Origin of the sequence: Streptomyces sp. GESEQ-35 (genome assembly GCF_017948485.1) — a bacterium.
Taxonomy (GTDB): domain Bacteria; phylum Actinomycetota; class Actinomycetes; order Streptomycetales; family Streptomycetaceae; genus Streptomyces.
In genome coordinates, this window is the sequence record NZ_JAFFSX010000032.1 from 57,672 (window position 1) to 113,115 (window position 55,444).

At 70.8% G+C, this 55,444-nt stretch carries 56 protein-coding genes (1 of these 56 running past the window's edge); 22 read left to right on the top strand and 34 right to left on the bottom strand.

Going from position 1 to position 55,444, the window contains the following annotated elements; all coding sequences use genetic code 11:
- The 3 genes in view from KCH87_RS50315 to fabG are tightly spaced (at most 44 nt apart) and all read right to left on the bottom strand, a layout consistent with a single transcriptional unit that may run on beyond the window.
- Window positions 1-157: the 5' end (the start) of an OB-fold domain-containing protein gene (locus KCH87_RS50315; RefSeq protein WP_210593075.1), read on the bottom strand. 1,268 nt of this gene lie to the left of the window's left edge; 157 of the gene's 1,425 nt are visible here — the first part of the coding sequence; the start codon lies at window positions 155-157; its stop codon lies beyond the left edge, outside the window.
- Window positions 157-1,392, bottom strand: a complete 1,236-nt coding sequence (locus KCH87_RS41360) for an acetyl-CoA C-acetyltransferase (RefSeq protein WP_210593076.1) — start codon at window positions 1,390-1,392, stop codon at window positions 157-159. The genes KCH87_RS50315 and KCH87_RS41360 overlap by 1 nt, the downstream gene beginning before the upstream one ends.
- Before the next feature lie 44 nt (window positions 1,393-1,436).
- On the bottom strand, window positions 1,437-2,183 hold the full coding sequence (gene fabG, locus KCH87_RS41365) for a 3-oxoacyl-ACP reductase FabG (protein ID WP_210593077.1): 747 nt from the start codon (window positions 2,181-2,183) through the stop codon (window positions 1,437-1,439).
- A 102-nt stretch (window positions 2,184-2,285) separates the two neighbouring features.
- On the opposite strand from fabG, the gene KCH87_RS41370 reads away from it, so the two are divergent.
- Window positions 2,286-3,503, top strand: coding sequence for an acyl-CoA dehydrogenase family protein (locus tag KCH87_RS41370; protein WP_210593078.1), 1,218 nt, complete (start codon window positions 2,286-2,288; stop codon window positions 3,501-3,503).
- Window positions 3,504-3,617: 114 nt separating this feature from the next.
- Here KCH87_RS41370 and KCH87_RS41375 read toward each other — a convergent pair whose 3' ends face one another.
- Both KCH87_RS41375 and KCH87_RS41380 read right to left on the bottom strand, forming a co-directional pair.
- The gene (locus KCH87_RS41375) at window positions 3,618-4,202 is read right to left on the bottom strand and encodes a DUF2889 domain-containing protein (protein ID WP_210593079.1); all 585 of its coding nucleotides are present in this window, start codon (window positions 4,200-4,202) and stop codon (window positions 3,618-3,620) included.
- Window positions 4,199-4,987, bottom strand: coding sequence for an enoyl-CoA hydratase-related protein (locus tag KCH87_RS41380; protein WP_247197569.1), 789 nt, complete (start codon window positions 4,985-4,987; stop codon window positions 4,199-4,201). The genes KCH87_RS41375 and KCH87_RS41380 overlap by 4 nt, the downstream gene beginning before the upstream one ends.
- A 171-nt stretch (window positions 4,988-5,158) precedes the next feature.
- On the opposite strand from KCH87_RS41380, the gene KCH87_RS41385 reads away from it, so the two are divergent.
- Window positions 5,159-5,959: a FadR/GntR family transcriptional regulator gene (locus KCH87_RS41385; RefSeq protein WP_210593081.1), complete on the top strand. Its 801-nt coding sequence runs from the start codon at window positions 5,159-5,161 to the stop codon at window positions 5,957-5,959.
- 6 nt (window positions 5,960-5,965) lie between these two features.
- On the opposite strand, the gene KCH87_RS41390 is transcribed toward KCH87_RS41385, so the two are convergent.
- The 6 genes from KCH87_RS41390 to KCH87_RS41415 are packed head-to-tail and all read right to left on the bottom strand — an operon-like array spanning window position 5,966 to window position 10,741.
- On the bottom strand, window positions 5,966-7,072 hold the full coding sequence (locus KCH87_RS41390; RefSeq protein WP_210593082.1) for a serine hydrolase: 1,107 nt from the start codon (window positions 7,070-7,072) through the stop codon (window positions 5,966-5,968).
- A complete protein-coding gene (locus KCH87_RS41395; RefSeq protein ID WP_210593083.1) occupies window positions 7,069-8,484 on the bottom strand; it encodes a class I adenylate-forming enzyme family protein in 1,416 nt (471 codons plus the stop codon). Before KCH87_RS41395 ends, KCH87_RS41390 begins: the two co-directional genes overlap by 4 nt.
- Before the next feature lie 37 nt (window positions 8,485-8,521).
- A complete protein-coding gene (locus tag KCH87_RS41400; RefSeq protein ID WP_210593084.1) occupies window positions 8,522-8,938 on the bottom strand; it encodes a MaoC/PaaZ C-terminal domain-containing protein in 417 nt (138 codons plus the stop codon).
- Window positions 8,938-9,378, bottom strand: coding sequence for a MaoC family dehydratase N-terminal domain-containing protein (locus tag KCH87_RS41405; protein WP_210593085.1), 441 nt, complete (start codon window positions 9,376-9,378; stop codon window positions 8,938-8,940). Before KCH87_RS41405 ends, KCH87_RS41400 begins: the two co-directional genes overlap by 1 nt.
- 18 nt (window positions 9,379-9,396) lie before the next feature.
- Window positions 9,397-10,242, bottom strand: coding sequence for an enoyl-CoA hydratase-related protein (locus tag KCH87_RS41410; RefSeq protein WP_210593086.1), 846 nt, complete (start codon window positions 10,240-10,242; stop codon window positions 9,397-9,399).
- A gap of 4 nt (window positions 10,243-10,246) precedes the next feature.
- On the bottom strand, window positions 10,247-10,741 hold the full coding sequence (locus KCH87_RS41415) for a PaaI family thioesterase (RefSeq protein WP_210593087.1): 495 nt from the start codon (window positions 10,739-10,741) through the stop codon (window positions 10,247-10,249).
- Window positions 10,742-10,870: 129 nt separating this feature from the next.
- Between KCH87_RS41415 and KCH87_RS41420 the strand changes: the two genes are divergently transcribed.
- Window positions 10,871-12,082 (top strand): CaiB/BaiF CoA-transferase family protein, encoded by a 1,212-nt coding sequence (locus KCH87_RS41420; RefSeq protein WP_210593088.1) that lies wholly within the window; start codon window positions 10,871-10,873, stop codon window positions 12,080-12,082.
- Between the two features lie 100 nt (window positions 12,083-12,182).
- On the opposite strand, the gene KCH87_RS41425 is transcribed toward KCH87_RS41420, so the two are convergent.
- Genes KCH87_RS41425 through KCH87_RS41440 form a run of 4 tightly spaced genes read right to left on the bottom strand, consistent with a single transcriptional unit; the run spans window position 12,183 to window position 15,751 of the window.
- On the bottom strand, window positions 12,183-12,935 hold the full coding sequence (locus KCH87_RS41425) for an SDR family NAD(P)-dependent oxidoreductase (RefSeq protein WP_210593089.1): 753 nt from the start codon (window positions 12,933-12,935) through the stop codon (window positions 12,183-12,185).
- The gene (locus KCH87_RS41430) at window positions 12,936-13,448 is read right to left on the bottom strand and encodes a nuclear transport factor 2 family protein (RefSeq protein ID WP_210593090.1); all 513 of its coding nucleotides are present in this window, start codon (window positions 13,446-13,448) and stop codon (window positions 12,936-12,938) included.
- Complete coding sequence (locus KCH87_RS41435; RefSeq protein WP_210593145.1) at window positions 13,445-14,623, bottom strand: acyl-CoA dehydrogenase family protein; 1,179 nt, start codon at window positions 14,621-14,623, stop codon at window positions 13,445-13,447. Before KCH87_RS41435 ends, KCH87_RS41430 begins: the two co-directional genes overlap by 4 nt.
- An 18-nt stretch (window positions 14,624-14,641) precedes the next feature.
- Window positions 14,642-15,751 carry an acyl-CoA dehydrogenase family protein gene (locus KCH87_RS41440; RefSeq protein ID WP_210593091.1) on the bottom strand — a complete coding sequence of 370 codons (1,110 nt, stop codon included), beginning with the start codon at window positions 15,749-15,751 and terminating at the stop codon, window positions 14,642-14,644.
- An 85-nt stretch (window positions 15,752-15,836) separates the two neighbouring features.
- Here KCH87_RS41440 and KCH87_RS41445 point away from each other — a divergent pair, with 85 nt between their 5' ends.
- Window positions 15,837-16,658 carry an enoyl-CoA hydratase/isomerase family protein gene (locus tag KCH87_RS41445; protein WP_210593092.1) on the top strand — a complete coding sequence of 274 codons (822 nt, stop codon included), beginning with the start codon at window positions 15,837-15,839 and terminating at the stop codon, window positions 16,656-16,658.
- A gap of 9 nt (window positions 16,659-16,667) precedes the next feature.
- Window positions 16,668-17,168: a MaoC/PaaZ C-terminal domain-containing protein gene (locus KCH87_RS41450; RefSeq protein ID WP_210593093.1), complete on the top strand. Its 501-nt coding sequence runs from the start codon at window positions 16,668-16,670 to the stop codon at window positions 17,166-17,168.
- Here the strand turns inward: KCH87_RS41450 and KCH87_RS41455 are convergent.
- The 3 genes from KCH87_RS41455 to KCH87_RS41465 all read right to left on the bottom strand — a co-directional run bounded on the left by KCH87_RS41455 (window position 17,147) and on the right by KCH87_RS41465 (window position 21,300).
- Window positions 17,147-18,544, bottom strand: a complete 1,398-nt coding sequence (locus KCH87_RS41455; RefSeq protein WP_210593094.1) for a glycoside hydrolase family 1 protein — start codon at window positions 18,542-18,544, stop codon at window positions 17,147-17,149. The genes KCH87_RS41450 and KCH87_RS41455 overlap by 22 nt on opposite strands.
- A 138-nt stretch (window positions 18,545-18,682) precedes the next feature.
- Entirely contained in the window at window positions 18,683-20,284 is a 1,602-nt protein-coding gene (locus KCH87_RS41460; RefSeq protein WP_210593095.1) for a GMC family oxidoreductase, read from the bottom strand.
- A 149-nt stretch (window positions 20,285-20,433) separates the two neighbouring features.
- Complete coding sequence (locus KCH87_RS41465; RefSeq protein WP_210593096.1) at window positions 20,434-21,300, bottom strand: crotonase/enoyl-CoA hydratase family protein; 867 nt, start codon at window positions 21,298-21,300, stop codon at window positions 20,434-20,436.
- Window positions 21,301-21,391: 91 nt separating this feature from the next.
- Between KCH87_RS41465 and KCH87_RS41470 the strand changes: the two genes are divergently transcribed.
- The 5 genes from KCH87_RS41470 to KCH87_RS41490 all read left to right on the top strand — a co-directional run bounded on the left by KCH87_RS41470 (window position 21,392) and on the right by KCH87_RS41490 (window position 26,059).
- Entirely contained in the window at window positions 21,392-22,159 is a 768-nt protein-coding gene (locus KCH87_RS41470) for an enoyl-CoA hydratase/isomerase family protein (RefSeq protein WP_210593097.1), read from the top strand.
- A gap of 19 nt (window positions 22,160-22,178) precedes the next feature.
- Window positions 22,179-23,318: an acyl-CoA dehydrogenase family protein gene (locus tag KCH87_RS41475; protein ID WP_210593098.1), complete on the top strand. Its 1,140-nt coding sequence runs from the start codon at window positions 22,179-22,181 to the stop codon at window positions 23,316-23,318.
- The gene (locus tag KCH87_RS41480) at window positions 23,315-24,337 is read left to right on the top strand and encodes an LLM class F420-dependent oxidoreductase (RefSeq protein WP_210593099.1); all 1,023 of its coding nucleotides are present in this window, start codon (window positions 23,315-23,317) and stop codon (window positions 24,335-24,337) included. The genes KCH87_RS41475 and KCH87_RS41480 overlap by 4 nt, the downstream gene beginning before the upstream one ends.
- Before the next feature lie 172 nt (window positions 24,338-24,509).
- Window positions 24,510-25,568 (top strand): type III polyketide synthase, encoded by a 1,059-nt coding sequence (locus KCH87_RS41485; RefSeq protein ID WP_247197570.1) that lies wholly within the window; start codon window positions 24,510-24,512, stop codon window positions 25,566-25,568.
- A gap of 32 nt (window positions 25,569-25,600) precedes the next feature.
- Entirely contained in the window at window positions 25,601-26,059 is a 459-nt protein-coding gene (locus tag KCH87_RS41490; protein WP_210593100.1) for a nuclear transport factor 2 family protein, read from the top strand.
- Window positions 26,060-26,069: 10 nt separating this feature from the next.
- Here the strand turns inward: KCH87_RS41490 and KCH87_RS41495 are convergent, their stop codons facing one another.
- The 6 genes from KCH87_RS41495 to KCH87_RS41520 form a co-directional block, all read right to left on the bottom strand.
- A complete protein-coding gene (locus KCH87_RS41495; RefSeq protein ID WP_308299044.1) occupies window positions 26,070-26,819 on the bottom strand; it encodes a FadR/GntR family transcriptional regulator in 750 nt (249 codons plus the stop codon).
- Entirely contained in the window at window positions 26,816-27,238 is a 423-nt protein-coding gene (locus KCH87_RS41500) for a Zn-ribbon domain-containing OB-fold protein (RefSeq protein WP_210593101.1), read from the bottom strand. The genes KCH87_RS41495 and KCH87_RS41500 overlap by 4 nt, the downstream gene beginning before the upstream one ends.
- Window positions 27,235-28,386 (bottom strand): thiolase family protein, encoded by a 1,152-nt coding sequence (locus tag KCH87_RS41505; RefSeq protein ID WP_210593102.1) that lies wholly within the window; start codon window positions 28,384-28,386, stop codon window positions 27,235-27,237. The genes KCH87_RS41500 and KCH87_RS41505 overlap by 4 nt, the downstream gene beginning before the upstream one ends.
- A complete protein-coding gene (locus KCH87_RS41510; RefSeq protein ID WP_308299045.1) occupies window positions 28,383-29,945 on the bottom strand; it encodes an AMP-binding protein in 1,563 nt (520 codons plus the stop codon). The genes KCH87_RS41505 and KCH87_RS41510 overlap by 4 nt, the downstream gene beginning before the upstream one ends.
- Window positions 29,946-29,966: 21 nt before the next feature.
- On the bottom strand, window positions 29,967-31,457 hold the full coding sequence (locus tag KCH87_RS41515; RefSeq protein ID WP_210593104.1) for an aldehyde dehydrogenase: 1,491 nt from the start codon (window positions 31,455-31,457) through the stop codon (window positions 29,967-29,969).
- A gap of 90 nt (window positions 31,458-31,547) precedes the next feature.
- The gene (locus KCH87_RS41520) at window positions 31,548-32,690 is read right to left on the bottom strand and encodes an acyl-CoA dehydrogenase family protein (RefSeq protein ID WP_210593105.1); all 1,143 of its coding nucleotides are present in this window, start codon (window positions 32,688-32,690) and stop codon (window positions 31,548-31,550) included.
- 89 nt (window positions 32,691-32,779) lie between these two features.
- On the opposite strand from KCH87_RS41520, the gene KCH87_RS41525 reads away from it, so the two are divergent.
- From KCH87_RS41525 to KCH87_RS41550, 6 genes are read left to right on the top strand one after another with little or no spacing between them, the layout of a single operon-like run.
- Window positions 32,780-33,535: an SDR family NAD(P)-dependent oxidoreductase gene (locus tag KCH87_RS41525; RefSeq protein ID WP_210593106.1), complete on the top strand. Its 756-nt coding sequence runs from the start codon at window positions 32,780-32,782 to the stop codon at window positions 33,533-33,535.
- A 10-nt stretch (window positions 33,536-33,545) separates the two neighbouring features.
- Entirely contained in the window at window positions 33,546-34,316 is a 771-nt protein-coding gene (locus KCH87_RS41530) for an enoyl-CoA hydratase/isomerase family protein (protein WP_308299046.1), read from the top strand.
- Between the two features lie 37 nt (window positions 34,317-34,353).
- Window positions 34,354-35,511, top strand: a complete 1,158-nt coding sequence (locus KCH87_RS41535) for a CaiB/BaiF CoA-transferase family protein (protein ID WP_210593108.1) — start codon at window positions 34,354-34,356, stop codon at window positions 35,509-35,511.
- 3 nt (window positions 35,512-35,514) lie between these two features.
- A complete protein-coding gene (locus KCH87_RS41540) occupies window positions 35,515-36,426 on the top strand; it encodes an SDR family NAD(P)-dependent oxidoreductase (RefSeq protein ID WP_210593109.1) in 912 nt (303 codons plus the stop codon).
- Window positions 36,423-36,956 carry a DoxX family protein gene (locus KCH87_RS41545; RefSeq protein WP_210593110.1) on the top strand — a complete coding sequence of 178 codons (534 nt, stop codon included), beginning with the start codon at window positions 36,423-36,425 and terminating at the stop codon, window positions 36,954-36,956. Before KCH87_RS41540 ends, KCH87_RS41545 begins: the two co-directional genes overlap by 4 nt.
- Before the next feature lie 14 nt (window positions 36,957-36,970).
- Window positions 36,971-38,128, top strand: a complete 1,158-nt coding sequence (locus KCH87_RS41550) for an acyl-CoA dehydrogenase family protein (RefSeq protein ID WP_210593111.1) — start codon at window positions 36,971-36,973, stop codon at window positions 38,126-38,128.
- 73 nt (window positions 38,129-38,201) lie between these two features.
- On the opposite strand, the gene KCH87_RS41555 is transcribed toward KCH87_RS41550, so the two are convergent.
- From KCH87_RS41555 to KCH87_RS41585, 7 genes are read right to left on the bottom strand one after another with little or no spacing between them, the layout of a single operon-like run.
- Window positions 38,202-39,311, bottom strand: a complete 1,110-nt coding sequence (locus KCH87_RS41555) for an acyl-CoA dehydrogenase family protein (protein WP_210593112.1) — start codon at window positions 39,309-39,311, stop codon at window positions 38,202-38,204.
- A complete protein-coding gene (locus KCH87_RS41560; protein ID WP_210593113.1) occupies window positions 39,308-40,528 on the bottom strand; it encodes an acyl-CoA dehydrogenase family protein in 1,221 nt (406 codons plus the stop codon). Before KCH87_RS41560 ends, KCH87_RS41555 begins: the two co-directional genes overlap by 4 nt.
- A gap of 14 nt (window positions 40,529-40,542) precedes the next feature.
- Entirely contained in the window at window positions 40,543-41,691 is a 1,149-nt protein-coding gene (locus KCH87_RS41565; protein WP_210593148.1) for a thiolase family protein, read from the bottom strand.
- The gene (locus KCH87_RS41570; protein WP_210593114.1) at window positions 41,688-42,113 is read right to left on the bottom strand and encodes a Zn-ribbon domain-containing OB-fold protein; all 426 of its coding nucleotides are present in this window, start codon (window positions 42,111-42,113) and stop codon (window positions 41,688-41,690) included. The genes KCH87_RS41565 and KCH87_RS41570 overlap by 4 nt, the downstream gene beginning before the upstream one ends.
- A 1-nt stretch (window position 42,114) precedes the next feature.
- Window positions 42,115-43,023 carry an SDR family oxidoreductase gene (locus KCH87_RS41575; RefSeq protein ID WP_210593115.1) on the bottom strand — a complete coding sequence of 303 codons (909 nt, stop codon included), beginning with the start codon at window positions 43,021-43,023 and terminating at the stop codon, window positions 42,115-42,117.
- Window positions 43,024-43,027: 4 nt separating this feature from the next.
- Complete coding sequence (locus KCH87_RS41580) at window positions 43,028-43,753, bottom strand: hypothetical protein (protein ID WP_210593116.1); 726 nt, start codon at window positions 43,751-43,753, stop codon at window positions 43,028-43,030.
- Window positions 43,753-45,060 carry a phenylacetate--CoA ligase family protein gene (locus tag KCH87_RS41585; RefSeq protein ID WP_210593117.1) on the bottom strand — a complete coding sequence of 436 codons (1,308 nt, stop codon included), beginning with the start codon at window positions 45,058-45,060 and terminating at the stop codon, window positions 43,753-43,755. Before KCH87_RS41585 ends, KCH87_RS41580 begins: the two co-directional genes overlap by 1 nt.
- Window positions 45,061-45,207: 147 nt before the next feature.
- On the opposite strand from KCH87_RS41585, the gene KCH87_RS41590 reads away from it, so the two are divergent.
- The 5 genes from KCH87_RS41590 to KCH87_RS41610 all read left to right on the top strand — a co-directional run bounded on the left by KCH87_RS41590 (window position 45,208) and on the right by KCH87_RS41610 (window position 51,078).
- Entirely contained in the window at window positions 45,208-45,990 is a 783-nt protein-coding gene (locus KCH87_RS41590; RefSeq protein WP_210593118.1) for an electron transfer flavoprotein subunit beta/FixA family protein, read from the top strand.
- A 43-nt stretch (window positions 45,991-46,033) separates the two neighbouring features.
- Entirely contained in the window at window positions 46,034-46,990 is a 957-nt protein-coding gene (locus tag KCH87_RS41595) for an electron transfer flavoprotein subunit alpha/FixB family protein (RefSeq protein WP_210593119.1), read from the top strand.
- A 141-nt stretch (window positions 46,991-47,131) separates the two neighbouring features.
- On the top strand, window positions 47,132-49,531 hold the full coding sequence (locus KCH87_RS41600; RefSeq protein ID WP_210593120.1) for a GNAT family N-acetyltransferase: 2,400 nt from the start codon (window positions 47,132-47,134) through the stop codon (window positions 49,529-49,531).
- A complete protein-coding gene (locus KCH87_RS41605; protein WP_210593121.1) occupies window positions 49,528-50,502 on the top strand; it encodes an LLM class flavin-dependent oxidoreductase in 975 nt (324 codons plus the stop codon). The genes KCH87_RS41600 and KCH87_RS41605 overlap by 4 nt, the downstream gene beginning before the upstream one ends.
- Window positions 50,503-50,556: 54 nt before the next feature.
- Window positions 50,557-51,078, top strand: coding sequence for a PaaI family thioesterase (locus KCH87_RS41610; RefSeq protein WP_247197572.1), 522 nt, complete (start codon window positions 50,557-50,559; stop codon window positions 51,076-51,078).
- Window positions 51,079-51,190: 112 nt separating this feature from the next.
- On the opposite strand, the gene KCH87_RS41615 is transcribed toward KCH87_RS41610, so the two are convergent.
- A complete protein-coding gene (locus tag KCH87_RS41615; RefSeq protein ID WP_210593122.1) occupies window positions 51,191-52,342 on the bottom strand; it encodes an acyl-CoA dehydrogenase family protein in 1,152 nt (383 codons plus the stop codon).
- Between the two features lie 134 nt (window positions 52,343-52,476).
- Between KCH87_RS41615 and KCH87_RS41620 the strand changes: the two genes are divergently transcribed.
- The gene (locus tag KCH87_RS41620) at window positions 52,477-53,478 is read left to right on the top strand and encodes a glycoside hydrolase family 43 protein (protein WP_210593150.1); all 1,002 of its coding nucleotides are present in this window, start codon (window positions 52,477-52,479) and stop codon (window positions 53,476-53,478) included.
- Between the two features lie 9 nt (window positions 53,479-53,487).
- Here the strand turns inward: KCH87_RS41620 and KCH87_RS41625 are convergent, their stop codons facing one another.
- Together KCH87_RS41625 and KCH87_RS41630 are read right to left on the bottom strand one after the other, a co-directional pair.
- A complete protein-coding gene (locus KCH87_RS41625; RefSeq protein ID WP_210593123.1) occupies window positions 53,488-54,261 on the bottom strand; it encodes a hypothetical protein in 774 nt (257 codons plus the stop codon).
- A gap of 185 nt (window positions 54,262-54,446) precedes the next feature.
- Window positions 54,447-55,088, bottom strand: a complete 642-nt coding sequence (locus KCH87_RS41630; RefSeq protein WP_210593124.1) for a TMEM175 family protein — start codon at window positions 55,086-55,088, stop codon at window positions 54,447-54,449.
- Window positions 55,089-55,444 lie beyond the last annotated feature (356 nt).

Genomic DNA, 55,444 nt, shown 5'->3' on the forward strand with positions numbered 1-55,444 from the left:
CGCGGGCCGCCTCGACGGCCATCGAGGTGGTGTCCTCGTCGTATCCCGCGACCGCGCGCGTGCCCTTGCCTGCTGGGGTGCCGAGTACTGCTGCGACATCGGCGCGGGCGAGGCGGTGGTACGGCACATAGGCGCCGTATGCGATCAGTCCGGCCATCAGCGTCCTCCCTGAGCGTTGGTTTCGATGGTTCGCTCGAAGACCGCGGCCAGGCCCTGTCCGCCGCCGAGGCACATGGTCTCCAGGCCGTAGCGGGCGTCGCGGCGGTCGAGTTCGCGCAGCAGGGTGGCGAGGATGCGGCCGCCGGTGGCACCGACGGGATGGCCGAGCGAGATGCCGGAGCCGTTGACGTTGAGCCGCTCGAAGTCGGCCTCGGTCAGGGCCCATTCGCGGGTACAGGCGAGCACCTGGGCGGCGAAGGCCTCGTTCAGTTCGATGAGGTCCATGTCGGCGAGCTTCAGCCCGGCCCGTTCCAGGGCTTTGGCCGTGGCGGGCACCGGGCCGATGCCCATCGTCTGAGGGGGTACGCCGGCGACGGCCCAGGAGACGAGACGGCCCAGCGGGCGCAGACCGAGTTCGGCGGCGCGTTCGGGGTGGGTGACGACGCAGAGCGAGGCGCCGTCGTTCTGTCCGCTGGCGTTCCCGGCGGTGACGGTCGCCTCCGGGTCCTGGCGGCTGAGGACGGGGCGCAGTGCCGCGAGTTTCTCCAACGTCGAGTCGGGGCGCGGGTGTTCGTCGGTCGCTACGACCGTCTCGCCCTTCCGAGTCCGTACGGTGACCGGCACGATCTCGTCGGCGAACCGGCCCTCCCGCTGGGCGGCGACGGCCTTCTCGTGCGAGCGCAGGGCCAGCTCGTCCTGTTCCTCGCGAGGAATGCCGTACTCGCGCCGAAGGTTCTCGGCGGTCTCCAACATGCCGCCGGGGACAGGGTGGTTGACGCCTCCGGAGGTGACCCGGCCGCGGGCCAGCCGGTCGTGGAGGGTGGTGCCCGCGCCGCGTACGCCCCACCGCACACCGGTGGTGTAGAACTCGGCCTGGCTCATGGCCTCCACTCCCCCGGCCAGCACGAGGTCGCTCGCGCCGGTCTGCACCTGCATGGCGGCGGTGATCACGGCCTGGAGTCCGGAGCCGCACCGGCGGTCGATCTGGAGGCCGGGCACCTCGACGGGGAGGCCCGCGTCCAGGGCGGCGACCCGGCCGATCGCGGGGGCCTCGCCGTTGGGGTAGCACTGGCCGAGGAGTACGTCCTCGACGGCGCCGGGCGGTATGCCGGTCCGTTCGAGCACCGCCCGTACGACCGTGGCCGCGAGCTCGGCCGCGGTGACGTCCTTCAGGACACCTCCGTAGCCGCCGACGGGGGTGCGCACGGGTTCGCAGATCACCGCGTCACGCATCGGTCAGGCCTTTCGTCAGGGGGCGGACGCCTCGCGAACGAGCGTCACATGTATCGGCCACCGGTCACCTCCAGGACGGCTCCGGTGATGTAGCTCGCCATGTCGGAGGCGAGGAAGAGGACCGCCTGGGCGACCTCGGCGGGTTCGCCGGCGCGGCTCAGGGGGATTTCGGCGAGCTTGGCGTCCCAGGCGGCCCGGGGCATGGCCTCGGTCATGGCGGTGCGGATCAGCCCGGGCTGCACGGCGTTGACGCGGATTCCGGCGCGGGCCAGCTCCTTGGCGGACGCCTTGGTGAGGCCGACGAGGCCTGCCTTGGCGGCGCTGTAGTTGGTCTGGCCGAAGTTGCCGACCTTGCCGGCGATGGAGGAGATGTTGACGATGCTGCCGCTCACGCCGTGTGCGCGCATCGACTCGGCCGCGTACCGGGTGCCGTTCCAGGCGCCCGTGAGGTGGACGTCGACGACGGCGCGGAAGTCGGCGACCGGCATCTTGCGCAGGGTCGCGTCCCGGGTGATCCCGGCGTTGTTGATCATCACCCCGACGGGTCCGAAGGTGCCGACGCAGTGGGCTACGAGGGCGGCGACCTCGTCCTCGTCCGTGACGTCGCAGCGCAGGGAGTTGGCGGCGACGCCGTTCTTGGTGAGGCGCTCGGCGGCCTCGGCGGCCGCGTCCTCGTTGATGTCGCCGAGGACCACGGAGGCGCCCGCGCCGCCGAGCACACCGGCGATCTCGAAGCCGATGCCCTGTGCTCCGCCGGTGATCACCGCGTTACGGCCGTCCAGCAGTCCCATGCCCGCCCGTCCCCAGCTCGACGCTATTCCTCTAAAATAGATAACCTATTACGCTGAAAGTATCAATAAGGCGAACCCCGGCCGCGGGAGGAGACAGCGCAGGTGGACATCACTTATCCCCCGGAGACCTTGGCGTTCCGGAGCGAGGTCAGGGCGTTCCTGGCGGAGGCCCTCCCGGCCGACTGGCGGGGAATCGGCGCCCTCGACGAGGAGGCCGCGTGGGCCTTCGCCCGTGACTGGCGGAAGCGCCTCGCGCGGCGCGGCTACCTCTCGCTCACCTGGCCCGAGGAGTACGGCGGCCGTGGTCTGTCCAAGCTCCACCAGGTCGTCCTGATGGAGGAACTGGCCCTGGCGGGCGTGCCGTTCGGGCTGCCGCAGGACACGTTCGGCGTGAAGATGCTGGCCAACACGCTGCTGCGGTGGGGCACGGAGGAGCAGAAGAGCCACTTCCTGCCGCGCATCCTCAGCGGCGAGGACACCTGGTGCCAGGGTTACTCCGAGCCGGACGCGGGCTCGGACCTCGCCTCGCTCACCACCCGGGCGGTGCGGGACGGCGAGGAATGGGTGATCGACGGCCAGAAGGTGTGGACCTCGGGCGCCCACCACAGCGACTGGATCTTCGTCCTGGCGCGCACCGACCGCGACGCCCCCAAGCACCGCGGCATCTCCTTCCTCCTGGTCCCACTCGACCAACCCGGCGTCGAGGTGCGCCCGTTCCGCATGATGAGCGGCCAACTCCACTTCAACGAGGTCTTCTTCAGCGGCGCCCGCACCCGGGCCGACCTCGTCGTGGGCGGCGTCGACAACGGCTGGAAAGTCGCCCAGAGCCTGCTGGGCGTGGAGCGCGGGGAGGAGGCCGCGACCAACCCGATCCTGTTCAAGGCCGAGGTCGAGCGTCTCGTCGCACTCGCCCGCGCATACGGCAAGGACCAGGATCCGGTCGTACGGCAGCGGATCGCCTGGTGCTGGTCCAAGGTCGAGATCATGCGCTTCCTCGGCTACCGCATCCTCACCGGCTGGCTCAAGGGCACCGAGCCCGGCCCGGAGTCGTCGATCGCCAAGCTGTACTGGAGCGAGTACCACACGGTGGTCACCGACCTGGCGATGGACATCATGGGCCTGCACGGCCAGGTCCCGGTGGGCCGCCCGCCCCTGCGCACGTACCGCACCGACGACCCCGGTGCCGCGAACTCCTCGGCGTCCTGGTCGACCACGTATCTCATCGCCCGCTCCGGCACGATCTACGCCGGGACGTCTCAGGTGCAGCGGAACATTCTCGCGGAGAGGGTGCTGGGCCTGCCGAGGGAGCCGAGAGGGTGACATACGGCTCGGACACTGAGCAAGCCCGGGGTTCGATGGCGCCCCGTTGGGGGCGCGGGGAACTGCGCGACCAGCCACGACGACGCCGCAGACGAACGACGACAGATCCTGGCACTACCCAGCGGAGCGTCTCCCCTCGAACACCTCGACCTCCGGAACCGGCCGCGGCCCCTCCCCCGGCCGCCACCCGGCATCCAGCTTGCGCAGCCCCACACCGTCCGGTGCCCAGATGTGGCAGCTGTTCAGGACGCCGGCGGTGGAACGCGGGCCGTGCGACGGCAGACCCGAGTCACGGCGCCGCGCATTGGCCGAGATGGCCGCCTGCACGACGGCGGGGCCGAGCACGCGGGCGAGTTCGTACAGGTGAGTACAGCCCGAGGCCCCTCGGAACCGCTCCTGGATCGCCCGGTTGAAACCCGCGGCCACGCTCAGACCGACCAGACCCTCGAAGGCCGAGGTGATCAACGGGCATTCGGCGTGCGGGAAGGTCCGCATGTCCGCGTCGGCGGCCACGATGACCATGTCCGCGAGCCGGATCCGTACGGCCAGCACCATCCGGTGGATCGTCGCGGCCGACGCGTCCTCCCGCGGCCGTACGTCGGCCAGTTCCGCCTCGACGGACAGCTCCGCGCCGCCGTCCTCGTCGTAGGCGCTCACGGTGATCGTACGGCGGTGCAGGGGCAGTTCGGCGCGGGTCACGACGCCGCCTCACCCAGCGCGGCGAACTCCGGCTGCCGTCGCTCGATGAAGCTGCGCACGCCCTCTCGGTAGTCCGGGGCCCGTTTTGCCGTGGCCAGCAGCGCGGCCGCGTCGTCCCTGCTCGCGACGAAGCTCCGCGACTGATCGTCGGCGAGCTGCCGCTTGATCAGGGACATCGCGTACGGGCTGGCGGAGCGGGCGAGTTCGGTGGCGTACGTGAGTGCCGTCGGGAGCAGTTCCTCCGGCTCGACGAGACGGTTGACCAGGCCCATCGCCAGCGCCTCCGGACCGTCGATCCGGCGCGAGGACAGCAGCAGGTCACTCGCGTTCCCGTAGCCGACCAGCCGGGGGAGAATCCACGACACCCCGTCCTCCGCGACGAGCCCGCGCGCACTGAACGCGGCTGCGAACCGGGCGCCCGGCACGGCGAACCGCACATCGCACATCAGCGCCTGGTTGAAGCCGATACCGGCACACGCGCCGTTGATCGCGGCCACGACGGGCTTCGGGAAGCTCATGGGCCTGGTGCGCGGCGGCAACCGGTCGGTCGGCCACGGCTCGGCCCCGGAGGACGCCCCGTCGAGGACGCTCATGTCCATCCCCGGGCAGAAGCTGCGCCCGGCCCCGGTGAGCACCACGACCCGCACCCGCGGATCGGACTCGGCACGGTCGAACAGCTCGTTGTAGAGCAGCTCCATCTCGAGCGTCCAGGCGTTGTGCCGCTCGGGCCGGTTGAGGGTGAGCAGCATGACCCCGTCGTCGGTGAGGTCGGAGAGGATCACCATCGAGTCCTCCATAATAGATAGATGAATCATCTATATACCCAAGGGGCAGACGCACGCCAGATCCGGGGCAGTCCGACGACGATCACCGATCCCTTGACCTGGTACCCTCGATGCACTAAGAAGATTCATTTTGCTATATACGCCACACATCGTCAGCGAGGAGACTCCGCCGTGGCCGAGGCAGCCCGTGCAGAAGCGCCCACCGTGCCCGCCCCCTCCCGCCACCGTGTCGGACGCCAGGTGCGCGTACCGAAGACGGCCGAGCTGGTCGCCGCGCATCTGCGCCGCCAGATCGTGCGGGGCGAGCTGAAGCCCGACGACGCGCTGCCGCCGGAGTCGGGCCTGATGGAGCAGTTCGGCATCTCCCGGCCGACCCTGCGTGAGGCCTTCCGCGTCCTTGAGTCGGAATCGCTGATCACGGTGCGCCGCGGAGCCCACGGCGGCGCCCGGGTCAGCGCGCCGGACGCCGAGGTCGCGGCCCGTTTCGCCGGTCTGATCCTGGAGTACCGCGGCGCCACCCTCGGCGACGTCTACCGCGCCGCCGCGCTCATCGAGCCGCCCTGCGCCCGCCAGCTCGCCACCAAGCACACGGCGGACGACATCAAGCGGCTGCGCGAGGCCGTGGCCGCCGAGAAGACCGCGCTGGACGACCCCCTTGCCCTCGTGGAGGCCCAGGACGCCTTCCACGCCCTGCTGGTCGAGCTCACCGGCAACCAGACCCTCATCCTGCTGTGCGGCATGCTGCGCACCATCGTCGACCGTGCGAACGCCTCGTACACCGCGAGTGCCACCGACACCGAGACGCAGAAGGCGCAGGCCCTCAAGGGCCACCGCGCGCACGTCCGGCTGGTCGGCCTGATCGAGTCCGGCAAGGCCGACGAGGCCGAGAAGCTGTGGCAGCGGCACATCTCCAGCGCCGACGACGTGGTGAACTCGGCCGGCCCGAAGACCGTCCTCGAACTGATCGACTGACACCGCTCAGCCCGTGAGGTCGGCCGCCAGGTCGGCGACGTCGGTCATGAAGGCCGTACCGCGCCGCGAGTGGTCGTATCCCGCGAGCGGGTAGCCGTTGCTCAACAGCGCGAAGGACAGCCCGGTCTCCGGGTCCATGAAGCCCAGTTGATATGCGGCTCCGGCGTTCCCGAAGAGCGACGGCGAACCGGTGGACGGCAGCCCGCTGCCCGCGTCGGGACCGGCGACGGTGACGAACAGCCCCATGCTCGTACGCCGACCGCCCCCGCCGCCGTAGACCTGGTCGCCGTACGGATGCTCGGTCAACCGGATCCGGGTGCCCTCGGCCACCGTCTCCGGTTTCCACAGGCCCGAGTGCTCCAACGCCTGGAAGAACAGGGCGACATCGGCGGCCGTGGCGACGAGTGCGTGACTGGGCTCGCCTGCCGCCAGCACCTGCGGGTCGGAGAGGTACCAGGGGCCCCAGGGGTCGGGCTCCTGGTCGTCGTCGGTGCGGTCGGTGGCTGTCATGGGAGCCACCGTGCTCGGCTGCCGCTCGACGGGGACGCCCAGCTCGATCGAGGACAAGCCCAGCGGCCCGACGATCCGCTCGCGCAGATGGTCGGCGAAGGGCAGGCCCGTACGGCGCTCCACGATCTCGGCGATCAGCCAGGCGGCCGAGGTGAGATGGAACTGGAAGCGGCTGCCCGGCGGGTAGTCGAGCCGCCAGCGACCGAAGGCCGCGAGGCGCTGCTCGCGGTCGAGCATCTTGGGGTGGCCCAGCGGCGCGAAGGGGAAGCCGGCGGTGTGGGTGAGCACCTGCTCGACCGTCACGGCCTCCTTCCCGTTCGGCGCGAACTCCGGGATGATCTCGGCGACTTGCTCCCCGATGTCGAGCAGGCCGTCGCCTATCAGCTTCCACACCGCACCGGCGACGATCGACCGGCCGACGGACTGAAGGATGTAGCGGGTGTCCGGCCGGGCATCGCCCCAGGTCTCGAAGGCCACGAGGCGCCCCGCGTGGGCGACGGCGACCTGAGCGGAGGGCAGCGGGCCGTGCTCCACCTCCAGCCTGATCCTGCGCAGCAGCACATCCAGCCGGTGCGGGTCGACACCCACAGCTTCGCGTGTCATGTCTCTCTCCTGTGCTGCGGCTCCCGCAGACTCCGGCGCAGCACCTTGCCGTTGGCGTTGCGCGGCAGGTCGGCGACGAAGCACCAGCGGACGGGGACCTTGAATCCGGACAGCCGGGCGCGGGCGTACGCCCTGAGCGCGTCCGGTTCCGGCGGGGCGGCGGGGTCGGAGGGGACGACGAAGGCGACGACCGTCTGACCGAGGCGGTCGTCGGGGACGCCGGTGACCGCGACGTCCACGATGCCGGGATGGGCGGCGAGGACGGTCTCCACCTCCAGCGGATGGACGTTCTCCCCGCCACGGATGATCATGTCGGTGCGCCGCCCGGCCAGATAGAGATACCCGTCCGCCGAGACCCGCCCCAGATCGCCGCTGCGCAGCCAGCCCGTCTCGTCCACCCGGAAGAGGTGCTCCGCACGGGCATCGATCTCGCCGACCCCGTCCGGACCGGCGTCACGCACCCGCAACTCCACACCGGGCGCCGCCCGTCCGACGGACCGCAGCAGTTCGGTGCGCCCGGCGACGGCCTCACGATGGTCGTCCGGGGTGAGCACGCTGATGGGCGATCCCTCGGTCTGCCCGAACATGTTGAGCATGCGGACCCCGGGCATCGCCTCGTACGTCCGCCGCAGCGTGCCCGCGCGGATGGGCGCGCCGCCGTACTGGAGGACGCGCAGACTCTTGTGGTGGGCCTGGCCCGCGGCCAGCAGCGTCTCCAGCATGGCGGGGACCATGCTGGTGTGCGTGGTGCCGAGGTCCCTCAGCTCCGCCCAGCCCTCGACGGTGAAGCGCGGCAGCCCGGTGACCAGCGCTCCGGCGGCGAGGGCGACGGCGATGTTGCCCAGGCCCGCGATGTGGTGGAAGGGCGCGCTGCCACCGTAGAAGCTCTCGGCGTCCAGCGCACAGAGCCCGCCGTTGACGCGAGCGCGGGCGGCCAGCCGGCGTTGGGTCATGGGGACGGGCTTGGGCGCGCCGGTCGTTCCTGAGGTGTGCAGAACGGCGGCGAGTTCCTCCGGGACGGCCGTAAGTGGCCTGGGATTACAGGGCAGTTCGGGCACCACCACTACCCTTCGGTCGGAGAGCTCCGCGACCTGGCGGCCGAGGTTCGTGAACTCTGCCTGCACGACGATGACTTGGGACGCGCCCTGCTTCACCACCGAGGCGATCTCGTACGGCGTCATCCGCACCCCGAGTGGCGCCAGCGGGTGTCCGGAGCCCGCGCCGCCGATCACCAGGGCGAGGGCGTCGGCGGAGGTGGCGACGAGGGCGGGGACGGGTTCACCGGGGGTGAGACCGAGCGTGTCCAGCCAGTCGGCGGCGCCGCCCGCGCGGTCGAGGAGTTCGCGTCCGGTCCACGTCAGGTCGCCGAACCGGGCGGCGGGACGGCCATGGTCGTAAGCGGCGGCCACCATGCCCGTCCAAGTGGCTTCCCGCGTGCCGCCCACCGGATCAGGGCTCCAGGCGGGCCGTCGCGGTGCCGGTGACCACCTCGCCGCCGTCCTGGTTGACCGTGCGGAGCGAGAAGCGGGCGACCGGACCGGCCGGGGTGTCCTCGACGGACTCGACAGTGGCCGTGGCCGTCAGGGTGTCGCCGGGCCACACCTGAGCCTTGAAGCGCACGCCGAAGGTCACCAGCGACTCGATGCCGATCCAGTCGGTGAGCACCCGTCCGGTCATGCCCATGGTGAGCATGCCGTGGGCGAACACGCCGGGGTACCCGGCCGCTTCGGTCGCGAACACCTCGTCGGTGTGCAGGGGGTTGAAGTCGCCGGAGGCGCCCGCGTACTGGACGATCCGGGAGCGCTTCAGGTCCTCGACGAGCACGCTCTCGCGCATCTCGCCGGTCTTGATGTCGTCGACGTGCATCACGAGTCCTTCCGGGTGGCGGGGCCCTCGGGGACGACGGCCACGGTCAGGGCGGTGACGACCTTCTCTCCCCCGGCGTCCCGGTACTCGGTGATGCGCTCGCTGAACAGCAGCCGGCCGGTGCGGCCCTGCTTCTCCCAGCGGCGTCCGGGCACGGTGTGCGCGTACAGGGTCTCCCCGGCCCGCACCGGGCGGTGGTACTCGAAGTGCTGCTCGGCGTGCAGACCTCCGCCGCCCTCGGGCATCGTCCCGGGGCCTGCTCCGGAGCCGAACCACTCCTGCCCCGGCTTGGGGCGCAGGTGGTACTCCGGGTCGTAGTGGGCGCTCGCCATGGTGAAGGTCGGCGGTGCGAAGTCCTCGTACGCCGGGCTCTCGTCGCCGATGGCACGGGCGAACACCATGATGTGCCCGGCCTCGACGGGGAACGGCTGCCCTGTCATGTCTCGCTGTCTCCTCGGTCAGTACGGCAGGAACGCATCGCGGGTGGCGTCCTCGGGATCGAAGTCGGCAGGCAGTCCCTCGAACTTCGGCTCCCGCTTCTCCATGAAGCTCGCCACGCCCTCACGGAAGTCCGGGGACCCGGCGAAGAACTCCATGGCCGAGTACGACCGGGCCAGCGCCTCCTCGAACGGCCGGTCCAGATCGCCGTACACCTGATGGCGTACGACGGCCATGGCGCGCGGCGAGCAGTTGCGGGCGATGTCGCGGGCGTAGGCGCGGGCGGCGTCGAGCAGGTCCTCGGGCGCCACGACCCGGCTGACCAGGCCGAGTTGCTTCGCCTCGTCGGCGTCGAAGACACGGCCGGAGAGCAGGAGGTCGAGGGCGTTCTCCAGGCCGACGACGCGGGGCAGGACGTACGGCAGGTTGTACTCGCCCGCGAGGCCACGGCGGGTGAAGGCCGTGGTGAAGCGGGCACCGCGGGCGGCGAAGCGGATGTCGCAGATCAGGGCCTGGACCAGGCCGATGCCCGCACAGGCGCCGTTGATGGCGGCGATGAGCGGCTTCGGCAGGTCCCGCTTGCCGTACATCGGCACCCGGGCCCGGAGGTTGAGGGACTGTCCCGGCTGGGCGTTCTGCTCCAGCCGCTGGACGTCCATGCCGGGGCAGAACGCCCTGCCCGCCCCCGTGACGATCACGGCCTTCACCGCCGGGTCGTGCGCGGCCTCCTCCAGGAGCGTGAAGAAGCGGCGCTCCATCGGGAGGCTCCATGCGTTCTTGCGCTCGGGCCGGTTGAGGGTGACGGTGGCGACGCCGTCCTCGTCGACCTCGTACAGCACCAGGTCCTGATCGGCTTGCTCGGGCACGTCGTCACTCCTGAGTCAGCGGTTCGATGGGGTCGCCGACGCCGGCCCGTTCCCCGGAGATGGTCACCACCACCTGGCCCCGGGCGCAGACCCGGCCGTCCGGCATACGCACGTCCACGTCGGCGAAGTGCAGCCGGCGGCCGCGCCGGACGCAGCGTGCATGCGCGACGGCCTCCCGGCCACGGGCGGGCGCGAGGTACTGCACGGACATCGACACGGTGCTCAGCAGACTGCCCTTGTCGAAGTCATGTCCGGCGATCACGGCGCCGGCGCCCGCGGTGTCGATGAGCGCCGAGATCACCCCGCCGTGGAAGACGCCTTCGTGGGCGGAGAGCGACTCGGCGTAGGGCAGGACCATCTCGATGCCGTCCGGGTCCCAGCGCAGGATCCGCATACCGCAGCTGCGGTTGAACTTGACCCCGCGCTCCCAGCGGGCCCGGAACCACTCGCGGCGTTCGCGCTGTTCCTGGTCGGTGAGGGTCCTCGCCGCGACGGTCATCCGCGCACCTTCCGGTCTCTGCCTCGCGATGCAGATCCATATAGTTACATGATTCAGCGCCATCCGCGAGGACTGGATGTATTATTTATCTAACTCATTAACAAGGTCTCAAGAAGGGGAAGGTACTCGATGCCGTCCACCGCCCTGGCCGGGATCCGCGTCCTCGACCTGTCCCGCATCCTCGCGGCACCGCTGGCCACCCAGATGCTGGGCGACCTGGGCGCGGAGGTGATCAAGGTGGAGCGGCCGGGCAACGGCGACGACTCCCGGACATACGGGCCGCCCTTCCCCGCCGGCCCGGACGGCGAACGCACGGACACCGCCGCCTTCTATCTCGCCTGCAATCGCAACAAGCAGTCGGTCACCGTCAACCACGCCACCGCCGAGGGACAGCAACTGATCCGCGCGCTGGCCGCCCGGTCGGACGTGCTGGTGGAGAACTTCCGTGCCGGGACGCTCGCGAAGTACGGGCTCGACCAGGAGAGCCTGCGCTCGCTGAACCCCCGGCTCGTCTATCTCTCGGTGACCGGCTTCGGCCAGACCGGACCGTATGCGCAACGCCCCGGCTACGACGGCATCTTCCAGGCCATGTCCGGGATGATGAGCGTCTCCGGTCACCCCGCGGAACCGATGAAGGTCGGCGTCAGCATGGTCGACATCCTCACCGGCCTGTACGCCGCCACGGCCGTGCTCGCCGCCCTGCGGCACCGGGACGCCACCGGCGAGGGCCAGTTCATCGACCTGTCCCTGCTGGACTGCGGGCTGGCCTCGCTGTCGCACTTCGCGATGAACTACCTGGTGTCGGGGGAAGTCCCGCAGCGGCGCGGCAACGGCGGTTACGGCGGCATCCCGTCCCAGGCCTTCCAGTGCAAGGACAAGCCGATCTTCCTCGTCGCCGGCAACGACAAGCAGTTCGCCGCCTTCTGCACGGCGGCCGACCGCACCGATCTGTCGCAGGACCCGCGGTTCGCCTCGACGTCCGCCCGGATCGCGCACCGCGAGGAGATCCTGCCCATGCTGGAGGAGATCCTCCGCACCCGGACCCGCGACGAATGGCTGACGGTCCTGGACGAACACGACGTCCCCGCAGGCCCGTTCAACGAGCTGCCCGAGGTCTTCGCCGACCCCCAGATCCAACACCGCGAGATGCTGGTCGAGATCGAGGACCCGGTATCCGGCAGCCTCCCCCTGCTCGCCAACCCGATCCACCTGACAGCCACCCCCATCGACGGGTACACCCCGCCACCCACGCTGGGCGAACACACGGCCGAGGTCCTGGCCAGGCTGGCGGGGGTGACGGAGACACGGCTGGCCGAGCTGCGCAAGCGAGGGGTCGTCTAAGCAGTACAGGTGAATTCCGGTGCACCACAGCGCCCCGTAAGGGGCGCGGGGAACTGCGCGACCAGCCCCCACCGGCCCGCAGCCGACGAACCCACACCCCTCACCCGATAAGCGTGCGGCCACCCTCAAGCATCAGCGTCGCCCCCGTCAGATAGCCCATGTCATCACTCACCAGCGCCGCCACCGCCCTCCCAATATCCCCCTCCGGATCACCGAGCCGCCCCAACGGAATATCGGCGGCCAGCCGTTCGGCATGGTCGGGATGGTCGGCGAGATACGCCTCCGCAGCCGGACTGAGCGCGGCCGGGCAGATCACGTTCACCCGGATCCCGTACGCACCCCACTCCCGCGCGGCGACCCGCGTCAGCCCACGGATCGCCTCCTTGGCCATCGCATAGGACGCGAACGTGGGATCCCCCTGCACGGCAGTCGACGACCCCAGGTTCACGACGCTGCCCCGACTCTCCCGCAACCAGGGCAGGGCGGCCTGCATCGCATGGAACGTCGCCAACGGCCCGCTGCGATAGGCGAGTTCGACATCGTCGTACGACGTCTGCTCCAACCGCCGCTGCACCGAGGACTGCGCGTTGTTCACGAGCACGTCCAGCGCGCCGAACTCCCGTACCGTCTCGGCCACCATGCGGTCCACGTCGGCGCGTTCGCACACATCCCCCGCGACGGCGAGCACCCGGCCTCCCCGCCCGGTGATCTCCGCGGCCGTCTCCTTCAGCTTGCTCTCGGTACGGCCCGTGACCACCACCGCGGCCCCTTCCACGGCCAGCGCGAGCGCGATGCCGCGTCCCACTCCCTGGCCACCGCCGGTGACCAGCGCGACCTTCCCGTCCAGTCGCATTCACGTCTCCTTCCAGAAGGGCGCCCAGGTGGGAAAGGCGTCCGGCAGCGGTGGCTCACCGGCCCCCGCCCAGCTGTTGAAGCAGACGGCCTGCGGGCGCTCGGTGACATCGGCCGCGTACCAGTGCTGCTCGCGGCGCCGGGAGAAGTACCACTCGCCGCCCACGCGCGCGTACTCGTCGAGATAGCGGATCGCCATGACGATCCACCGGTCCCCCACCTCGTGCTCGGCCCGGCAGTAGACCGAGCCCGTCGCGGTGTCGCGGCCGGTGAACTCGACGCGGTGGCCGCAGATCTGGTGGATGGAGCGGTGGAAGCCGCGCACGAGCGGCTCGATGTGCGCCCGGAGGGCCTCCCGGCCGCGGCCGCGGCGCCCCATGTCCACGTCGGGCCGGAAGCAGCCGACCCAGGCGTCGAGGTCGCGGGCGTCGACCGCGAGGGCGTAGCGGATGGGGAGTTGCTGGATGGCGAGCTGGGACTCGATGCGGTCGATGCGATCCGCCGGGCCGCTCATGGCCGGGGGTCCTTCGGGAGTCCGAGCACCTGCTCGCCGATGATGTTGCGCTGGATCTCGCTCGAACCGCCGTAGATCGTCTCCGCGAGGGAGAGCAGGAAGGACCGCTGCCGGGTGTCCAGGCCGTAGTCCTCGCCGACGATCTGCCCCGCGGGGCCGGCCAGTTCCATCGCGAGGTGGCCGAGTCGCTGGTGGCGTGTCGAGGCGTACAGCTTCGCCGTGGTCGCCTGCGGGCCGGGTGCGCGGCCCGCGATCAGTTCGGCGACGGTCCGCATGTTGGTGGTGCGCATGATCCGTACGGAGATCCAGGCGTCCAGGATCCGTCGGCGCAGCATCGGGTCGTCGAGGGCGCCGCGCTCGCGGGCCAGCTCGATCAGGGCGTCGGCCTCGCGCTCGTAGCCGAGTTGCAGGGGCAGCAGGGTGGTGCCGCGTTCGATGCCGAGCGTGCCCATCGCCGTGCGCCAGCCGCCGCCGACCTCGCCCACGACCAGGTCGGCGGTGGTGCGTGCGTCGGAGAGGAACACCTCGGCGAACTCGTCCTGTCCTGCCAGGTTGCGGATCGGGCGGATGTCGACGCCGGGCTGGTCGGTCGGCACCAGCAGCATGGTCAGGCCCTTGTGCCGCTGGGAGGCCGGGTCGGTGCGGGCGAGGACGTACAGCCAGTCGGCGTGGACGCCGAAGGACATCCAGACCTTCTGCCCGTTGACCACCCACTCCTCACCGACCCGCTCGGCCCGTGTGCGTACGGACGCCAGGTCGGAGCCGGCGCCGGGCTCGCTGAAGCCCTGGCCCCACAGCTCCTCCACGGCGAGGATCGGCGGCAGGAAGCGCTTCTTCTGTTCCTCGCTGCCCATCGCGAGCAGCATGGGTCCGAGCAGGTCGAGGGAGCTGCACGTCGCCCGGTAGGGGGCGTTGGCCCGCGCGTACTCGTACTCGAAGACGATCTCCTCGACGAGCCCCAGTCCCCGCCCGCCGTACTCCTCGGGCCAGCCCACGCCCAGCCACCTCCCGGCGGACAGTTCGCGGTCCCAGGCGAGCCGGACCTCCCAGGCCGCGCCGTCGGTCGGGCCGCCCACTCCTTTGTGTTCGGCGAACTCCCCCACCAGGTGCTGGGCGAGCCAGTCGCGCAGTTCGTCGCGGAAGTCGCGTACCGCGGGTCCGAAGTCCAGCTCCATGTCGCTCATGTCGCTCTCCTAGATGCCGAGCCGAGCGGCCAGCAGCTCCCGGTGGTACGCGGGCGTTCCGAGCAGCACCTCGGAGCTCTTGGCCCGCTTGAGGTGGAGGTGCGCGGGGTGCTCCCAGGTGAAACCGATTCCGCCGTGCACCTGGATGCTGTCGCCCGCGATCAGCGTGTACGCCTCGGAGCAGAAGGCCTGGGCGAGAGCCGAGGCGATCGCGGTCTGCGTCTCGTCCCCCGCGTCCAGTGCCCACAGGCCGCCGTACGCCGCCGAGCGCGCCGACTCGATCTCGGTGAGCATGTCGGCGCACTTGTGCTTGATGCCCTGGAACGAGCCGATCGGCCTGCCGTACTGGACGCGGATCTTCGCGTACGACACGGCGGAGTCCAGGGCCGCGGCGGCTCCCCCGACCTGTTCGGCGGCGAGCAGGACGGAGGCCGTGGCGAGGGTGCGGCTCAGCACCGGCCAGGCCGTGCCCTCGGTGCCGAGCAGCCGGGCCGGAGTGTCCGTGAACTCCACGCGGGCCTGTTTGCGGGTCTGGTCGAGGGTCGGGAGGGGGGTGCGGTCGAGGCCCGGTGCGTCGCCGTCCACCGCGAAGAGGCTGATGCCGGACGGGGTGCGGGCGGCGACCAGGAGCAGGTCGGCGAGGTGTCCGTCGGGGACGTAGGTCTTGACGCCGGTGAGCCGGTTGTCGTCCCCTGCCGTGAGCCCGATGCCCGCCTCGTCCCAGCGGCCGTTCTCCTCGGTCAGCGCGAGCGTGGCCACCGTCTCGCCGGACGCGATGCCCGGCAGCAGGTCGGCGCGGGCCTGTTCGTCGTCGCAGCGCAGGAGTGCCTCTGCGGCCAGGGCCACGGTGGCGAATAGGGGCGCGCAGAGCAGGGCTCGGCCCGCCTCCTCGAAGACGATGCCGAGATCGGCGTAGCCGAAGCCCGAACCGCCGTACTTCTCCGGTACGGCGAGTCCTTGCAGACCCAGTTCGGTGGCCATGCGCCGCCAGACGACCGCGTCATGGCCGCGCGACTCGGCGGCCAGTCGGCGGACGTCGGCCTCGCCGGAGTGTCTGGCGAGGAACGACCGTATGACCTTGCGCAGTTCGTCCTGCTCCTCGCTGAAGGTGAGATCCATCCCGAGCTTCCCGTCCTCGGTGTTGCCCGCTCACGATACAGTTAGATAATTATAGTATCCGCACTGAATACACCAGGAGCATGACGTGACGGATCCCTATCAGCAGTTCACGAGCCTGACCTTCGAGCGGCCCGCGCCCGGGGTGCTCCGGCTCGTGCTCGACGCCCCGAACCTCAACGCGGTCGATCCCCGGATGCACGGCGAGCTGGCCGACATCTGGCCGGTCGTCGACCGGGACGAGGAGACTCGCGCGGTCCTGGTCCAAGGCGCGGGGAAGGCCTTCTCGGCGGGTGGGACCTTCGACTCCATCGAGGCCATGACCGAGGACTACGTGGTGCGTGCGCGGGTGATGCGCGAGGCGCGGGACATGGTCTACGGGGTGATCAACTGCTCCAAGCCCGTGGTGTCGGCGATCCACGGCCCCGCCGTCGGCGCGGGGCTCGTGATCGGCATGCTGGCCGACATCTCCGTGGCCGGGCGCCGGGCGAAGATCGTCGACGGGCACACCCGGCTGGGCGTGGCCGCCGGTGACCATGCGGCGATCTGCTGGCCGCTGCTGTGCGGCATGGCCAAGGCCAAGTACTACCTGCTGACCTGCGAGGCACTCACCGGCGCGGAGGCCGAGCGGATCGGTCTGGTGTCCAAGTGCGTCGACGACGAGCAGGTGCACGCCGAGGGGCTGCGCCTCGCGACCGCCCTGGCCGCAGGACCGGCGAGCGCACTGAGCTGGACCAAGCGCTCCCTCAACCACTGGTACCGCACCGCCCAGCCGCTCTTCGAGGCCTCCCTGGGCCTGGAGTTCTTCGGGTTCGGCGGGCACGAGGTCACCGAGGGCCTCGCCGCCCACCGCGAGAAGCGCGCCCCGGACTTCGAGGGCGTGGCCACCAAGCATCCGCTCGACCTCTAGGAGCCCGTGATGACATCGGATTCCACCACCACCGAAGTCCCCCCGCTGGTCAGCGGGTTGACCTACGAGGAGATGCCCGCCGGGCAGATCTTCCGCACCGCCCGCCGCACGATCACCGAGACCGACCTGGTCAACTTCGTCACCTGGGGCGGCTTCAACGAGCCGCTCTTCTGGGACGCCTCGCACGCCGCGGACGGCGGATACACCGGCCGGCTGGTGCCGGGGGCGCTGACGTACTGCATCGCCGAGGGGCTGGTGCTCCAGACGAACGTGCTGCACGGCACCGGTCTGGCGTTCCTGCACATGGAGTTGACGATTCTGGGTCCGGTGTACGTCGGTGACACGCTGTACGCCGTCGTCGAGACGACGGACTCGCGGCCGTCGAGTAAGCCCGGCCGGGGCGTGGTGACCAGCCGGATCACCGTCCGCAACCAGCGGGACGAGGACGTGCTCGTCTACACGCCGGTGCGGCTCATCCGCGGCAGGGACTACGAGGCTCCGGCGCCCTGAGTCCTCGGCACCACGTGGAGTCCGGCGGGCAGCCCGGTGGGGGCGGGGACGAACGCTCCCCGGCGAACCCAGTCCGCCGGCATCGGCGGGCGCGGCGGCAGATCGTGGTCTGGCACGCCCATCGCGTAGAGGCGTGTGTAGCGGAGCTTCGCCTGAAGGTTGTCGAGCACCGACCAGTACTCGTAGCCGCACACGTCCACACCACGCTCGATGACTCCGGCCAGCCAGGAGAGCCGGGCGCGGAGGAGCGCCCGGCGCCTGCCGTCGTCGCGCCGTCCCGTGCTGTCGACGAGGTCCAGGTCGCCCATGCCGTTGTCGATGACGGACAGGGGTGGCAGGAGGTCGCCGTACAGCTCGTGCAGGGCGGCGACGGCGTCGGCGAGGCCTTCGGGGAGGATCGGCCAGCCGTACGCCGTCGTCTCCACGTCGTCGAAGGGGATCACGGCGAAGCCGAGGCCCACGAGCAGCCGGTTCACTTCGTTGAGGGCGCTGAGGCACTTCATGACGGGGAGGGCCCGGGGCAGGTTCTCCGGGGCGGTGACGCGGAACGGCGTGTACCAGGACAGGCCCAGCAGGTCCTGTTCCGTCGCGATGGTGTCCAGGTCGCCCGGGCGTACGCACCCAGTGGCCTCGACCGGTGAGACGTCGTCCTCGGTGACCATGTGCTCGCCGAGGAGCATGGGGTCGAGGAACATACGGTTGGTCCAGCTCTCCAGTCGCTCCACGGCCAGGCGGTCGTAGGGGTCGTCGGTGGCCGCGTAGCCGCCGACGAGCGTGACCGTGGTGCCGATCCGGCCGCGCGCACCGGTTGCCCGCAGCGCCTGGGTGGCGAGGCCGTTGGCGAGGAGGATGTGGTGGACCGCGGGCAGTCCCGCCCTGCCGATGCCGCGGCCGGGGGGATACATTCCGGCCACGTGGTCCGCGAGCGTGGGGCTCGCCAGATCGGTCGAGGTGATCCAGCGGTCGACCCGGTCGCCGAAGCGGCGGCCCATTTCGGCGGCGTACTCGGCGAAGCGGTTCGCGGTGTCGCGTGCGAGCCAGCCGCCGGAGGCGTCGAGCCACCCGGGGAGCGACAGATGGAGCAGGGTGAGGCTGGGCTTCAGGCCGAGTGCGAGCAGCGAGTCGAGTGCGCGGTCGCAGCGGTCGAGGGCGGCCCGGTCCCAGACGCCTGGTCCGTCGGGCTGGAGTTGCGGCCATCCCACGACGGCACGGTGTGTGGTCGGGGCGACGCCGAGCACATGGCGAATGTCGTCGGTCCACTGCCGGAAGTGTCCGCCCTGGTCGGGCAGGGGCAGCGGTGCCGCCGCGATGGCGTCCGCGGTGGCGGTCCCCCAGTGGACACCGCGGTACGAGTCGTACAGAAAACCATCGCTCATGGTCACCGTCCAGGCGATGAATAGTTTAGCGCATTCAACTGAATGGTCGCCGTGCGGACGCTAACACTTCGGGGAAAATACGACAATGTTTCGGCCAGATCTCTCCGGGCCGACCAGAGTGATCACTTGCGTGTCGTGTCAGCTCCCGCCGAGGATGAGGTCGGCCGCCCGCCAGGCCATGGCCATGATCGGCGCGTTGAGATTGCCGGACACCATGGTCGGCATGACCGAGCAGTCGACGACCCGCAGGCCCTCGATGCCACGCACCCGCAACTCGGCGTCGACGGCGTCGCCCTCGGCCGGACCCATGGCGCAGGTGCCGATGGCGTGATAGCCGCAGCGTCCGTGGTCGAGGCCCGCGTCGATGATCTCCTGGTCCTCCCGCACCTCGGGGCCGGGCAGCGTTTCGGCCGTGATCCGTCCGGCGATCGGCTCGGTCTCGAAGAGTTCGCGCATCCTGCGGAACAGGGCGGTGCCGACCGTACGGTCATGGTCGGAACCGAAGTAGTTGGCCGTGATGGTGAGGGGCGCTTCGGGGTCGGCCGAAGTGATGTGCAGGCTTCCCTCGGCGTTGGGGCGCAGGATGTAGCCGAGGCCCATCACTCCGGGCTCGCGCTCGACTCCGGGCTCCTTGCCGGGGATCTCCGGTGCGAGGGAGACCGGCGCCATCAGCAACTGGGCGTCCGGACGGTCGAGTTCGGGGCGGCTCTTGAAGAAGGCGATGACATCGAAGGCGGGGGCGGCCAGCGGTCCTCGGCGGGTCGTCAGGTACTTCACCCCGGACAGGCCCTGCCGCAACGGCGTGCTGAGCGCCTTGTTGTAGCCGAGGTTGTCCCTGAGCCGGTACTGGACGACGAAGCAGCGGTGCTCGCGCATCCTGCCGCCGATCTGCGGGCTGTCGACCAGGACGTCGATACCCGCCGACTTGAGCGTCTCGGCCGGTCCGATGCCCGAGAGTTGCAGGATCTTCGGCGTGGCGATGCTGCCGGCGGAGAGGATCACCTCGCGCCGGGCGCGGACGTCGGTCTGCTGCCCCTCGCTGCGGGTCCGTACGCCGACGGCTCGGCCCTTCTCGGACAGGACCGACGTGACCAGGGTGTCGACGGACACGGTCAGGTTGGGCCGGTGCTCGACCGGGTGCAGGAAAGCGCGGGCGGCGCTGAAGCGCTGTCCCTTCTTGATGGTGGCCATGGCGTAGCCGATGCGTTCGTCGTCGCTCGCATTGAGGTCGTCGGTGCGGCGCCAGCCGAGTCGTGTTCCGGCGGCGATCAGCTCCTCGCAGAGCGGTTCCTGCCGTGCCGCCGTCGAGATGTGCAACGGCCCGCCCGCGCCCCGGACTCCGGAGCCGCCGAGTGCGTTGTCCTCGATCCGCCGGAAGACCGGGAGCATGGTGTCCCAGCCCCAGCCGGGGTTGCCGAGCCGCTCCAGCTCGTCGTAGTCGGCGCGGTCGCCGCGGTTGTAGACCATGCCGTTGACCGAGCTCGATCCGCCGAGCGTCCGGCCCCGCACCCAGTGCTCGACCCGCCGGGCAGGGCCCACCGGCTCCACCGGGTAGTGCCAAGCGTACCGGGGATCGCCGAGCAGCTTGCCGAACCCCTTGGGCATCCTGATCAGCGGCGTGGAGTCCCTGCCGCCCGCCTCGATCAGCAACACCGTCGTCCCGGGGTCCTCGGACAGACGGTTGGCGAGCACACACCCCGCCGAACCGGCACCCACCACGATGTAGTCGAACGTCGTCATCACACCTCCCGGTGCTTTCAGCCTAAACAGGTCGGTGAAGTCGGGTGCGGTTCGGCAGCGCCCTGAAGGGGCGCGGGGAACTGCGCGACCAGCCACGAAGGCGCCGCAGACGATCGAACGGCCTATCGCGGCACTTCCAAGCGGAGCGTTTACGCATCGAAGGGACGGAACTCCTCGTCCTGCCACCAGGGAAACACCGGCGGCATGTCCTTGCTGACCCGACCCGGGAACTCGGGCGGCCGCTTGGCGAGAAATGACTCGATGCCTTCCGTCGGGTCCGGGCCGCCGCCGATCTGGCTCATGATCCGTGAGTCCAGGCGGTGCGCGGCCATGGGGTGGGGCTCGCCGAGCATCCGCCACATCATCTGCCGCGACAGAGCGACGGAGACGGCCGAGGTACTGTCGGCGATCTCGCGTGCGAGGCCGTACGCCGCCGGGAGCAGCTCCTCCGGCGGGTGCACGGAGCGTACGAGCCCGGCCGCCAGGGCCTCATCGGGGCCGAAGAGGCGGCCGGTGGCCACCCACTCCATGGCGCGCTGCATGCCCACCGCCCGCGGCAGGAACCAACTCGCGGCGGACTCCGGGACGATGCCGCGGCGCGCGAAGACGAAGCCGAACTTCGCCGAGGTCGAGGCGAGCCGGATGTCCATCGGCAGGGTCATGCTGACGCCTACGCCGACCGCCGGGCCGTTGATGGCGGCGATGACCGGTTTGGTGGCGGAGTAGAGCCGTAGCGCGACCCGGCCACCGGCGTCCCGGTGCCAGGCGCCGGCCTTTCGGTGGTCGAAGGATCCGCCGCCCGTACTGACGTCGGCGCCCGCGCAGAAGCCTCGTCCGGCTCCGGTCACGACGATCACGCGCACCTCGTCGTCGGTGTCGGCCGCGTCCAGGACGTCCAGCAGGTCCTGCATCATGCGCGGGTTGAAGGCGTTGAGTTTCTCGGGCCGGTCGAGGGTGACGGTGAGGATCCGGTCCGCCACCTCGGCACGTACGGTCTCGTACTCCTGGTCCGGCATACGTGCCCTCCGCACTCGGTTCCCTGTCAGCTTAATTAGTTATAGCATTCAACTCTACTGACTCATTCCTGAATGGTCGACGGCGGTGGAGATGACGGATCTGGTGGTGACCGCCCGAGGGCCGGTCCAGCTGGTCGAGCTGAACCGGCCCGAGCAGCTCAACGCGATGAGCGAGGAGCTGCACGCGGGTCTCGCGTCGGTGTGGGAGGACGTGGCGGCCGATCCGGAGGCGCGGGTCGTCGTCCTCACCGGGCGCGGCCGGGCGTTCAGCGCGGGCGGCAACTTCGACATCATGACCAGGGTCCAGCGCGACGCCGCGTTCCGGGAGCGGAACGTGGACGAGGCCCGCCGGATCATCACCGGTATGGTCCGCTGCCCGCTGCCGGTCATCGCGGCGGTGAACGGGCCCGCGGTGGGCCTCGGTTGCAGTCTGGCCCTGTTCAGCGACCTCGTACTGATCGCCGACGGCGCGTATGTCGCGGACCCGCACGTCCAGGTCGGACTGGTCGCGGGCGACGGCGGCGCGCTCGTGCTGCCCCTGCTCGTCGGCCTGCCCCGCGCCAAGGAACTGCTCTTCCTCGGCGACCGGGTGAGCGCCGAGGAGGCCGTCCGGCTCGGCATCGCCAACCGCGTTGTGCCCAAGGACAAGCTGCTGGACGAGGCCCTGCGGCTCGCCGAGCGGCTGGCCGCCCTGCCCGTCAGGGCGCTGCGCGAGACCAAGCGGGCGGTGAACCTCCATCTGGAGCAGGCCATCGCCGCCGTACTGGAACCGGCACTGCTCGCGGAGCGGGACAGCATGACCGACCCGGAGCACATCGCGGCCGTCGAGAAGATCATCGCCGCGCGCGGCGCACGCTGAGCGGAACGGGAGCAGTCACATGGACTTCGCATTCAGCGAGGAGCAGGAGGAACTGCGCCGCATCGTAAGGGCGTTCCTCGCCGACACCTCGCCGGAGACCGAGGTGCGCCGCCTGATGGAGACCCCGGAGGGCTTCGACCGGGCACTGTGGCGCCGGATGGGGAGCGAGCTGGGGCTTCACGGTCTCGCGGTCCCCGAGGAGTACGGCGGCGCCGGGTGCGGACCCGTCGAAGTCGGCGTCGTCATGGAGGAGTTGGGCCGCTCACTCCTGTGCGCGCCGTTCCTCGCCTCGGCCGTCCTGGCCACCACCGCGCTGCTGCGCTCGGACGACGAGGACGCGCGCAAGCGTCTGCTGCCGGGGCTCGCCTCCGGTGAACTCGTCGGGACGCTGGCCCTGACCGAGGACTCCGCGCGGTGGGATCCCGTGGGGGTGTGTCTCACCGCGCGGGAATCGGCGGGGAGTTGGCGGCTGAGCGGCCACAAGATGTTCGTTCTGGACGGCGCGACCGCCGACGTCGTCCTCACCGTCGCCCGGACCGGCGACGACGGCATCGGGATCTTCTGCGTGGCCGGTGACGCACCCGGCCTGACCCGCGTGCCCTTGCCCACGATGGACCCCACCCGCCGCCAGGCCCGCCTCGACTACGACGACGTACCGGCGACCCGGCTGCGTACGCACGGCGACGCGGACGGGTGGCACCTGGTGTCGGAGGTGCTCGACCGGGCTGCCGTCGCCCTGGCCGCCGAGCAGGTCGGAGTGGCCGGACAGGCACTCGACATGGCCGTGGAGTACGCGAAAGTGCGGCACCAGTTCGGGCGGCCCATCGGCTCCTTCCAGGCCGTCAAGCATCTGCTGGCCGACGTCCTGCTGGAGGTGGAGTCGGCGCGGGCCGCCGCCCACTGTGCACTGCTCGCGGCCGACGGCGAGGACCCCGGACTGTCCGCCGTGGCAAGCCTGGCCAAGGCCTTCTGCTCCGACGCCTGTCTCCAGGCGACCGCCGAGAACATCCAGGTGCACGGCGGCATCGGCTTCACCTGGGAACACCCGGCCCACCTCTATCTGAAGCGGGCCAAGACCTCACAACTGCTGTTCGGCGATCCGGCGTACCACCGCGAACGCCTCGCACAGCACGTCATCCGAGCCCAGGGAGCGGCATGAAGGTCGACGGCAAGCTCAATGTGTGGCGCACCGCCGAGGTCGTCGAGGAGGCCCTGCATCACGAGAAGGCCGGTTACGACGGCCTGTGGGCCTCGGAGTCCCAGCACGACCCCTTCCTGCCGCTGCTGCTCGCGGCCGAGCACACCGGCCGCCTGGAGGTCGGCACGGCCATCGCGGTGGCCTTCGCCCGCTCCCCCATGCAGCTCGCGTACACCGCGCACGACCTTCAGACCTACTCGGACGGCCGCTTCTCACTCGGCCTCGGCAGCCAGATCAAACCGCACATCGAACGGCGGTTCTCGATGCCGTGGAGCCGGCCCGCGGCCCGGATGCGCGAGTACGTCAGTGCGCTCCACGCCATCTGGGCGGCCTGGAACGACGGCGAGAAGCTCGACTTCCGCGGCGACTTCTACTCGCACACCCTGATGTCCCCCTTCTTCGCTCCCCCGCCCGCGCCGGGAGGCGCGCCGAAGGTGTTCGTGGCCGCCGTCGGTGAGGCGATGACCCGCGTGGCGGGAGAGGTCGCCGACGGGCTCCTCGCGCACGGCTTCACCACGGAGCGCTATCTGCGGGAGGTCACGCTGCCGACCGTCGAGGCCGGGCTCACGCGGTCCGGCCGCAGCCGGGAGGACTTCTCCGTCAGCCATCTCCTCCTCACCGCCACCGGCCGCACCGAGGAGGAGATGACCCGCGCGGTGGACGGCACCCGGCGCCAGATCGCCTTCTACGGCAGCACGCCCGCCTATCGCGGAGTCCTGGAGCTGCACGGCTGGGGCGACCTCGGCGACGAGCTGCACGCGTTGTCGAAGTCCGCCCGAGAGGACAAGTGGGAGGCGATGGGCGGGCTGGTCGACGACGAGGTCCTGAACACCTTCGCGGTGGTGGCCGAGCCGGAACGGCTGGCGGCGGAGATACGGCAGCGGTACGGGGCGCTGGTCGACCGGGTGTCGTTCTACACCGCCTACGAGATCGACGCCGAGGTGTGGGAGCCGATCGTGCGGGAACTGCACAGCCCGTGACCCGCCCGGCGCGGCGGTGAAACGCCTACGCGCCGGACGCTCCGGAAGCGCGCCCTTCGCTCCGGCTCACTCCCGCTCCACACTGATCCGCAGTGCCCCGGCGCGCCCTCCACCACCACGACCCCTTCGCCCTAGGCTTTCCGATCAGTCGCAGGGAGAGGACCTGGTGCGCATGTCTGAGTCACCGGTGATCACCGGATTCGGTGTGGCACTGCCGGCCATCACCTGCCGTCAGGAAGATGTCGTCGACCATCTGCGGGGCAGCAGCTCGAACAAGAGGGTCGCGGAGCGGATCGCCGAGAACTCCGGCATCACACGCCGTCACCTGGCGGTGAGCCCGCTGCTGGAGGACCTCAGCGGCTGGTCCACGGCCGCCCGGATGCGCCGCTATCTCCAGGAGGCGCTGCCGCTGGGCAAGGACGCCGTCGCCTCGGCCCTGGACGCCACCGGCGTGGACCCGGCCGATGTGGGACTGCTGTGCGTGGCGTCCTCGACGGGCTACGCGGCACCCGGCCTGGACACCCGGGTGTCCCGGGACGTGGGTATGTCGCCGCAGGTGGAGCGGCTCCTCGTGGGGCACATGGGGTGCTTCGCGGCGCTGCCCGCGCTGGCTGCCTGCGCCAATTTCGTGCGCAGCCGGCAGCGTCCGGCCGTGCTGCTGAACGCGGAACTGTCGTCGCTGCATCTACAGCCGCCGCCGTGGGACGGCGACCAGGTCGTCGTGCACGTCCTGTTCGGCGACGCGGTCACGGCCACCGTCGTTCAGCCGGACGCGCCGGCCGGTCCCGGCGCCGGTCTGAGCATCGTGGACGTGATGGCGCACACGGACACCGAGCACGAGGACCACATGCAGTGGACGGTGGGGGACCACGGGTTCCGGATGAGCCTGTCCCCGGACGTGCCCGACGTCCTCGAACGCCTGGTGCCGGAGGCGGTGGGCACCCTGCTGGCACGCCACGCGCTGAGCCTCGCCGACATCGGCTGGTGGGCGGTTCACCCGGGCGGGCGTCGCATCATCGACGCCGTGGAGAACAGCCTCGGCCTCACCGCCGACGCGGTCGCCCTCTCCCGGTACGTCCTCGGCGAGTACGGCAACTGCGCCTCCGCCGGCCTGCCCCTCGTGATGCGCGAACTCCAGAGCCGTACACCGCTGGCAGCGGGGCGGTACGGCGTGGCCATGGCCTTCGGCCCCGGACTGACCTTCTACGCCGCCCTGCTGCGCGGCGCCTGACCCCTCCACCTCCACGAAAGGCCTCCCGGACGATGCCCTCTGACGCGGACGTGTGCCTGCTCCTCGACCGTATGGCCATCGGCGACCTGCTGGTGCGCTTCGCGAGTTGCCTCGACGAGAAGGACTTCGAGGGCTACGCGGCCCTCTTCAGCGAGAAGGGGACCCTGGAACTTCCCGGCGTCCTGCACCAGGGGCGCGCGGGACTCGCCGCCTTCGTGGCCCGGGACCTCGGCCGCTACCACCGCACCCACCACATCACCTCGAACCACCAGATCACCGTGGACGACGACGAGGCCGCCTCCCGCTCGTACCTCCACGCCGTCCACCTGCCGGACGAGACCGATCCCAGCCACTGGTGGTCGGTCGGCGGCTGGTACGACAACACCTACCTCCGCGAGGACGGCGGGTGGCGCATCAGCAGTGTGCGGGTGACTCCGGTGTGGCTGGGCGGCACGGCCTTTCCGTCGCCGCCGCCCGCCGAGGACGCATGAGGAGCCCGGCTCAGCCGAGCAGGTCCAGCACGGTCGTCATGGACTTGTTCTGGAGCAGATAGTCCTCGGCCTCCTGAAGGTGCACCCGCCACAGTTCCTCCGCCGCCTCGGCACGGCCCGCCTGCACCAGGTCGACCAGGGCGACATGGGCACGGAAGCCCCGTCGGTTGGCCCGGACGTTCTCGGAACTGCCGGCGTCGAGGTCGACGTGGGACCAGTTGGCCTGGTCGATGATGTGCCGGACCATGCCGTTGAGGACGGTCAGGGTCTGGTTGCCGGCGAGTTCGACGACGAGGGCGTGGAACTCCATATGGGCGCGGATGAAGGCCGACGGGGCGTCCATCAACAGCTCGGCCTCGGCGACCGCCGCCCGCAGCCGCCGAAGGTCCTCGTCCGTGCGCCGCTCGGCCAGCAGCCCGGCGCAGGGCGCCTCGATCACCGTACGCGCGTCGTAGACGTCCTTGAGCGTCGTGCCCCGGTACTCCAGCACCACGCCCGCGTACCGTGCGGCCACCGTGCCCTCCGGAACCTGCACCCGCGCCCCGCCCCGGGCTCCCCTGCGTACGCTGATCAGCGACTCCGACTCCAGCACCCGGAACGCCTCGCGCAGCGTCGGCCGCGACACGGCGAACTCCTCCATCAGCGCCGTCTCGGCGGGCAGCGCGTCCCCTTCGGCGAGTTCCCCGCGTACGATCATCCGGCGCAGCTGCGCCGCGACCAGCTCGGCCATCTTGGGCACCCGTACCGGCGTGTTCGTCACGGCGTCCAGCTCCTTCGGTCACCGGTGTCCGGTACGAAGTACGGCAGGGTGATCTCCGAGGTCAGCGGGCGGAAGTCGACCCGGACACGCATGCCGATGACGACGTTGTCGGGGTTGCCGGCATCCACGTGGGACAGCAGGGTGCCGCCGTCGTCGAGGTCGATCACGGCGAGTGCGAAAGGGGTCTCGAAGCCTGGACCGGGCGCGCGGTGCACCACGGTCACCGCATAGACGGTGCCGCGGCCGGCGCTGGGTGCGTACCGCCAGTCCTCCGACATACAGCCGGGGCACGCGGGTTCGGGGACGAAGAAGCGCAGCTCGCAGGCAGGGCAGTGCGGGACGACGAGATCGCCGCGCCGGGCCGCCTCCCAGAAGCATTCCGACAGCGCGGTCGGTACGGGTACGGGTCTGCCGGTCATCGCATCCTCCCCAGCACGCTCATCTCGTAGTGCTGCGCCCCCGACCCGGCGTTGCCCACCACGGCCAGCTCGGCGCCCTCGACCTGGTGCACGGCCGTGCCGCGCAACTGCCGTACGGCTTCGACGACTTTGAGGGTCATCTGCTGGGTCCCGTTCCAGGCGTACGCCAGGCAGCCGCCGTCCGGATTGACGGGATGCTTGCCGCCGACGGCGATGGCGCCGCTCGCGGCCAGCGGGCCGCCCTCTCCCTCGTCGCACAGGCCGAGGATCTCCAACTGGCGGATGATCTCGAAGGAGTTGGGGTCGTAGAGGGAGAACACGCCGACGTCGTGCGCGCTGACGCCCGCCATCGCGTAGGCGCGGCTCGCCGCGTCCCTGCCGAGCTGCCCGACTTCCCGGTGGAGTGCCGGGTTGGCGTACGCGGCCTGGTGGTACTCCATGCCGCCGCCGAGCACGGCGACGGCGGGGTGCCTGAGGTCCCGGGCACGCTCCGCCGTGGTCACGACGAGTGCCGCGCCGCCCTCACCGACTATGCAGCAGTCCAGCAGGTGGAACGGGGTAGCCACCATGCGAGAGGCGAGGACGTCGTCGGCGGTGTACGGGCCGCGGCCGTACATCATCGCCTCCGGGTTGGTCGTGCCGTTGTTGCGGATGGTGGCGGCGACCTCGGCGAGCTGTCGGGACGTCGTGCCGTACTCGTGCATGTGCCGTGCCGCGACGAGGGCGAACTGGGCGACGACGTAGCTCCCCCACACGTCCGCGAACTCCAGCGGCACCCCGGCGCCGACCGGTCCGGCGCCGCGCGAGACCAGTTTGCAGCCGCCGACCACGACGGTGTCCGCGAGGCCCGCGCGCACAGCTGCCGCCGCCTTCAGCAGGCCCCGGGAGCCGGCGTTGTCGAGCATCGAGTCGCTGGTCCACCGCAGGTCCCGACCGAGCATGCGGGCCCAGGAGCTGCCCTCGCCGGGTACGCCGCCCGGGCCCGGCCAGTCGACCTGGGCACCGTCGACGTCCGCCGGGGTCAGCCCGGCGTCCTCGATCGCGCCGCGCACCGCTTCGAGGGCGAGGCCCATGGCGTCGCGGTCCGGCAGCGACAGCGCCTGCTCGGTGGCGTACACGCCCGCGATGACGGGCCTGCGGTCGTTCATCGCCCCGCGCCGAGGGTGTCGCCGCCGGGGTATCCGCCACCGCCGAAGCGGGCGTCGAGCGTGTCGTAGTCCTTGGCGTAACCGCCCGTGCGCGGCAGGGCGTCGATGAACTCGACCGTCTTCGGCTTCTTGTACGAGGCGATCCGGGACCGGCAGTGGTCGATGATCTCCTCGCCCGTGACGGCCGCTCCGTCGTTGAGGACCACGACCGCCTTGACGTCCTGTGCCCAGCGTTCGTTGGGCACCCCGATCACAGCGGCCTCCTTGACGTGCGGGTGCGCTTCGATGCAGTTCTCCACCTCGGCCGGGAAGATGTTCTCGGCCGCCGACTTGAGCATGCGGGTCGTCGTGCCGAGGAAGCTGATCGTGCCGTCGGGTTCGCGGCGTCCGAGGTCGGTGGTGTGCCACCAGCCGAAGCGGAAGCGCTCCTCGTTGATCTCGGGGCGGTTCCAGTAGCCGAGGTGCACCAGATCACCGCGGACGCAGATCTCGCCGACCTCGCACTCCGCACCCCGCTCGTCGAGGATGCGTACGGCGGTGCTGGGGCCGGGGCGTCCCGCGTTGCCGGTGCCCGCGCCGCCGTAGGCGCCTGTGACGGCGAAGCCGGTGACCTCGGTCTGGCCGTAGCCGCGGCCCTCGCCGCCGCCGTTGCGGGTGAAGCGGCTGACGTCGGTGGGGACCATGCCCTCCCAGACCTGTGCGGCGACGCTTGCGCGGAGATGTGAAAGGTCGTGTCCTGCCTCGCGGTTGAGGGCGACGAGCTGGGCGATGGTCGGGGGCATCAGATAGGCGTGGGTGCACTTCTCGGCGGCGAGCAGCGGCAGGAGTTCCTCGGCGACGACGCGGCGGACGATCACGTTCCTGCCGCCGTGCACGAAGGCGGGGACGCCCCAGAACTGGTAGTTGCCGATGTGGAACATCGGTCCGGCGCCGAGGAAGGCGGTCTCCTGGCCGATGTCGCCCATCCAGGCCGCGCTCGCGCCCATCGCGAGCAGGTTGCGGTGGGAGAGCATCGAGCCGGACTGACGTCCGGTGATCGCGGCGGTGTAGATGACCAGGAGGGCGGAGTCCGGGTCGACGTCGGAGCGCGGGTCGTCGGCGGAGCCGGAGGCCAGGAAGTCCTCGTAGGAGCCCGCGCCCTCGGTGTCGTGGCACAGCCACAACGCCCGTTGTCCTTCGCCGAGTTCGGCGCGTGCCTTGCCGACCGTCTCGCCGATCTCCTCGTCCTGCCAGACGACCACCTTCGGGTCGAAGTCCTCGACGGCGAACGCCATCTCGGGGGCCGCCCAGCGCCAGTAGCCGGGGCACACCATGGCGCCGATCTTCGCGGCGGCGCCGAGCAGTTCCCAGATGCGGAAGGAGTTCTGGCCGAGCCAGAGGATCCGGTCGCCAGGGCCGACGCCGGTCACGCTGAGCGCGTTCGCGAGCCGGTTGGTGCGCTCGTCCAACTGCGGCCAGGTCAGACGGGTTTCGCCGTCGACGAGGGCAACGGCGTCGGGGAAGGACCGGCGGTGCTCGCGGATGAGGTCACCGAAGGTGAGACGGCGGGCGGCATTCACGTACTTGCTCCCCATGCTCGGTCAGACGCGGCCGACGCCGACGCCCTTGACGTGGATGAACTCGTCGAGCCCGGCCCGTCCGCCTTCCCGCCCGAACCCGCTGATGCCGACGCCGCCGAAGGGCGTGGTGGGCGAAGTGATCGGGTTGGGCCCGGGGTTGACGTAGACAGTCCCGGCCTTCAGGCGCGGGACCAGTCGGTTCACGCGCCCGATGTCCCGGGACTGGATGTACGCGGACAGTCCGTACTCGGTGTCGTTGGCCAGCGCGACCGCCTCGTCCTCCGTGCCGAAGGGCGTGATGGCCAGCACCGGGCCGAAGACCTCCTGCTGGGCGAGGTCGCTGCGGTTGTCGACATCGGCGAAGACGGTCGGGGTGACGAAGTAGCCCTCGGAGTCGATGCGTTCGCCGCCGTGCACGAGCCGTCCCGCGCCGCCCGAGAGCGCTTTGTCGATCATGTTCTGGACGCGGTCGCGGGCGGTGGCGTTGATGAGCGGTCCGATGTATGTGGTCGGGTCGAGCGGATCGCCGACGGGCAGCTGCGCCACGATCCCGGCGACCCGCTGGACGACCTCCTCGTAGATCGGCCGCTCGACCAGCAGCCGCGTCGGCAGCGCACACCCTTGTCCTGTGTTGCTCATCGCGAAGGCCGCGCAGTACGGCACGACCGCGTCGAGGTCGGTGTCGGCGAAGAGGAGGTTGGCGGACTTGCCGCCGAGCTCGAACAGGACCGGCTTGAGGCTCCGGGCGGCGGTCGCCATGATGCGGCGCGCGGTGGCGGGGCCGCCGGTGAAGGAGATCTTGTCGATGCCGGGGTGCGAGACCAAGGCCTCGCCCGCGTCGCCGAGTCCGGTGACGACGTTGATGACGCCCTCGGGGATCCCGGCCTCATGGGCGAGGTCGACGAAGAGCAGTGCGGTGAACGGGGTCGACTCGGCCGGTTTGATCACGACCGTGTTCCCGGCGGCGAGGGAGGGCGGGACCTTCATCGCCAGCGACAGCGCGGGCGAGTTCCAGGTGATGATGTGGCCGATCACGCCGTACGGCTCGGCGATGGTGTATTCGACGTTCTCGTGCGGGCTGTAGGCAGCGCCGACCATGCCCTCGATCTTGTCGGCCCAGCCCGCGTAGTACTCGGTCCACTCGGCGACATGCGGCCCGACGCTCGAAGCCCAGCCGCCGATGCAGACGCCGTTCTCCAGCGGGCAGATCGCCGCGAAGTCCTCGATGTGGTCGCGGATCAGCCCGGCGAAGCGGGTCAGCAGACGGCGCCGCTCGGCCGGCCGCATCCGGCCCCACACCTCGAAGGCCCCGCGTGCGGCGGCCACCGCCCGGTCCACCTCGGCGGCGCCCGCGAGCGGGACGTACGCCTGGACCAGACCGGTCGCTGGATTCCGGTGCTCGTACGCTCCCCCGCTGCCGTCGGTGACGTCCTTGCCGCCGATGACCAGCCGCGGCCGGGGAAGGTCACGCTCGGCTCTGTCCTGGTGCAGCTTCACGTCGACCGTGACCACGGATGCCTCCTGGAGCCGTCCCGCCCGTACAGGTTAAATAGATAACCTATTTATCGAAGGTAATCAATGCGCGGGACCGGCCCCGGCCCGTCACAGACCCAGTGAGCGCCCGATGATCTCCTGCATGATCTCCGAGGTCCCGCCGAACACCCGCTGGACCCGGCTGTCGCGCCAGATGCGGGCGATCTCGTACGCGTTGACGTAGCCATAGCCGCCGAAGAGCTGCATACAGCGGTCGATGACCTCCCAGCCGGTCTCCGTGGTCCAGTACTTGGCCGCGGCGGCCTCTTCCGCGGTCAGCTCGCCCTGATAGAGCGCCATGATGCAGCCGTCCAGATAGACGCGGGCGGCGCCCAGCCTGGCCTTGATGTCGGCGAGCGCGAAGCGGTTGGCCTGGAACTCGCCGATCGGCCGGCCGAAGGCGACCCGCGTCCTGGCGTACTCCAGCGCGAGTTCGAAGGCCCGCTCGGCCGAGGCGAGGGCTGCGACCGCGATGGCCAGCCGTTCGGTCGGCAGATTGCCCATCATGTGGTAGAAACCGCGACCCTCCTGGCCGATGAGGTTCTCGGCGGGGACACGGACCTCGTGGAAGAACAGCTCTGCCGTGTCCTGTGCCTTCATGCCGACCTTGTCGAGCTTGCGCCCGCGCTCGAAGCCTTCGGTGCCACGCTCGACGACGATCAGGCTGATGCCCTTGTGCCCGGCCTCGGGGTCGGTCTTGCAGGCCACGATGACCAGGTCGGCGAGGATGCCGTTGGTGATGAAGGTCTTCGAGCCGTCGATCACCCACTCGTCGCCGTCGCGGCGGGCGGTGGTGCGGATGCCCTTGAGGTCGGATCCGGCGGCCGGTTCGGACAGGGCGAGGGCACAGATCGTCTCGCCGCTCGTCACGCCGGGCAACCAACGTGCCTTCTGCTCAGCGGTGGTGAGGTGCATCAGATAGGGCGGGATGACGTCGTTCTGCAACCCGAGTCCGATGCCCACGGACCCCGTGGCGTGCATCTCCTCCGCCATGATGGCGTTGTAGCGGAAGTCCCAGATGCCCTGGCCGCCGTACTCCTCCGGGAACTGCCAGCCGATGAGCCCGGCCTTGCCGGCGGCCGTCCACGCGGCCCGGCTCACCTGCCCGTCCCGCTCCCACTCCGCCGCGTGCGGGGCACATTCGCGCAGGTAGTAGGAGCGAGCGGTATCCCGGAACATCTCGTGCTCCCCGGTGAAGATCGTACGGCGCATGCTCGGCTCCCCACTCACACACATCTCGCTTATTTAACTGAAGTAGTTATACGATAGCGCTGTATCGGCGGTCGGGACAGGGAGGGCGCGTGAGCGAACGGGACAAGGTGGCACTCGTCACCGGAGCGGGACGGGGCATCGGCGAGGCGATCGCCGACCGGCTCGCGGCCCGGGGATGCGCGGTCGCCGTCTGCGACCTGGACACGGAGGCCGCAGCCAAGGTCGCCGCCGGGCTCACCGAGCGGTACGGGGTCCGCGCCACGGGAGTCGGTGCGGACATCTCCGACGGCGCTTCGGTGCGGGGCGCGGTGGAGCGGGTGACCGCCGAGCTGGGTCCGGTGGACGTGCTGGTCAACAACGCTGCCGTCGACGTGATCGCGCGCTTCGTCGACAGCCGCGAGGAGGACTGGGACCGCATCATCGCGGTCAATCTCCGCGGGACGATCACCATGACCCGGGCCGTCCTCGACCCGATGATCGAGCGCGGCGGCGGGCGGGTCATCCACATCGCCTCCGACGCCGGCCGGGTCGGCTCCTCCGGCGAGGCCGTGTACTCGGCGACCAAGGGCGGAGTGATCGCCTTCGGCAAGACGCTGGCCCGCGAGGTCGCCCGGCACGGCATCACCGTCAACAGTGTCTGCCCCGGCCCCACCGACACCGCCCTGCTCGGTCAGGTCGCCGAGTACAGCCAGAAGATGTACGAGGCGACCGCCCGCGCGATCCCGCTGCGCCGTATCGCGCAGCCGGCCGACATCGCCGGTGTCGTCGCCTTCCTCGCGTCCGACGACGCCGCCTACATGACCGGGCAGACGCTCTCGGTCAGCGGCGGCCTCACGATGGTCTGAGGTGGGCAGCGTGCTGCGTGTCGAACTCCGCGACCGGATCGCCGTGTTGACCCTGGACCGGCCGGAACGGCTCAACGCCGTCGGCTCCGAGACCGCCGGCCTGCTCAAGGACGCCCTGGTCGACTTGCGTCACAACGACGACGTCCGGGCCCTCGTCCTGACCGGAGCGGGCCGCGCCTTCTCCGCCGGAGCCGACCTCGCTGAGATCGAGTCGTTCACGGCTCCCGGGCAGTTCCGTGCCTTCGTGGGGCGCCTGACGGAGACGTACGCGCTCCTGGAGGACTTTCCCAAACCGTCGGTGGCGGCCGTGCACGGATTCGCCTACGGCGGCGGACTGGAGCTTGCGCTCGCCTGCGATCTGCGGGTCGCCGAACTGGGCGCGCTGCTCGGGCTGCCCGAGATGAAGCTCGGTGTCCTGCCGGGGGCGGGCGGTACCCAGCGGCTGCCGCGGCTGCTGCCGCCGGCGATCGCCAAGCAGATGATCCTCACCGGCGAACCGATCGACGCCGGGCGGGCCTGCGAACTGGGCCTGGTCAACGAGGTGGCCGAGCCCGGCGGTGCCCTCGCGGCCGCCGAGGCGCTCGCGGCCCGGCTGGCGGCCGGTGCCCCGCTGGCGCTCGCCGCGGGCAAGCGGCTGATCGACTACGGGCTCGGCATGGATCTTCAGGCGGCGATCGCGTACGAGCGCGAGGCCGTGACGGTGCTGTTCTCGGCCGAGGACCGCGCTGAGGGGCTGAAGGCGTTCCGGGAGCGCCGGCCCGGCGAATTCCGCGGCCGGTAGCGGACGTTGGCTGACTTTGACGAAGTGGAGGTGGGCCGTGCGGCCACTGGAGGGCATTGCCGTCGTCGAGCTGGGCATGTGGGTGGCGGCACCGGCCGCGGCCACCATGCTGGCCGACTGGGGCGCAGATGTGATCAAGGTGGAGGCGCCGACCGGCGACCCCAACCGCTACACCCTGCGCCATGTCGGCCAGGAGATCGACAGCGCACCGCCGTTCGAGACGGACAACCGCGGCAAACGCGGGATCGTCCTGGATCTGCGTGCGGAGGACGGCAAGGCGCACCTGGAGCAACTCCTCGAGTGCGCGGACGTGTTCGTGACCAACCTCCGGCCGGGCGCCCTGGAGCGGCTCGGCCTGTCCCCCGACGAGATACGCGCACGCCATCCCCGCCTGGTCATCGGCACGTTGACCGGGTACGGCTGGACGGGCGCCGAACGCGACCGGGCGGGCTACGACGTCTCCGCCTTCTGGGCCCGTCCCGGCATCGCGGCGATGCTCAACCCGGCCGGGGAGCCGCCGCCCGGCATCCGTCCCGGCCTGGGCGACCGTACGGCCGCGGCGAACCTGGTGGCCGGCGTGCTGGCCGCGCTGCTCCGTCGCGAACGCACCGGGGAGGGCGGCGTGGTCGACGTGTCGCTGCTCCGCTCGGGGACGTACGCCAACGGAAACGACCTCGCCCTTCAGAACTTCTTCGGCAAACGCGGCCGTACCCGCCCGCGCACCGAGCACGAGTCGCCGCTCTACAACTCCTACCGGGCCGCCGACGACCGCTGGTTCTGGCTGGTCGGCCTGGAGGGCAACCGGCACTGGCCCGGCGTGCTGAAGGCGCTGGGCCGTGCGGACCTGGCGGACGACGAACGGTTCGCGACGGGCAGGGCCCGGCGGGGGCACGTACGCGAGCTGATCGCCGTGTTCGACGAGGAGTTCGCGAAGCGGCCGCTGGCCGAGTGGGCGGAGCGGTTCGACGCGGAGGGCGTGTGGTGGGCGCCCGTGCAGACGCTGGCGGAGGTGGCGGCAGATCCGCAGGCGGAGGCGGTCGGCGCGTTCGTCGAGCAGCCGGGCATGGGTGAGGCGCCTGTGCTGCGCACCGTGGCAACGCCCGTCGGTTTCTGGGGCGTTGACGACAAGCCGCGCACGGGTGCGCCGACGCTCGGCGAGCACACCGACGAAGTACTCAACGAGCTGGGGAGGTAGGTCGTGGGCATCCTGGACGACAAGGTCGCGATGGTGACCGGCGGTGGAAGGGGGCTGGGCCGGGCGCACTGTCTGGCCCTCGCCGAGGCGGGCGCCACCGTGGTGGTGAACGACCTCGGCTCGGGCGTGCACGGCGAACAGACCGGCGACTCCCCTGCCGACGACGTCGTTGCCGAGATCACCAAGCTCGGCGGACGGGCCGTCGCCAACCACGCCTCGGTCACGGACTGGGCGGCCACAGAGGCGATGGTGGCGGACACGGTCGCGGAGTTCGGACGGCTCGACATCGTCGTGAACAACGCGGGGATCGTGCGCGACCGCATGCTGTTCTCGATGAGCGAGGCCGAGTTCGACGCGGTGATCGCCGTCCATCTGAAGGGCACGTTCGCCCTGACCCGGCACGCGTGCGCGTACTGGCGTGAGGCGTCGAAGCGGGGGGAGCGGGTCGCCGGCCGGGTCATCAACACGACCTCCGGGACGGGGCTGTTCGGCAACCAGGGCCAGTCCAACTACGCCGCCGCCAAGGCCGGGATCGCCGGTCTCACGGTCGTCACCGCACTGGAGATGCGCCGCTACGGCGTCACCGCCAACGCCATCTCGCCGATCGCGACCACCCGGATGACCGAGGGCCTGGCGGTCGGCCAGGCGGAATCGACCGTCGACGGCTTCGACCCCGGAGACCCGGCCAACGCCTCGGGTGTGGTCGTGTACCTGGCCTCCGACGCCGCGTCCTGGCTCACCGGGCAGGTGCTGCGCATCGAGGGCAACCGGCTCAACCGACTCCAGGGCTGGACCGTGACAGGAGTACACCCCAGCACGTCCGGCCAGGCCCTCACGCCCGAGGAACTCCTCGAAGCCGTACCGCAGTTGTACGGCGCCGCCCCCGCCGGACGTGCCACGGGGGTCGGCCGGTGAAGGGCCAGGACGCCGCCGCGCTGGTCCTCCGTGCCACGCTCGGCCCGATGCTGTTCGCGCACGGCTGGAACAAGGTCGCCGGGCCGGGCGGGCTGAAGGGGACGACGGGCTGGTTCGAGGCGCTCGGGCTCAGGCCGGCCGAGGTGCATGCCCGGATGGCTGCGGGCACCGAGATGGCGGCGGGCGCGGCCATCACCCTGGGCGCGGCCAATCCGCTGCCCGCCGCGGCGGCGGTGGGCTTGATGACGGTGGCCGCCCGGACAGACCACCGCGGCAAGGGCTTCTTCGTCTTCAAGGGCGGCTGGGAGTACGTCGGTGTCGTGGGCGGCGCGGCGGTCGCGCTGGCCTCGCTCGGCAACGGCCGGTACTCGCTGGACGGGCTGCTGGGGCGCCGGCGCGCGGGAGCGGGGCCCGCGGTGCTGGCCGCCGGGGTCGGGGTGGCGAGCGCGGCGGCGCTTCTCGCCGTGTGCTATCGGCCGGTTCCCGATGTCCCTGACGATCCCTACGTTCCCGACGAGACAGAACAGTGAGCCAGGGAGGCGACATGGACGCGGATGACTTCACCGCGGTGCTGTCCGAGGTCCGGCGTTTCGTCCGCGAGCGCGTCGTGCCGCTGGAGGCGGAGATCGACGAGAAGGACGAGATGCCCGCGGAGATCCGCGAGGCGGCCAAGAAGATGGGCCTGTTCGGCTTCGCGCTGCCCGAGGAGTACGGCGGGCTGGGGCTGTCGATGTACGAAGAGGCCCGGCTGATGTTCGAGTTGGGCTACACGACCCCGTCCCTGCGCTCGATGTTCGGCACCAACAACGGCATCGCCGGGCATGTCCTCATGGTCGGCGGGACCGACGCGCAGAAGGCGCACTGGCTGCCGAGGATCGCCTCCGGAGACGTACTGGCATCCTTCGCGCTCACCGAACCGGACGCGGGCTCCGACCCGTCGACGCTCACGACGAAGGCCCGCCTGGACGGCGACAAGTGGGTGATCAACGGCGCCAAGCGGTACATCACCAACGCCCCGCTCGCCGACGTCTTCATGGTCTTCGCGCGGACCGACGACGAGGCTCCGCGCACCCGAGGCATCTCCACCTTCCTGGTCCCGGCCGGTACGCCCGGTCTCACCGTGGCGCCCAAGGACCAGAAGATGGGCCAGTTCGGGGCCTGGACTGCGGACGTGTACTTCGACGCCGTACGCGTACCGGCCGAAGCCCTGGTCGGCGGCGAGGCCGGCCTCAACAAGGGCTTCGCCACGGCGATGGGCTGTATCGCACACGGCCGGGTGCACATCTCGGCCCTGATGGTGGGGATGGCCGAGCGCCTGGTCGACGAGTCGGTCGCGTATGCGAGCACCCGCAGACAGTCCGGGAAACTCATCGGGTCCTTCCAGCTCATCCAGGGCCTGATCGCCGACTCGATGACCGACTACTACGCCGGGCGCGCCACGGTCCTGGAGGCGGCCCGCGGCTTCGACGCCGGGACGGACACCAAGATCGGCCCGTCCTGCACGAAGTACTTCGCCAGCGAGATGGTGTGGCGGGTCGCGGACCGGGCGGTGCAGATCCACGGGGGCGCGGGCTATATGCGCGGAGTCGCCGTGGAGCGCTTCTACCGCGACGCCCGGCTGTTCCGCATCTACGAGGGCACCAGTCAGATCCAGCAGGTCATCATCGCCAAGGCGCTGCTCGGGGAGGCGGCTCGCGGCTGAGGCCAGCGGGATCGGGCGCTCGAACGGCCGGTACCCCTGCCACCTCTCCGGCGCCGGCGGGCTGACGCGCGCCTCAGATGCCCAGCCGGTCCAGCAGTCGCTCGTGATAGACGGCAGGGCCGCCGAACAGCAGCTGGGAGGACTTGGCCCGCCGGAAGTACAGGTGGGCCGGGTGCTCCCAGGTGAAGCCGATGCCGCCGTGGACCTGAATGTTCTCCATCGCCGTGAACATGTACGCCCGTGAGCAGCAGGCGTGGGCCACCGCGGCGGCGACCGGGAACTCGTCCGAGTCCTCGGCGGCGAGCAGCGCGGCCTCCCGGCTCGCGGCCTCGGCCAGCTCCACCTGGACCAGCATGTCGGCGCACTTGTGCTTGACGGCCTGGAAGGAGCCGATGGGCCGGCCGAACTGGTGCCGGGTGCGGGCGTATGCGGCGCTCTCCTCCAGACAGCGGCGCGCCCCGCCCGCCTGTTCGGCGGCGAGTCCGACGGCGGCGATGTCCAGGACCTGGCGCACGATCCGCTCGCCCGCGCCCTCGGCGCCGACGAGCGTCGCGGGTACGGCGTCGAAGGTCAGCCTGGCCATCGCCCGGGTGGCGTCCAGCGTCTCCATCGGCTCGGCGGTCAGACCCGTGGCCGTCCGGTCGACCGCGAACAGGGAAGGACCCGCGACGGTACGGGCGACGACGAGCATCAGATCGGCCGTCGTACCGTCGATGACGAAGCTCTTGGCGCCGGTCAGGCGCCACCGGCCGTCCCCCACGGCTCGTGCGGTGATCAGGGCGGGGTCCCAGGATCCGGTGTCCTCGGCGACCGCGAGCGTGGCCGTGGTCCGTCCGGCGGCGATACCGGGCAGATGACGGGCGCAGGCCTCGTCGTCGCCGGAGGCGAGCAGGGCCGGGACCGCGAGGACGACCGTGGCGAAGAAGGGGGCGCAGAGCAGGGCGCGGCCCATCTCCTCCAGGACCACGCCGAGTTCGACCATCCCGAAGCCGTCACCGCCGTACTCCTCGGGGACGGTCAGCGCGGGCAGCCTCAGCTGGTCGGAAGCCTGCGCCCACACCACCGGATCGAAGCGCTGCTCGCTCTCCATGAGCTTGCGGACGGCTTCCTCGGACGACTTGGCTTCCAGGAACTCCCGTACGGCCGCCCGCAGTTCACGCAGGTCGCTGTCGTCGGCGGTCACGACCGCACCTCCTTGGGCAGGCCGAGAACGCGTTCCGCGAGGATGTTCTTCATGATCTCCTCGGTGCCGCCGAGGATGCGCAACGCCGGGGTGGCGAGGAGGAGTTCGGACCAGGCGTACGTGCCCCACTCGCCGGTGTCGGCGACGCTCCGCGGGCCCAGGACGTCGGACGCGAAGTGGGCGGCCCGGGTGAGGTTCTGACCGTACATCAGCTTGGAGACGGACCTCTCGGGGCCGGGCGTGACTCCCGAGCGCAGGGCGCGGGTGGCGCGGGCGTTGAGGTAGCCGGTGGCCATGACGTCCACGAGGAGTTCGGCGAGGCGGGCGCGCAGGGCCCGGTCCTCCCAGGTCCAGGTGGCGCGCATCAGGGCGGCCAGGTGGTCCGGGGAGAGAGCGGCGGCCACGGGTCCGGCGCCCTCGCCGCCGACCGTCGCGCGCTCGTTCATCAGCGTGGTCAGGGCGACCGTCCAGCCGGCGTCGATCTCGCCGAGGCGGTGGTCGTCGGGGATGCGTACGCCGGTGAGGAACACCTCGTTGAAGTCGGCGCCGCCGGTCATCTGCCGCAGGGGGCGCACTTCGACGCCAGGGGCGTCCATGGGCACCAGGAAGGCCGTGATGCCTCGGTGCTTCGGCGCGTCCGGGTTCGTACGGGTCAGGGCGAGGCCGAGCTGGCTGTGCTGGGCGACCGACGTCCACACCTTCTGCCCGTCGAGCACCCAGTCCTCGCCGTCCCGTACGGCGCGGGTGGTCACGCTCGCCAGGTCGGACCCGGCGCCGGGCTCGCTGAACAGCTGGCAGGCGATGGCGTCCCCGCGGTACATCGCGGGCAGCCAGCGGTCCTTGAGGTGTGGTTGGGCGTGCGCGAGGATCGTCGGGCCGATCATGCCCAGGCCGACCACGCTGAGTGTGCCGGTGTCGGGGACGTCGTACTCGGCCTCGATGGTGTCGTAGACGACGTCGTGGACCGGGGTCAGGCCGCGGCCGCCGTACTCCTCGGGGCCGGTGATCCAGCCGAAGCCGTTCTCGTGGCGGATGCGCTGCCATGCGCGGGCCCGCTGGACGTGCCGGAGATCCTCCTCGGGCGGGAGGCTGCTGAAGTACGCCATCGAGTCGTCGCCCTCGCCCCAGGTGAAGGCGGTGCGGTCGGGGGCCTTCGTCGCGTGGGCGTCGAGGAAGCAACGTACCTCGGCGGTGAAGTCCTGCATGTCGTCGTCCATGTGCGCTCAGGCCCTCACGTACTCAGGATGGTGACCGCCGACACGCCGGGGGCGCCGTACAGATGTGTGTAGCCGACGCGTGGTGTGCCGGGGATCTGCCGGGCCCCGGCCGTGCCGCGCAGCTGGAGCACGATCTCGTGGATCTGGCGCAGTCCGGACGCGCCGATGGGCTCGCCGTTGCCGAGCAGGCCGCCGTCGGTGTTGACGGGGAGCCGGCCGTCGATCTCGGTGGCGCCTTCGGCGACGAGGCGTTCCTGTTCGCCGTCCTTGCAGAGCCCGTTCTCGGCCATGTGGATGACCTCCGACCCGGCGTCCGTGTCCTGGAGTTGGGCGACGTCGACGTCCTCGGGACCGATGCCCGCGCTCTCGTACGCCGCCTGCGACGCGTCCACGGTGGGGCTGGCCGCCGTCTCCCCGACCGGGAAGGACGGGCTCTGCACCTCGAAGGCACCGAGGCGGCGGCTGCGCAGGGCGGTGGCGCGGACCCGGATGCGAGTCGAGGTGTACTTGTGGGCCTGGTCGGCGCGGCACAGCACGACCGCTGCCGCGCCCTCGTCCGGGCCGCAGTACATGTACTGGCGGAGGGGGTGGTTGAGGACGGGTGAGGCCAGGATCTCCTCCGCCGACAGGGGCGTACGGCGCCAGGCCTTGTCGTTGCCCGCCGCGTTGCCGAAGTTCTTCGCCGCCACGCGCGCGAGCGTCTCGTGGGAGATGCCGTGGTCGTGCATATAGCGGTTGATCTTCATGCCGAAGAAGTGCGTGGTGAGGAAGAGTCCCGTCTGCCCGTACCAGGAGGGGATGCCCGCCACGGACGGGTCGGCGGCGAAGGCGCCCCGCGGATGCTTGTCCATGCCGATGGCGATGGTGAGGTCGTGCTCGCCGGTCTCGATGGCGCGGGCAGCCAGGGCGACTGCCGTACCGGCCGTGGCACAGCCGTTGAAGACACCGCGCAGCGGTACGCCGGTGAGGCCCAGGCGACCGACGATCGCGTCCGGATTGGCGACCTCGTAGCTGCCGATGTAGCCGCCCTGGATCTGCGGCCAGCTCACGCCCGCGTCGGCGAGGGCCATCCGGACGGCATCCGTGCCCATGTCCATCGCCGGCTTGCCCGGGAACCGGCCGAAGGGGTGCAGCCCCACGCCGATGATGACGGCTTCCATCAGACCTCCTCCTCGACCGGGGCGAACGCGAACGTCATGACGTCGGTGCCGTCGTCCTCGACCCGGTAGGGCACCAGCGTCAGCCGCATCTCCTGGCCGATCGCGAGCTTCGCCGGGTCGGGTTCGGTGAGGCGGGCCTCGACCAGCAGCTCGCCGGGGAGTTCGACATAGCCGACGGAGTACGGCTCGAAGGAGTCCGGCCCGTCGTACGGCGGGGACGGCGGGCGGAAGTTCTGCGTGGTGAACGTCCACAGCGTGCCGCGGTCCGACAGCAGCCGCTCCTTGGAGACGTCACCGCCGCACCGCAGGCACAACTCGGCGGCGGGGAAGGCCACTTCGCCGCAGGCCGTGCACTCGGAGCCGATGAGACGAGGCTCGGCGTCGGTGGTGAACAGGCCCTCGGCGACCGGTTTCCGTGTCGTCATGTCAGCCCCTCCGGTTGCCGAGCGCGTCGGCGTTCGGGGCCGCCTTGGCCACCAGGTTCGGGACGACGGAGGTCAGTTCCTCCGGTGTCCAGCGGGACTCGGCGCTCGCTCCGGGTCCGTTGACCCAGCCCTCGAGTACGGTGATCCGGTTGCCGACGGCTCCGAAGACGCGGCCGGTGACCTCGCGCGAGGCGGCCGAGCCCAGCCACACCACCAGCGGCGAGATGGCCTCCGGGCTCAGGTCCTGGCTCTCGGCGGCCTGCTTCATCACCTCGATGTCCTCGGTGAGCCGGGTGAGCGCGGTCGGCGCGATGGCGTTCACCGTCACTCCGTAGCGGGCGAGTTCGGCCGCGGCCATGATCGTGAGGGCGGCGATTCCGGCCTTCGCGGAGCCGTAGTTGGACTGGCCGGGATTGCCGAAGACACCCGAGGGCGAGGTCGTGTTGATGACCCGGGCGTCGTTGGCGTGGCCCGCCTTGGTGCGTGCGCGCCAGTGGGCGGCCGCGTGGTGCAGGGTGGCGGCTGTGCCCTTGAGATGGACGGCGACGACGCTGTCCCAGTCCTGTTCGGTCATCGACACGATCGTCCGGTCGCGCAGGATTCCGGCGTTGTTGACCAGCACGTCCAGCCCGCCGTAGGTGTCCACGGCCTGGCGGACCAGGCGCTCGGCGCCGTCCCACGACGCGATGTCGTCGGTGCTGGGCACGGCCTCCCCGCCGGCCGCGATGATCTCGTCCACCACCGCCTGGGCGGGCCCGGCCGAGGCGCCCCCTCCGTCGCGGGCACCGCCGAGGTCGTTGACCACGACCTTCGCGCCCTCGGCGGCGAAGGCCAGCGCATGCGCCCGCCCGATCCCGTTGCCCGCACCGGTGACGACCACGACCCGGCCGGCGGCCACTCCTTCAGACATCTCTTCAACTCCTAGGTGATGACGGCGAGTCGGCGAATGACACGCGCGGATCGTCGCTTCCGCATCCGCAGCGGCCGGTCTCCATCCGCCCCGGCAGGCCCAGCGGGGTCTCGGGCAGCCTGGAGGCGCGCCCCTCCCCCGCGGCCAAGAACAGCTCCCCGTCCCGCGCGCCCACCCGCCACTCGGCCGCGTTGACGTGCGCACCCGACCGCTCCGGGCACTCCAGCGCAAGGGCCGGTCCCACGGGCGCGAGCAGAAAGGCACTGACACCGGCCGCGCGCAGTACCGGCACCGCGGCGGGCCGGGCGAGCACCACGGGTGTCGTACGGAACATCTCGCCGAGGTCGGCCGTGCCGCTGAGGCCTTCCAGGGTCTCGGCGGTCAGACCGATCACCGCGTGCGGGTCGAGCTCACGGTGGAACACGGACGTACGGCGGTGATCCCAGCCCATCGCCTCCGCGATGCCGTACGTCACCTTGAGCTCGCGCAGCGCGCCGATGACCGAGTGGCACCAGAAGCCCTCGAAGCCGGAGGAGGTCAGCAGGGCCCGCTGTCCGGCGGTGAGGCCGTGGCCGCGCAGCCGGTCGGTGACCCAGGCGGTGTCGCGGGTGATCTCGGCCCAGGTCAGCTCGGCGTCGACCATGCCTGCGGCCGCCGGGAAGCGTACGAGGTAGGCGAGTTCGGGACGGTCCAGGTCCCTGGCCCGGGCGAGGGTGTCGGCGCGTGCCATCAGCTCTTCACCACCCGGGGGAACTTGGCGACGCTCGGCATGGTCCGCAACAGCTCCTCCTCGGTCCGCAGGTCGAGCACCGGCTTCACCCCGGTCCGCTCGCGCACGGCTTCGCTCAACCGCCCCTCCAGGGCGTCGACATCGGCGGTGCGCCCGGGGTCGTATCCGACGCGCAGCCGCAGCTCGTCGACCTCACGGCGCGCCCGGACGATCTGGAACACCCCCGCGCCCGTCTCCGGCTGGTCCTCGACGGCCTGCCAGATGTCGCGCAGGACCACCGAGCGCCCGCGTACGAGGGTCTCGTCGCCGCGCCGCCCGGCCACCCACATCCGGGCGTGGGTGCGGCCGCAGCCGCAGCGGTCCCGGGACAGCCGGACCAGGTCCTCGCTGCGGTAACGGATCAGCGGGGCGGCCCGGTTGTCGAGGTCGGTGGCGACGAGTTCACCGAGGTCGCCCTCCGTGACGTCGTCCCACTCGTTGCCCTTCACGTCGACGCACTCGGCGAAGACCGTGTCCTCCCAGAGGTGGAAGCCGTCGTGCTCACGGCACTCCCAGGCGGTGCCGGTGTCGGCGGCGCTGGTGTACTCGTAGACGTCGATGCCCCAGTCGCTGACGATCCGCTCGCGCATCTTCCGGCTGAGCGGCTGGCCGGCGCACGAGGCACCCTTGAGGGAGGAGAACGCCTCCTTGAGGTCGGTCTTCTCGGCCAGATGCTCCAACTCGACCATCTGTGGATACATCATCTGGAGGTAGGCCGGGCGGTACTCGCGCAGCGCCTCGACGACGTCGGCCATCCGGCCCATCCAGGTGTCGACCTCGATCACCACCGCGCCGAGCGCCTGGTAGCCGGGGTCCATGAGGTTGCGGAAGGTGCCGGGCGGGCTCAGCACCCGGTCGCCGGGCCTGAGGCCCAGCTCCCACAGGTCCCGCACCTGCGCGGTCACCAGGGGCGGCGCGCCCTCCCAGATCTCGGCGAAGAACTCCGGGTCTCCGGTGGTGCCCGAGCTGGAGGACACCGAGGTCAGCTCGTCGGGCCGTACGCACAGCAGACCGCCGAAGGGGTCGCCGGTGCGGGCCCGGTGGGCGCGGATCATGTCCTTGGTGATGAAGGGGACACGGGTCCGGAAGGCGTCCAGGGAGCGGATGTCCCGTGGGTGCACCCCATGCGCGTCCCAGAGCTCGCGGTAGAAGGCGGAGTGGCCGTAGGCGTACTCGACGAGCTCCAGGATGCGCTCCTCCTGGAGCGCGCCCAGCTGCTCGCGGGGCATGGTCTCCACCTGTGGCTCGAAGTACCTGTCACCGACCATGGCGCCTCCTCGCGTCCCGGCTGCTCAGATGTTCCAGCTATCAGCGCAATCAGTCAACTAATTCGACGGAATCTACTTCCACTCTCGCATGCCGTCGACTTATATAGTTAACTATTAGAACTCATTGAAGCACTCGGAGGTGCCGCTGTGAAGATCGTTGTCTGCGTGAAGCACGTGCCCGACGCGACGGCGGACCGGACCTTCACCGAGGACGGAACCACCGACCGCGACTCGGTCGACTCACTGCTGTCCGAACTCGACGAGTACGCGGTCGAACAGGCCCTGCGGATCGGCGAGTCGGGCCCGGACGACGCGGAAATCACCTACCTCACGGTGGGTCCCGACGACGCGAAGGACGCGCTGCGCAAGGCACTCGCCATGGGCGGCGACTCGGCGCTGCACATCGACGACGAGGACATCCGGGGCAGTGACGCCTTCGGCACCTCGCTGGTCCTCGCCAAGGCGATCGAGCGGCACGGCTTCGACCTGGTCGTCTGCGGGATGGCCTCGACCGACGGCGGCATGGGCGTCCTGCCGGCGATGCTGGCCGAGCGCCTCGGCGTCCCGGCCGTCACCCACCTCGACGAGGTCACGGTCGCGGAGGGCTCGGTCTCCGGGCGCCGGGAGGGCGAGACCGCCTCCGTGCGGGTGCACAGCGCGCTGCCCGCCGTGGTGTCGGTGACCGACCGCTGCGGCGACGCCCGCTACCCCTCCTTCAAGGGGATCATGGCGGCCAAGAAGAAGCCGCTGGAGAGCCTCGACCTGTCCGGTCTCGGCATCGAGCCGGAGCAGGTCGGCCGGAGCGCGGCCCGCTCCGCCGTGGACCGTGCGGTCAAGCGGCCGCCGCGCACCCAGGGGGAGATCGTCGCCGACGAGGGGGCGGGCGGCTCCGGACTCGCCGTGTTCCTCACTGCCAAGAAGTTCATCTGACACCGAAGTTCATCGGACATCGTCGAGCCAGGAGTGCATCACTGTGGCTGAGATCCTCGTACTCGTCGACCACGTCGACGGAAACCCGCGCAAGCCGACCCTCGAACTGCTCACGCTGGCACGCCGGTTGGGGGAACCGTCGGCCGTCTTCCTCGGGGCGGGCGGGGACACCACCATCGAGACCCTCGGACGGTACGGCGCACAGAAGGTCTACGTCGTGGACGCCCCGTCGGTCGACGAGTATCTCGTCACCCCGGCCGTCGACGCCCTCACGCAGATCGCGGCGAGCGCCGAACCGGCCGCGATCCTGCTGCCGTCGAGCCTGGACGGCAAGGAGACCGCCGCACGCGTCGCGCTCCGGCTGGGGTCCGGGCTGATCACCGATGCCGTGGACGTCACCGCGCGCGACGGCGGGCCGGTCACCGAGCAGTCCGTGTTCGCGGCGACGTACCAGGTCACCGCGCATGTCACCCAGGGCGTCCCGGTCATCACGGTCAAGCCGAACGCCACCGCCCCCGAGCCCGCCCCTGCCACCCCGGCGGTGGAGAAGGTGGACGTCACCTTCGGTCCGGTGTCCGCCGCCGCCAAGGTCGTGGACCGCACGCCCCGTACGCGCAGCGACCGGCCCGAGCTGACCGAGGCCGACATCGTGGTCTCCGGTGGGCGGGGCGTGAACGGCGACTTCTCCGTGGTCGAGCGGGTCGCCGACGCCCTCGGCGCGGCCGTCGGCGCCTCGCGGGCCGCGGTGGACGCCGGCTGGTACCCGCACAGCCACCAGGTGGGCCAGACCGGCACCCAGGTCTCCCCGCAGCTCTACCTCGCCGCCGGGATCTCCGGCGCGATCCAGCACCGGGCCGGCATGCAGACGTCGAAGACGATCGTCGCCGTGAACAAGGACGAGGACGCGCCGATCTTCGAGCTGGCCGACTACGGCGTCGTGGGCGATCTGTTCCAGGTACTGCCACAGCTGGTGGACGAGATCGACAGGCGCAGGGTCTGAGACTTCCCCGCAACGGGCCCATACATCTAAAGTAGCTAACTGATTCAGTCCATTGACCCGAAGGAGCGTCATGACGGAGATCCCGGCCGACTCCGGGGACGCACGGGTCCGGGAACCCTACGGCCGGCGCGGCCGACGCCCGTGACCACTGCCTCGTATCCGGAGGACCTGGAGCGGCCCGGGCTGGTGCGGACCGGGCGCTCGACCTTCGTCCGGCCCGTCCGGCCGGAGGACGCCGACCGCCTGGTGGCCTTCGTGGGCGGGCTGTCGCGGGCGACGCTGGCCTATCGCTCGCTCGGCCCGGTGGTCCGGGTGCGCGACGACGTCATCCGGCGCGGCGCGCACGTCGACTACCTCGACGAGCTGGCGCTCATCGCCCTGGCCGGCGACGAGATCGCGGGCCTCGTCCGCTACGTCCGCGACCCCGGGGAACCCGACCACGCCGAGGTCACGTTCACCATCCGGGACGACCACCAGAGCGAGGGGTTCGGCAGGCTGCTGCTGGAGCACATCGCGGCCGCCGCCTGGGCCCGGGGCATCCGGGTGCTGGAGGCCGACGTCCTCGCGGACAACACCCGGATGATCAACGTGTTCCTGGGCTCCGGCTACCGGGTCGAGACCGGGCCGCCCGGCCAGATCCTCCACTTCGACATCGCCATCGACCCGCAGGCCCACGCCGTGGCCCGGGCCGAGCGACGCGAGCACACGGCCGTACGGCGCTCCCTGCGGCCGCTGCTGGAACCCCGGTCGGTCGCGGTGATCGGCGCCAACCGCAGTCCGCTGACCATCGGTCATGAGATCGTGGCCAACCTGCTGCGCGGCGGCTTCCCGGGGAACGTGTTCCCGGTGAATCCGCACGCCGGGCAGATCGCGGGGGCGCGGGCGTACGCGCGGGTGCGGGACCTGCCCGAGGCGCCCGACCTGGCGCTCGTCGCCGTGCGGGCGGAGGCGGTTCCCGATGTCGTACGGGAGTGCGCGGACGCCGGGGTGAAGGCTGTCGTCGTCGTGTCCACGGGCTTCGGGGAGACCGGGGCGGCCGGACGGGCGACCGAGCTGGAGCTGGCCCGGTTCGCGCGGGCCTCCGGCATGCGGCTGGTGGGCCCGAACTGCATGGGCGTGGTCAACACGACGTCCGCGGCCCGGCTCGCGGCCACCTTCTCGCCCGCGCTGCCCGCTCCCGGCCGGGTCGCGATGTCCAGCCAGTCCGGACCACTGGGCCTGGCGGTGCTCGATCTCGCCCGGCGGCTGCGGCTGGGCTTCTCGGGTTTCGTGTCGGTCGGTCACGCGGTGGACGTGTCGACCAACGACCTGCTCCAGTGGTGGGACGAGGATCCGGAGACGTCGGTGATCCTGCTGCACGTCGAGCACTTCGGCAATCCGCGCCGGTTCGCCCGCATCGCCCGCCGGGTCGCGCCGCGCAAGCCGATCGTCGCGGTGCATCCCGGTCACGAGGACGCGGCGGTGAGTTCCCTGTTCGCCCAGTCCGGAGTGATCCGCACCCGCAGTCTCCAAGAGCTGTTCGATGTGGCGTTGCTCCTCGCCCACCAGCCTCCGCCGCCCGGCAACCGCGTCGCCGTCATCACCAACGCGGGCGGCCCCGCCGCGCTGACCGTCGGAGCGTGCGCGGCGAGCGACCTGCGGGTGCCCGCGCTCGGAGAGCCCACCCGGCAGGCGCTCCGTTCGACGCTGGCGCCCCGGGCCGATGTCGCCAACCCGATCGACCTCACCCCGATGGCCACCGCCGACCACTACCGGCAGGCCCTGGCCGCCGTCCTCGCCGACGACGAAGTCGACGCCGCCATCGTCCTGTTCATGCCCCCGCTCGCCGACAAGGCCGACGAGGTGGCCTCGGCGATCCTCGACGCGGCCGTGGCCGTGCCGGACAAGCCGGTCGTGGCCAGCTTCCTGGGTGACGCGGGCGTCGCCGACCTGCTGCGCCGGGGCGAACTCGTCGTACCGACATATACGTTCCCCGAATCGGCGGCGGCGTCCCTCGGGCACGCGGCGGCGTATCAGGCGTGGCGCAGCACGCCTGCGGGTGTCGTACCGGACCTGACGGGAGTCGACGCGGACCGCGCGCGGTCACTGGTCGGCGGGTGCGGCACGGGTGCGGTGCCCGCCCGCATCGCGGCCGAACTGCTCGACTCGTACGGGATCGCGGTCGCGGATGTCGAGAACCGGGGCCCGGACGCGTTCCTGTCCGTCAGCGCCGATCCGGTCTTCGGGCCGGTGGTCTCGTTCGGCCTGACCGGTGACTACGCCGACCTCATGGCGGACGTCGCCCACCGCATCACCCCGCTCAGCGACCGGGACGCCCGCGAGATGGTCCGGTCCCTGCGGGCGGCACCGCTGCTGGCGGGCGTGGACCTGGCGGCGCTGGAGGAGACCGTCCTGCGGATCTCGGCGATGGTCGAGGACCTCCCCGAGATCGAGACCTTGGAACTACGCCCGGTACGGCTGCTGCCGCCCGGGGACGGGGTCGCCGTCGCACACGTGACGGTCCGACTGGCGCACAACTCACCCGGAGGGAGCCCGTCATGAAGGTGGGCATCTATTTCGACCTGCGCAATCCGCCGCCGTGGCGGCAGAGTTGGTCGCGGGTGTACGGCTTCGCACTGGAGATGTGCGAGGAGGCGGACCGGCTGGGCCTGGACTCGGTGTGGTTCTCCGAACACCATGGCTTCGAGGACGGGTACCTTCCGCAGCCGCTCACCATGGCCGCCGCGGCGGCCGCACGCACCCGCCGGGTACGGCTGGGTACGGCCGTCATCCCGGCGCCCCTGCACGCGGCGCCCGAGATCGCCGAACAGGCCGCCCTCGTCGACATCCTGAGCGACGGGCGGCTCGACCTCGGGCTCGGCACCGGTTACCGCGTGCCCGAGTACCGGCTGTACGGCGCCGACCTGGGCAGGCGTTACTCCACCACCGATCAGCGGGTCCGCGAGATCCGCGGTCTGTGGGCCGAGTCCCTGGTCACTCCGGGCCCGGTCCAGGATCCGCTGCCGATCTGGCTCGGCTACCAGGGCCCGCAGGGCGCCCGCCGCGCCGGCCGGCTCGGCACCGGGCTGCTGTCCCTCAACCCCGCCCTGCTGGCGCCCTACCGCGACGGGCTCGCGGAGAGCGGGTACGACCTCTCGACCGCGCGGATGCAGGGCTCGTTCACGACGTTCGTCACCGAGGATCCCGACGCCGACTGGCCGGTGGTCCGCAAGCACCTGACGTACCAGTGGGACAGCTACCGCCGCTACATGGTCGAGGGCACCGACCAGCCCGTCCCCCGCCCCATCGACCCCGAGAAGTGGCGGGAGCGGGGGCTGAGCGCGACCGGCGTCGGCCAGTTCCTCTACGGCACGCCTGAGGACACCGCCGCGGCCGTCCGGGAGTACGTCACCGGGCTGCCCGTCGAGGGAGTCTTCCTGTGGGCCTCCCTGGCCGGGATGCCCGAGGAGATGGTCGCCCGGCAGGTCCAGCTCATCGCCGGGAAGCTGCGGCCGCTGCTTGCCGATGTGTGACCGAGGCTGTGTGACCGAGAAGTCACGCCACTGTTCGACACGAGGAGTCACGCCATGTCTGCGACGACGTCAACCGGGCCCTGGGCGGGCGCCGACTTCCAGGAGCCGCCGCGTACGCCGGGCGGCGTGGCGCTGTGCGGGGCGTGCCGGGCCACCGGTTCCTGCCGGCTGGGCGTGGAGCACGAGCGGCTCGACGAGGACGGGTCGGCGCGGTTCGAGCTGTCCTGCCCGCGCGATCAGGAGGGCGGGCCCGATGTCGCCCACGGCGGCTGGACCGCGGCCGTGCTGGACGACTGTCTCGGCCATCTCCCTTTGCTGCACCGCGTGTTGAGCGTGACGGCGGAACTGAGCGTCAGCTTCGTGAAGCCGGTGCCGATCGCTCGGCCGCTCGAGGTCCGGGCCTGGGTGGACAAGCGCGAGGGCCGCCGCTGGTACATCGCGGGCGAGATGGTCCTACTGCCGACCCACGCCGTCCTGGCCCGCGCCTCCGGAATCTGGGTCACGCGGGACCAGAGCCACTTCACGCGGCACCAGGAGTGGCTGGCAGGCCAGGACGCAGACGCCGAGGGGCGGTAGGACCGTAGGCCCGTGGTCCTGGCGGGGGGGTGGGTAGATCCGCAGCACCCGGACTGAGCTCCGCAGATCCGCCGCCCCGCCGGGCGCTCAATACGACCGCCCCGCCCCGGCCTCAGTACGACCGCAACCCCATGCTGCGAGCGATCCCATTCCGCTGGATCTGGCTCGTCCCCCCGGAGATCGTGGCCACGATCGACTCGCGGTAGCGGAAACTCATCACGCTCTCCGTGGAGAAGCCGTGCCCCGCGCAGACCTGCATGCCGAGCCGGGCCGCCGCCACATATGTCTCCGAGCCCTTCAGCTTGGCCATCGAGCCCTCCCGTGTGCACGGCTTGCCCTGCGCGAGCAGCCAGGCGGCGCGGTGGGCGAGCAGCCGGGCGGAGTCAATCTCGGTCTGGAGGTCGGCCATGGCATGGGCGAGAGCCTGGAAGTTGCCGATGGGGCGCCCGAAGGCGTGCCGGGTGCGGGAGTACTCCAGCATCTCGTCCAGGGTGGCCTGGGCGGCGCCCAGATAGCCGCCGGTGATGATCACCTTCTCCAGTTCGATGTTGGAGAGCATGACCTTCCAGCCCTCGTCGCGCGGACCGACGAGGTTGTCTCTCGGTACCAGGACGTCGTTGAAGAAGACCTCGTTGGTGCCGAGGATGTGCCGGGCCAGCGTCGGTGTCCGGCGGACCTCGACCCCGTCCGTGGCGGGGTCGACCAGCAGCAGGCTGATACCGCCGTGCTTGGGCTCGCGGGGGCCGGTACGGACGTAGGTCGCGATGGTGGTGTCGGGCAGCCCGCCGCCCGTGCACCAGGCCTTCTGGCCGCGGACGAGGAAGTGGTCGCCGTGGTCCTCGGCGGTGGTGCGCAGAGCGGCGGCGTCGGAGCCGCTGTCCGGCTCGCTCAGGCCCACGGCGAGGCGGTGGCGCCCGGTCATGACCTGCTCGCGGATGAAGTCGCGCTGGGCCTCGTCGCCCCAGCGGAACACCGTGATCCCGGGGATCAGCACGCCGATGTAGCACATGGCGACGTCGAAGCTGGCCCGCCCGAGCTCCTCGGCGATAAGGATCAGCTCCAGCGGACCCCCGCCGTCGCCGCCCTCCTCCTCGGTGAACGGCAGCGAGAACCAGCCGAGTTCGGCCATACCGCGGAACAGCTCGGGCGGTACGACACCCTCCTCGTCCCACTGCTTGGCCTTCTCGGCCGGGCACACGTCGGCGACGAACTGCCGTGCCGTCGCGCGCAACAGGTCCTGCTCGTCGGTCAGCCCGAAGTCCACGGCCACTCCCTCGCGCCAGCGTATTCATCTAACTATTTATTCTATGTTAGCGGATACCCTGGTGTCTGGACGTGGGAGCACGAAAGGGCGGTACGGCGCCGACGTATTCTTCGACGGTGGCTGAGACCGAACTGATGCGGCTCCCCGACATGCCGCTCCACGATCCGTTCATCGTCGCCGACGAGCAGTCCGGCACCTACTACCTCTACACGTCCAACGACCAGGCCACGTCGGGCGTGGACGGCGTCGGCACGATGGTCTACCGCAGCCACGACCTGCGGGACTGGATGCGCCCTGTCGTGGTCTTCCTGGCCGCCGAGCAGAAGGACATCTGGGCGACGGACGGCGGATGGGCACCGGAGGTGCACGCGTGGGGCGGCAAGTACTACCTGTTCACCACGCTGCACAACCAGGACAAGCCGCTTCCGGTACCACCGCCCGGCCCATGGGGCACACCGTTCCAGGTCCCGAACCACATGCGCGGCACGGTCACCGCCGTGTCCGACTCACTGCTGGGACCCTTCACCGTCATCGACCCGTCACGCCCCACCCCGCCCGAGAACCTCATGACCCTCGACGGCACGCTCCACGTCGACCCGTCCGGGCAGCCCTGGATGGTGTACGCCCACGAGTGGCTACAGACGATCGACGGAACCATGGAAGCGATCCGGCTGGCTCCGGACCTGTCGGGCACCGTCGGGGCTCCGGTCTTCCTGTTCAAGGCCTCGGACGCGTCCTGGATCAGCGAACAGATCCCCAGCGGCGTACCGCACCAGCTGCCGCCCTATGTCACCGACGGCCCACAGCTGTACCGCACCCCTGACGGCTCCCTGCTCATGCTGTGGTCGACATACGAAAAGGACGTGGCCGGTCAGGAGGGCTCCATCAGCGGCGGCTATGTGCAGACCTGTGCCGTCTCGAAGTCCGGCACGATCGAAGGTCCGTGGCAGCAGTGCGGGCCGCTCGTCCGGAACGACAGCGGTCACGGCATGCTGTTCCACACCTTCGACGACCGGCTGATGATGGTCCTGCACCGCCCCTTCGACAACGCGCGAGGGAAGTTGTACGAGATGCAACTCCTCGGTCACGAACTCCGGGTGCTCCGCCGCCGCGCCGACCTCGATGGCGGCGGATGACGCCGGCGCCTACTCGTAACCGAGGACCTTGAAGTCCTTGCTGACGAAGACGTGGTGCGGCCAGTTGACGCTGATGTTGTGGACCTCGTACTCGCCGTTGCTCAGTTCGACGACTCGGTCGTTGATGCCTCCGGGGACGACGGCCTGCGCGGCCTTGATCGCCTTGTACGCGGCCGTCCCGTTGATGATCGTCCCTTCACCCTCGGTGTAGTCGGGGATCTGGCCCACCGACTTGTCCGGTGACGGCGTGCCCTGCTGGAAGGGGATGACTCCGGCCGCTTCGGCGGCCGCGGCTCCGCCGTCGCCTCCGCGTTGCAGGATGACGCGCGTCGCGTCGATGGTCGCACTGTCCACCGTGCCGAGGACGAGGACACTCGCGCCTTCCTTGACCGCCCTGGCGGAGGCTCCGACGGTCTTCGTGGCGGCGGACTCGGTCACCGTCACCTGCACTCCCGTCGCCGTCGTCATGGTGAAGCCCGTCGTGGACGTGGCGTCGACGATGCCGGTCGCGCCCCCGTCGGACGGGTCGGCCGCGGGTCCGCCACCGGTGGGTGCGGGCGCCGGCGAAGAAGCGGCCTCGGCGGCAGCGGACGACGCGGGGTCCGCTGCGGCGGACGTGACACCGAGAGTGGTTCCGAGCGCCGCACAGGTCAGCCCGGCGACCACGATCCATCCCCCCTTCTTCAACATCATCCGCCGCACGTACGACCGGGGGGCCTGAAGGGTCGTGGTCTCCGGGGCCGACTCGGGCGAAGAGTCATGCGTCATGTCATGGTCGTTCATGAGGGAGCTTCCCTTCGCTGGGGCAACTGCCCCCGAGCCTGCTGGCCGTTCTTGTGAAGTGGCTCAGCCTGGCCTTAAGAACTCCTGAACAAAGACGGCACCGGGCCGACCGGGTCGGCCCGGCGATCGGTAAATGGGAGCAGTTCGATCAGTTGCCGAACCGCGGCCGGCTTCGCCAGGGCCACTCAGGCCCGCGCCTCGGTGGTCTCGCGGGTCCGGCGGAACAGCAGCCGGGCCGGGATCGCCAGCAGCCACCAGTACTTGCCCAGGGACGGCGAGAAGAAGGCCACCGGGACCGAGGTCGCGAAGACCAGGATCAGCAGGACGCCGCGGCGAACCGCCTCTTTCAGGGCCGCGGGAGGGGTGTCCGTCGCCGTCAGCGCGGGCTTTGCGAGCAGGCGCAGGTACATCGCGCACAGCAGAGCGCTGGCCACGGCGATCGACGCGCCGTAGAAGGCGGTCGCCGTGGTCGTCTCGCTGTATTCGCTGAGCAGCCGGGTCGGGAAGGGCAGTGCGGCCACGACCGCCAGGAGCACGAAGTAGACGTAGAGCAGCCAGCGGTCGAGTGCCCCGATCACCCGGAACAGGGCGTGCTGGGCCAGCCAGAGCGTACCGATCACGGCGAAGCTCAGCAGATACGCGCCGATGGACGGCAGCGCCTCCCGGACGGCGTGGGCGACTTCGGAGTCGGGCAGGCCCTCCGGAACGGTGATCTCCAGGGCGAGCAGTGTCATCGCGATCGAGAACACGGCGTCGCCGAGCAGCAGTAGCCGTTCGGGGCCTACGGAGACCTCGCGACGGGGAAGGCCAAGGGAGCGGTTGTTCATGTCGGCGCCATCACAGGGGTCGTTGACGGGCAGGGGGACGGCAGTCGGGCCGGGAAGGCAAGAATTACCACGTGGGGCTGTGCGACCGGGGTAGCTCAGGTGGCTGTTCTGTGCGCACGCAGGGTCACTGGATTGCGGGTGCACCAACGCGGGACGAACTCCGGGCATGCGTACCCCCGCGTGCGGACGAGGGCTGGCCGGAAGCTGCAACTCGCTTCCTTCACAACTTACTTCACTTCTTGACGAAAGCGGTCCAGACCTTTAGGTTCACGGCTCAGCATCGCACCGTGTGACGCATCCACTGTTCATGAGGTGAACGCGGCCTCGGTCGCCCATCCCCCACGAAGGGCCTTCTG

What these genes read in the sequence shown, in the direction of transcription:
- KCH87_RS41360 (WP_210593076.1), bottom strand. Translation starts at nt 1,392, where the DNA reads ATGCGTGACGCGGTGATCTGCGAACCCGTGCGCACCCCCGTCGGCGGC.
- fabG (WP_210593077.1), bottom strand. Translation starts at nt 2,183, where the DNA reads ATGGGACTGCTGGACGGCCGTAACGCGGTGATCACCGGCGGAGCACAG.
- KCH87_RS41380 (WP_247197569.1), bottom strand. Translation starts at nt 4,987, where the DNA reads ATGGTGATCCTCTCCGACCTCACCGACGACGGGGTCATGCTGCTCACC.
- KCH87_RS41390 (WP_210593082.1), bottom strand. Translation starts at nt 7,072, where the DNA reads ATGACACGCGAAGCTGTGGGTGTCGACCCGCACCGGCTGGATGTGCTG.
- KCH87_RS41395 (WP_210593083.1), bottom strand. Translation starts at nt 8,484, where the DNA reads ATGGTGGCCGCCGCTTACGACCATGGCCGTCCCGCCGCCCGGTTCGGC.
- KCH87_RS41400 (WP_210593084.1), bottom strand. Translation starts at nt 8,938, where the DNA reads ATGCACGTCGACGACATCAAGACCGGCGAGATGCGCGAGAGCGTGCTC.
- KCH87_RS41405 (WP_210593085.1), bottom strand. Translation starts at nt 9,378, where the DNA reads ATGACAGGGCAGCCGTTCCCCGTCGAGGCCGGGCACATCATGGTGTTC.
- KCH87_RS41415 (WP_210593087.1), bottom strand. Translation starts at nt 10,741, where the DNA reads ATGACCGTCGCGGCGAGGACCCTCACCGACCAGGAACAGCGCGAACGC.
- KCH87_RS41420 (WP_210593088.1), top strand. Translation starts at nt 10,871, where the DNA reads ATGCCGTCCACCGCCCTGGCCGGGATCCGCGTCCTCGACCTGTCCCGC.
- KCH87_RS41425 (WP_210593089.1), bottom strand. Translation starts at nt 12,935, where the DNA reads ATGCGACTGGACGGGAAGGTCGCGCTGGTCACCGGCGGTGGCCAGGGA.
- KCH87_RS41430 (WP_210593090.1), bottom strand. Translation starts at nt 13,448, where the DNA reads ATGAGCGGCCCGGCGGATCGCATCGACCGCATCGAGTCCCAGCTCGCC.
- KCH87_RS41435 (WP_210593145.1), bottom strand. Translation starts at nt 14,623, where the DNA reads ATGGAGCTGGACTTCGGACCCGCGGTACGCGACTTCCGCGACGAACTG.
- KCH87_RS41440 (WP_210593091.1), bottom strand. Translation starts at nt 15,751, where the DNA reads ATGGATCTCACCTTCAGCGAGGAGCAGGACGAACTGCGCAAGGTCATA.
- KCH87_RS41450 (WP_210593093.1), top strand. Translation starts at nt 16,668, where the DNA reads ATGACATCGGATTCCACCACCACCGAAGTCCCCCCGCTGGTCAGCGGG.
- KCH87_RS41455 (WP_210593094.1), bottom strand. Translation starts at nt 18,544, where the DNA reads ATGAGCGATGGTTTTCTGTACGACTCGTACCGCGGTGTCCACTGGGGG.
- KCH87_RS41460 (WP_210593095.1), bottom strand. Translation starts at nt 20,284, where the DNA reads ATGACGACGTTCGACTACATCGTGGTGGGTGCCGGTTCGGCGGGGTGT.
- KCH87_RS41465 (WP_210593096.1), bottom strand. Translation starts at nt 21,300, where the DNA reads ATGCCGGACCAGGAGTACGAGACCGTACGTGCCGAGGTGGCGGACCGG.
- KCH87_RS41470 (WP_210593097.1), top strand. Translation starts at nt 21,392, where the DNA reads ATGACGGATCTGGTGGTGACCGCCCGAGGGCCGGTCCAGCTGGTCGAG.
- KCH87_RS41475 (WP_210593098.1), top strand. Translation starts at nt 22,179, where the DNA reads ATGGACTTCGCATTCAGCGAGGAGCAGGAGGAACTGCGCCGCATCGTA.
- KCH87_RS41480 (WP_210593099.1), top strand. Translation starts at nt 23,315, where the DNA reads ATGAAGGTCGACGGCAAGCTCAATGTGTGGCGCACCGCCGAGGTCGTC.
- KCH87_RS41485 (WP_247197570.1), top strand. Translation starts at nt 24,510, where the DNA reads ATGTCTGAGTCACCGGTGATCACCGGATTCGGTGTGGCACTGCCGGCC.
- KCH87_RS41490 (WP_210593100.1), top strand. Translation starts at nt 25,601, where the DNA reads ATGCCCTCTGACGCGGACGTGTGCCTGCTCCTCGACCGTATGGCCATC.
- KCH87_RS41500 (WP_210593101.1), bottom strand. Translation starts at nt 27,238, where the DNA reads ATGACCGGCAGACCCGTACCCGTACCGACCGCGCTGTCGGAATGCTTC.
- KCH87_RS41505 (WP_210593102.1), bottom strand. Translation starts at nt 28,386, where the DNA reads ATGAACGACCGCAGGCCCGTCATCGCGGGCGTGTACGCCACCGAGCAG.
- KCH87_RS41520 (WP_210593105.1), bottom strand. Translation starts at nt 32,690, where the DNA reads ATGCGCCGTACGATCTTCACCGGGGAGCACGAGATGTTCCGGGATACC.
- KCH87_RS41550 (WP_210593111.1), top strand. Translation starts at nt 36,971, where the DNA reads ATGGACGCGGATGACTTCACCGCGGTGCTGTCCGAGGTCCGGCGTTTC.
- KCH87_RS41560 (WP_210593113.1), bottom strand. Translation starts at nt 40,528, where the DNA reads ATGGACGACGACATGCAGGACTTCACCGCCGAGGTACGTTGCTTCCTC.
- KCH87_RS41570 (WP_210593114.1), bottom strand. Translation starts at nt 42,113, where the DNA reads ATGACGACACGGAAACCGGTCGCCGAGGGCCTGTTCACCACCGACGCC.
- KCH87_RS41575 (WP_210593115.1), bottom strand. Translation starts at nt 43,023, where the DNA reads ATGTCTGAAGGAGTGGCCGCCGGCCGGGTCGTGGTCGTCACCGGTGCG.
- KCH87_RS41580 (WP_210593116.1), bottom strand. Translation starts at nt 43,753, where the DNA reads ATGGCACGCGCCGACACCCTCGCCCGGGCCAGGGACCTGGACCGTCCC.
- KCH87_RS41585 (WP_210593117.1), bottom strand. Translation starts at nt 45,060, where the DNA reads ATGGTCGGTGACAGGTACTTCGAGCCACAGGTGGAGACCATGCCCCGC.
- KCH87_RS41605 (WP_210593121.1), top strand. Translation starts at nt 49,528, where the DNA reads ATGAAGGTGGGCATCTATTTCGACCTGCGCAATCCGCCGCCGTGGCGG.
- KCH87_RS41610 (WP_247197572.1), top strand. Translation starts at nt 50,557, where the DNA reads ATGTCTGCGACGACGTCAACCGGGCCCTGGGCGGGCGCCGACTTCCAG.
- KCH87_RS41620 (WP_210593150.1), top strand. Translation starts at nt 52,477, where the DNA reads ATGCGGCTCCCCGACATGCCGCTCCACGATCCGTTCATCGTCGCCGAC.
- KCH87_RS41625 (WP_210593123.1), bottom strand. Translation starts at nt 54,261, where the DNA reads ATGAACGACCATGACATGACGCATGACTCTTCGCCCGAGTCGGCCCCG.
- KCH87_RS41630 (WP_210593124.1), bottom strand. Translation starts at nt 55,088, where the DNA reads ATGAACAACCGCTCCCTTGGCCTTCCCCGTCGCGAGGTCTCCGTAGGC.